This window comes from Klebsiella sp. JB_Kp042, assembly GCF_040065275.1.
GTDB lineage: Bacteria > Pseudomonadota > Gammaproteobacteria > Enterobacterales > Enterobacteriaceae > Klebsiella > Klebsiella quasipneumoniae.
Genome location: NZ_JBEAJL010000102.1, coordinates 1 through 41,075 on the forward strand (window position 1 = coordinate 1; position 41,075 = coordinate 41,075).

Here is a 41,075-nt window from a genome sequence, read left to right on the forward strand (position 1 = left end):
GCGCTCCGGATGAATATGATGATCTCATATCAGGAACTTGTTCGCACCTTCCCTAGAAAAAGTGGCATGTGAAAATAATATATAATGCCTCTAACCCCTTCATTGGCATTGCCAGGTAGAATATGGCCTGTGATGACGAGAATAATTAAAAAGCCCTTTAGAAAATCAAATGATAAATTTCTAACTTTTCCCATAATCAAATCACTTAATAAGTTAATGAAATAAATAAAACATAATAAAACTCTATCTTTATAGCAAAATTACACGGATGTGTCTGTACTGTCGAGTCTGAATTTATCATGACATTGCTAAGAAGTGGCGAGTCCCCTCCACAGCATCAGATCATATCGAAGATATCCTTGCTATCACAATACTGTGCTGGATGGATACCAACTGGAACTGCGGGTGCGCTGGGTAAATTTCCACAGTCTGATTGACAGTATCGATATCTCTAAACCTGAAGGTTGGTTTTTCTTCCACGTCATGAGCGCCCTGCCGGAGAAAAAGCGCGTGTTGATAGTGGAGCGTGTCCGAGCTGGTTTAGCCGCGGCGAGTGAACTGGGTAAAATCGGCCGCCACCGGGTCATGACCGAGGGAGTCATTGAGCGAAGCCGCAGAATGCTGGAGAACGGAGCTACCCGGTAGCAGGGGGCCGATGTGATAGGGGGAAGTAAAGACGGTATATAGTATCTTCCAACTCCATGAAGCCAGGGGCTTTATTAGGGAAGATTTTGAGGAAAATCGGAGTTCGGGTTATGATTTGGAACAATCAAAGTAACTGACTCCTCATATTCCGATAGTTCCTTCATCCCCGCGCCTTTACTGTAGGTCTTGAAAGTCTGTTTTCCTTAAAACTTTACTCTATGGAACTGCATCAACTAATTAGCGATAGCGAAAATCAGTAACAAAGGAAGCTGGGCTTCCAGTTTTTACTGGTGCCTAATGCTTTTATATAGGGCATATTTGGGGACAAAAGCTGGGGCACATCGCATTTTTAGGGTTGTCTCTTTGGCTTCCCGCTGGCATGATCCAGGACAGGGATTAACGGAACGTTAATCGCAATATGTTGATTTTTTAGTAAATGACTCGGGGTGCCCTTCTTCGTTGAAGGCTGAGAAATACCCGTACCACCTGATCTGGATAATGCCAGCGTAGGGAAGTCAGAGACCGCAGGGTCATTGCTTCTACCTCGTCTGGCGGGAGCAAACCATGCCTGAGCTGTTGAATCCCGCGCCTGTCGCGCACCTGCGCCATCTGCTGCGCGCCCATTCCCCCCTTGTGCACTGCATGACCAATGACGTGGTGCAGACCTTTACCGCCAATGTTCTGCTGGCCGTCGGCGCCTCGCCGGCGATGGTGATCGATCCCCGCGAAGCGGCGCAGTTCGCCGCCATCGCCGATGCGCTGTTAATCAACGTCGGCACCCTGACCGAAGATCGCGCAGTGGCCATGCGTGCCGCAGTGGAGCAGGCCCGCCAGGCCGGCAAGCCCTGGACGCTGGATCCGGTGGCGGTCGGCGCCCTGACCGTGCGCACGGCCTTTTGTCACGCGCTGCTGGCCTTCCAGCCGGCGGCCATTCGCGGGAATGCCTCCGAAATTCTGGCGCTGGCCGGGATGAGCGCCGGCGGGCGCGGGGTGGATACCACCGATACGGCCGCCGCGGCGCTGCCGGCGGCCCAGGCGCTGGCTCGTCAGTTGACCACCGTCGTGGCGGTCACCGGTGAGGTGGATTACGTCACCGACGGCGAGCGGGTGCTCAGCGTGGCGGGCGGCAGTGCGCTGATGACCCGGGTGGTGGGCACCGGCTGCGCGCTGTCGGCGGTGGTGGCGGCGAGCGCGGCGCTGCCGGGAGACCGGCTGGAAAACGTGGCCGCCGCCTGCGGGCTCATGAAGCAGGCCGGGGAAATCGCCGCCCGTCACGGGGGGCCCGGGAGCTTTGTTCCGGCGTTTCTCGACGCGCTGTATCAGGAGGTGCGCGCATGAAACGCATCAATGCTCTGACCATCGCCGGCACCGATCCCAGCGGCGGGGCCGGTATCCAGGCCGATCTGAAAACCTTCTCCGCGCTGGGGGCCTACGGCTGCTCGGCGATCACCGCCCTGGTGGCGCAGAATACCCGCGGCGTGCAGTCGGTCTATCGTATTGAACCGGACTTTGTGGCGGCGCAGCTCGATTCGGTGTTCAGCGATGTGCGCATCGATACCACCAAAATCGGCATGCTGGCGGAAACCGATATTGTGGAAGCCGTGGCCGAGCGGCTGGTGCGCTACCGGGTGGCCAACGTGGTGCTGGATACCGTCATGCTGGCGAAAAGCGGCGATCCGCTGCTGTCGGCCTCGGCGGTGGAGACCCTGCGTCAACGATTGTTGCCGCAGGTGTCGCTGATCACCCCGAACCTGCCGGAAGCGGCCGCCCTGCTTGATGCACCCCATGCGCGCAACGAGCGCGAAATGCTGGAGCAGGGGCGGGCGCTGCTGGCGCTGGGCTGCGGCGCGGTATTGATGAAGGGCGGCCATCTCGACGATGCCGAGAGCCCGGACTGGCTCTTCACCCGCGAAGGGGAACAGCGATTTACCGCGCCGCGAGTACAGACCAAAAACACGCACGGCACCGGCTGCACGCTCTCGGCGGCGCTGGCGGCGCTGCGTCCGCGTCACGCCGACTGGGCGGCCACCGTTACCGAGGCCAAGGCCTGGCTGTCGGCGGCCCTGGCGCAGGCCGACTCCCTGGAGGTGGGCCACGGCATCGGGCCGGTGCACCATTTCCATGCCTGGTGGTAAATGGCAGCGTAACGGGACAGCAGAATCTCCTGAAAAAATGCCCTCCCGGCTGGAAAATAGGCTAAGTCGGTACCAGGCTTAACCTGCCCAAAATAATTGGGTTGGGATAATGCATGCCGGCTCCGGCCGGCCTTACGGGAGATTGCTATGACTGATATTACGCAGTTGCTGGGCAAAGATGCCGAGAGCCTTTTGCAGCACCGTTGTATAACCATTCCGGCCGACCAGCTGTATCTGCCTGGCGCAGATTATGTTGATCGGGTGATGGTGGATAACAACCGGCCGCCGGCGGTGCTACGCAATATGCAAACCCTGTACAACACCGGACGACTGGGGGGGACCGGCTACCTGTCCATTCTGCCGGTCGACCAGGGCGTGGAGCACTCGGCGGGGGCCTCTTTCGCCGCCAACCCGCTGTACTTTGATCCGAAGAATATCGTCGAGCTGGCGATCGAAGCTGGCTGTAACTGCGTGGCGTCGACCTACGGCGTGCTGGCCTCGGTGTCGCGCCGTTACGCGCATCGTATTCCTTTCCTGGTGAAGCTCAACCATAACGAAACGCTGAGCTACCCCACCGAGTACGACCAGACCCTCTACGCCAGCGTTGAGCAGGCGTTCAATATGGGGGCGGTGGCCGTGGGCGCGACGATCTATTTCGGCTCGGAACAATCGCGTCGTCAGATAGAAGAGATCTCCGCGGCCTTTGAGCGGGCCCATGAGCTGGGCCTGGTCACCGTGCTGTGGGCCTATCTGCGCAATTCGGCATTCAAGAAAGACGGTGTCGACTACCATGTTTCCGCTGACCTGACCGGTCAGGCCAACCACCTGGCGGCCACCATCGGCGCCGATATCGTCAAGCAAAAGATGGCGGAGAATAACGGCGGCTACAAAGCGGTTAACTTCGGCTATACCGATGACCGGGTGTACAGCAAACTGACCAGCGATAACCCCATCGATCTGGTGCGCTACCAGCTGGCCAACTGCTACATGGGCCGCGCCGGGCTGATTAACTCCGGCGGCGCGGCGGGCGGGGAGACCGACCTTGCCGACGCGGTGCGCACCGCGGTGATCAATAAACGCGCCGGCGGCATGGGGCTGATCCTTGGCCGCAAAGCGTTTAAGAAATCGATGGCCGACGGCGTGAAGCTGATCAATGCCGTACAGGATGTCTATCTCGACGGGAAAGTCACCATCGCCTAAGGCGAAAATCCGGGCGTCACCGCCCGGATTGCTCGTTGTTCATAGCAGATGTCGGGTTTATTAAGACTCCGCCGCGTTGGCGGTAAACGGTTTCGCACTCTGAGCGCGGGTAATGCCAGGCTGTTCAACGCGGATTAACGGGCACAGGAAGAAGGCCAGAATATATAAGGCGGTATAGGCAATCACCACCCCGATGGTGCTGAAATAGGGCAGCAGCACCACGGCGATCGCCGGCGCCAGAAAGTTCGACAGCCCGGCAGACAGGTTATAGACCGAAATCGCCGCGCCTTTATGGTTCGGCTCCAGCGCCGGGAACACCGCCGCCATCGGCACGAACGCGGCGACGAAAATACCCAGGGCAATAGCCGGCACCAGCGCCATCGCAAAGCTGTGGCCAAAGTGCTGAGGGATGTAGTAAAACGCCAGGCTGGAAAGCGCCATCCCGATGCAGCCGAACCAGCGAACCACCTTCATCCAGCCCATTTTCTCCGCCACGATCCCCCAGAAAACGTTCGAAAAGATGGTGGAAAAGAAGAAGGCCGCCCACACCTGGAGCCACTCCGAGGTGGTAAAGCCCAGCTCATCAACGAACATCATCGGCATAATCACCGCAAAACCAAACAGCGACAGGGTGTTAATAATGCGCACGATGCTGGAGAACAGGATGCTGCGGTTGGTATAGAGCAGCGTCGCAGCGCGCCCCAGTTCGGCGAGTTTTTCGCGAGTGGTCAGGTTCTGCATATGGCGCGGCGTTTCGGTATGACGCATCGACACCAACGCAATGATGCCGCCGGCGGCACAGAAGACCAGCGCCAGCCACAGAGTGCCCATTTCGCCAATGTGGGGAATGGTGAAGCTCGGAATATAGCTGCCGAACACGCCGATACCCACGGAGTAGACCGCCCAGAACCAGCCCAGCGCAGAGCTGGAACTGTCGCTGCGAACGTTGTGGATAATGGCGACGATAAATGAGTAGAGGAACAGCGGGTAGGCCAGGCCGCGAATGCCATAAAACAGCAGGATCAGCGCATAGTTGGCGCGACCGAGGCCGAAGACGAGGAACAGCACGTGGAATACACACCACAGCACGAAGCCGATCATCATGGCCTTGCGCGGGGTGATGATTTCCGCCACCACGCCGGAAATCCACGCCGACAGGGCGGCGGCCAGACCGTAAAGCGTAAAGGCAAAGGAAGCCTGCGCCGGGGTGAATCCGAGTGTTTTGATGTAGTGCGACAGAAAAGCCAGCTCAAAGCCGTCGCCGGTCATAAACACGGCGATGGCGACATATCCCCAGATGAGGTTGAGCGGTAGACCATACCACTGTTTGTTATTTACGGACATGTTGACCTCGATTTCAGAGTGCAGATGAGTGTCTCCGCTGCACAGCAGCGGAGCATTATTGTTATTAAAAAAAGAGGGATGTTATTCGCGAATCAGCCTGCCGGCCTGTTGTAGCGCCTTATAGGCCTCATATCTGCGCTGATGTAACGAGCTAAACGCAGTCTCGCTGTGATAGGTGGCATCCACCTGAGTGAATTGCTTCATGGCCTCCGGCAGCGAAGCCGCGACTCTGCCCGCCACCGCGCCGAGGATGGCGGAGCCTAACAGCACCGGCTCGCTGCTGACGGTGCTCACGACGCTAACGCCGCAGGCGTCGGCCAGCAGCTGACGCACCAGCGGATGCTGTCCGGCCCCGCCGCTGATGATGATATTTTCACTCTCAATCCCGCAGGCGCGCTGGGCGTCGAGGATCTGTCGCAGGCCATAGCCAATCCCGCATAATCCGGCAACGTATAGCGCGGTCAGGTTATCCAGGTCCCGCTCCATCCCCAGCCCGGCAATCAGCGCTTTCGCGTGTGGGTCGGCAAGCGGCGCGCGGTTACCGAGAAATTCGGGCACCACGTGCAGACCGGCGGCCAGCGTTACCGCCTCAGAAGGAGAAGCCGTCTGCGCCAGTACGCGATCCGCCAGCCAGACCGGCAGAGGGATGCCCGCCGCTTTCGCTTGCTCGCGAGCCTCCGCCGCCGCCGGATGGAAGCTCAGCAGCTGGTCGATAGCCGCGCCGGCGGCGCTTTGTCCGCCTTCAATCAGCCAGTAGCCAGGCACCATCGCCGAATAGTATGGGCCCCAGACGCCGGGGACGAACACCGCTTCCTCAGTGGTGGTCATGGTGCAGGAGGAGGTGCCGAAGACGTAGGCCATATTGTTGACCGCGCCGTTAAGTACCCCGACGGTGCCGATGCCGCCCGCGTGGGCGTCAATCATCCCCACCGCCACCGGCGTACCGATCGGCAGTCCCATCTCCTCTGCCGCCGTGGCGCAAAGACCGTCGCCGCAGGGGGTTCCAGGTTCGACAATCCGTTGGCCGATGCGGACAAAATCTTCATCCGCCAGCTCTTCGAGGCCAATCTGGCGGAAGTAGCCGGCATCCCAGCGTTGTTCATGCGCCAGGTAGGTCCATTTACAGGTCACAGTGCAGACCGAGCGGGCTTCATCGCCGGTTGAGCGCCAGGTAAGGTAATCAGCGAGGTCGAAGAAGTGGCGCGCCTGCTGATAGATGTGCGGGCGATTCTCCTTCAACCACAGAATTTTCGGCGTTTCCATCTCCGGCGAAATTTTGCCGCCAACGTACTGCAGCACCGGGTGGCCCGTCGCGTTGATCTTTTCCGCCTGCCCGGTGGCGCGATGATCCATCCAGACGATAATATTGCGGTCCGGATCGTCGGAAGGCCCGACCGCCAGCGGCGCGTCGTTATCGCCAATCACCACCAGCGAACAGGTGGCATCGAAGCCGATCCCGGCGATCGATGACGGCGGGACGCCGGCGCTGGCCACGGCGGTTTTAATGCAGTAGCACACCGCCTGCCAGATCTCACGGCTCGACTGCTCCACCCTGTTTCCGGCGCTGCGAAAGAGGGTAATTTCCCGGGTCGCGTGGGCGAGAAGCTCGCCCCGCAGATTGAATACCCCGGCGCGCGCACTGCCCGAACCGACATCCACACCAATAATGTTTTGCGTATCGTTTTGCATCACATCCTCTCACAGGCTGGTTACGGATCAGAGATCCACGCTGTTCGGCAGGATCACAATGTCGCGTACGGTGACGTTTTTCGAACGCGTCACCATAAACAGCACTGACTCCGCCACTTCAATCGGCTGCATCAAACTGCCGTTGGCCAGCGCTTCATCCATTTTGGCTTTTGGCCAGTCGTCCAGCAGAGCGGTCACCACCGGGCCCGGTAGTACGGCGCCGACGCGCACGCCATACTGCGCCACCTGGCGACGAGTCGTATGTACAAACGCCTGCACGGCGAATTTCGACGCGGTATAGACAGGCTCCCAGATCACCGGCACCACGCCCGCGATGGAGCTGGTGAATATAATATCCCCGGACTTTTGCGCGATCAGATGCGGCAGGACGCTACGCACGCAGCGGAAGGCGGCGTTGATGTTGAGGTGCAGCACGCGGTCCCAGACGTCCGGGTCGCCCTCGGCCACCGGCCCGCCGATATAGGCCCCGGCGTTGGCGTGGAAGATATCGAGACGCCCGGTGAGCTGCAAAATGCCCTGCAGAAGGTTATCGACCTGGTCCGCCTGCATCAGATCCACCTGCAGAGCGAAGGCGTTTTCGCCTAGTTCGGCGACCAGTTTGTTGAGCTTTTCGCCTTCGCGGTCGATAAGCACCACTTTTGCGCCAGCTCCCAGCAGGGTCCTCGCGCACTCGAGGCCGATACCGGACGCCGCGCCGGTGATCGCGGCGACTTTACCGCTGAGGGAAGTATTCATAGAGGAGACAGAGTGGTTCATTTTATAATCCTTTGCCGTGTCTGGTTGCAACTATCGAACCCGAGGGCATCGCGTTCGAGGTGATGGACAAAAACATGGTAACCTATTGAATATCAGCATCATTATTCAGGCTTGCTGGCATGTTAAGGCGGTATGCGCGCGTACTTCCTGGCGTGAAATGGATGCTCAATCGATGAAGCTATGTTGCTCTCGCTTCATCGATTGAGCAAGTGGGGAAATTAACAGCGACATGATTTTGTGACGCAAGTTGGAAAAATGAAGAAGATAACGATTTACGACCTGGCGGAGCTTTCCGGCGTTTCGGCGAGCGCGGTGAGCGCAATCCTCAACGGCAACTGGAAAAAACGCCGCATCAGCGCAAAGCTTGCCGAAAAGGTGACACGGATTGCTGAGGAGCAGGGCTATGCGATTAACCGCCAGGCCAGCATGCTGCGCAGTAAAAAATCACACGTCATTGGCATGATTATCCCCAAATACGATAACCGCTACTTCGGCTCCGTCGCCGAACGCTTTGAGGAGATGGCCCGCGAGCGTGGCCTGCTGCCGATTATCACCTGTACGCGCCGAAGCCCGGATCTGGAGCTCGAAGCGGTAAAAGCGATGCTCTCCTGGCAGGTTGACTGGGTGATCGCGACCGGGGCGACCAATCCGGATAAAATCTCCGCGCAGTGCCAGCAGGCGGGCGTGCCCACGATCAATCTCGACCTGCCGGGGTCTCTCTCTCCGTCGGTGATTTCAGATAACTACGGCGGCGCGAAAGCGCTGACCCACAAGATCCTCGCTAATAGCGCCCGCCGTCGGGGAGAGCTGGCGCCGCTGACCTTCATCGGCGGGCGCAGCAACGACCATAACACCAGCGAGCGCTTACGCGGCTTTCACGATGCGCATCACGAGCAGGGGCTGCGCGTGCCGCAGGCGAATATTCTGGCTCCCGGCTATTCGAAAGGTCACGTTGAGGCCTGCCTGCAGGAGCGGTTTGGCAGCGCGAAGACGCTATTGCAGGGGATATTTGTTAACTCGACGATATCCCTCGAAGGGGTTGTGCGCTGGCTGTCGCAGGTGGGGCTGACCGGCAGCGAGCAGCCGCCGATGGGCTGCTTCGACTGGGATCCGTTTGTCTATCTGCTGGGGCACGATATCGACATGGTGCAGCAGGACGTACCGGCGATGCTGGACGCTGTTTTTTCGATTATTGACGCCGGCGAAGCCAGCCAGCAGCGGATTGAAATTCCGCCGCGATTGATGAGCAGTAGCTGAGTCGCCGTCTGCTGATTGCCGTTAGCGCGTCAGCAGCCAGCGCGCGGTATGTTCATCGGTCACCAGACCGTTGATCCAGCCGCCTTTAAGGGCGGCCAGGATCGCCGGTCGTTTGTATTCTCCACAGGCCGCGGCAATCCGCGGGCAGTGGTTCTGGCGGATATCATAGCTGGTGATCATGCGGTTGATCTCGCTGTCTACCACCTCGCCTTCTGCATCGATAAACCGCCCGAGGATCTCCCCGATGCCGCCGCGGGCGGTCAGCTCATCCATCTGCGCCTGATTGATAAAGCCGTCTTTAAAGATGGGACTTTGCGTGCCCAGCGGAGCAATACCGACAAAAATCACATCCGCCTCCCGGGCGACGCCAGAGACGCTGCGGAATAAGCGATTGGTGCACCACATCTCATACTCATCCGCGGTCTGGGCGTAGCGCGGCGCAGGCCACTGATAGTACTTGGCCTTAATTTTGCGGGTGAGCAACAGCGGGACATCATCGTAATAGTTGCACTGCCCGTCGGCGTCCATGGCGCTGATCAGCGCCACGCAGCGGGTATTCAGGCTGTCGAAATCGATGCGCTGCAGCGCTTTTTTCAGGGTCAGGCCCGAGCCCAGGCCGATGATTTTCTCTTTATCATCCTGCAGATAGCGAGCCATCAGCTGATAGCAGCCAAACGATACGCTGTCGAGGGTACTCTCTTCGCTAAAGGCGGGGACCACATTGCATTCGAGAAGCCGGTACTTTTCCTGCAACAACTGCGCATAATCGAGGCAGTTCGCCACCGGATGGTGCAGATTAATCGACACAATCCCTTCTTCTTTCGCGGCGGCGATCAGCCGTTGCACCACCGGTCTGGAGGTGCCCAACTGGCTGGCGATCTCGCTCTGATTCTGGCCGGCGATGTAGTACATCCATGCGGCACGCACCTTCTGATCCAACCGGATATCGTCTTCTTTACTCATGGTTTCCCGCCCTAAGTTGCTGGCCAGGGCGCGCAATTGGCCCGGCGAATATCCGCATTCTCGCCGTGGTTGCCATAACTGGCAAGCTTTTGCTCTTTACTGGTCATTTGTAATTTAAATGGGTAATTGCTCTTTTGTGATCCGTGGCTCTTATTTTGGTCAAATGATCAATTACAGTGGCGCCATCCACTCAAGGAGAGCAGAACATGAACAATCAATTCACATGGCTTCATATCGGTCTGGGTTCTTTTCATCGCGCGCATCAGGCGTGGTATCTGCATCGTCTGATCGCTTCCGGCGATAAGCGCTGGCGCATCGCGGCGGGCAATATTCGCAATGACGCCGAGCAGGTGGTGCAGGCGCTGACGGCGCAGGGCGGACGTTACGTCCTGGAGACCGTCAGCCCGGAAGGGGAGCGTGAATATGAAGAGATCACCTCAATTCAGAAATTGCTGCCGTGGCAGGCCGGGCTGCAGCCGCTGATTAACGAAGGGGCCAACCCGCAAACCAAAGTTATCGCCTTTACCGTGACGGAAGGGGGGTACTACCTGAATACCCGCCATCAACTGGAAACCAGCAACCCCGATCTGCAGGCTGACCTGAAAGGCGAATGCAAAACCATTTACGGCACCCTCGCGCGAATTCTGGAAAAGCGCATGGCGGACAACGCCGGGCCGCTGACCCTGCTCAACTGCGACAACGTGCGTCATAACGGCGAGCGCTTCCACGACGGGATGGTGGAGTTCCTGCAACTTACCGGCAAACAGGCGGTGATTGACTGGATGGCGGCCAATACCACCTGTCCGAACACCATGGTGGACCGCATCACCCCGCGTCCGGCGGCCGATCTGCCGGCCCGTATCAAAGCGCAAACCGGCATTGACGATAAGGCGCCGGTCATGGGCGAGACCTTTATCCAGTGGGTGGTGGAGAACAATTTCCGCGATGCCCGCCCGAACCTGGAAGCGGTCGGCGTGGAGATGGTCGAGTCGGTTATCCCGTATGAAGAGGCGAAAATCCGCATCCTGAACGCGTCGCACAGCTGCATTGCGTGGGCGGGGACCTTAATCGGCCAGCAGTATATTCACGAAAGCACGCTCACCGATGTTATCTACGCCATTGCCGACCGCTACGTCACGGAAGATGTGATCCCATGCCTGGGCGATAACGGCATTGATTTGCCGACCTACCGCGATGTGGTGCTCAAGCGCTTTACCAACCCGCATATCCAGGACACCAACCAGCGCGTCGCCGCCGACGGTTTCTCGAAAATTCCGGCGATGATCGCCCCAACCCTGCAGGAGTGCTATCAGCGCGGCGTCCGCCCGGAAGCGACCGCCATGCTGCCGGCGCTGTTCTTCGTCTTTATGGAGCAGTGGCATAAGGGAACCCTGCCGTATCAGTACCAGGACGGCATCCTGGATGAGCAGGCGGTGCATGAGATGTATGAGGCTCAGGATCCGCTGGCTGTCTTCGCCCGCGATAAAGCCCTGTTTGGTGACCTGGCCGACAACGCGGATTTCCTGGCGCTGATGCGCGAGAAAGTCGCCGCCGTTTACACGCTGATTAAATAAGAGGTGGCTATGTATCTGGGTATCGATCTTGGCACATCGGAAGTCAAAGCGCTGGTCATTGATGAGAACAATCAGGTTATCGCCAGCCATAGCGCGCCGCTGAGCATTCAGCGGCCTCATCCGCACTGGTCAGAACAGTCGCCGGAGTTATGGTGGGAGGCGACGGAGTATCTGATGGCCACGCTGCGGGAAAAATGCGCCCAGCACTGGCAGGCCGTCAAGGCGATTGGCCTCTCCGGACAAATGCACGGCGCGGTGTTGCTGGATGAAAAAGGGGAGACGATCCGTCCGGCCATTCTGTGGAACGACACCCGCTGCGCCACAGAGTGCGCTGAGCTGGAGGAGATGGCGCCGGAGCTGCATCAGGTGGCGGGCAACCTGGCGATGCCCGGCTTTACCGCGCCGAAGCTGCTGTGGGTGCGTCGTCACGAGCCGCAAAACTTTCAGCACACCGCCACGGTGCTGCTGCCGAAGGATTATCTGCGCTACCGGATGACCGGGAAGAAAGTCTCCGATATGTCGGACGCCGCCGGGACGCTGTGGCTGGACGTGGCTAAGCGCGACTGGTCCGATGCGCTGCTGGACAAGTGCGGTCTGTCGCGCAGCCAGATGCCGACGCTGGTGGAAGGCTGCGAGGTTTCCGCCACCCTTGACCCGCAGGTGGCCGAACGCTGGGGGCTGAACGCCTCGGTGGTGGTGGCCGGGGGCGGCGGCGATAACGCGGTCAGCGCCATTGGCGTCGGCGCGGTCTCGCCGGGGGATGCGTTTATTTCGCTCGGCACCTCCGGGGTGCTGTTTGTGGTAACCGACGCCTATCGTCCGGCGCCGCAGTCGGCAGTCCATGCGTTTTGTCACGTTCTGCCGAACCTGTGGCATCAGATGAGCGTGATGCTCAGCGCCGCCAGCTGTTTGCAGTGGTTCTGCCGCCTGACCGGCACCACGGAGGTGGCGCTGCTGACGGAGATTGCCGAGCTAAGCGAGGAGGAGAAAGCCAACGCGCCGTTCTTCCTGCCCTATCTCTCCGGGGAACGTACCCCGCATAACGATCCTGACGCTCGCGGCATGTTCTGGGGTATGACCCACTCCAGCCTGCGCGCCCAGCTCGGCTACGCGGTGCTGGAGGGGGTGAGCTTTGGCATCAACGACGGCCTGCAGGTATTGAAAGAGAGCGGGACGCCGATCGCGCAGTGCTCGCTGGTGGGCGGGGGCGCCCGCAGTCCGTTCTGGGCCCAGCTGCTGGCCGATATTCTCGCTATGCCGGTGGTGACCCACAAAGGCGGAGAGACCGGAGGCGCGCTGGGCGCGGCGCGGCTGGCCTGCCTGGCGGCGGGCAAACCGGTTGCCGCGGTATGTGAAAAACCGGAAGTGTGGCAGACCTGGCGTGCGGATCCCGTTCGCCACCACACCCTGATGCAACGCTACGCGCAGTTTAAGGCCCTGTATTTAAACGATCTGCATTATCGGCAGCATTAATTTTTATCACCATAACCGCTCCGGTGAACTGACCGGAGCGGCCTCCTGTACCCTGAAAACGAGGTCATTATGTCTATCAATAATAAACAGTGGCTCGGTTTACCCCTGAACCTGCTCTGGGGATACATCGCCATTGCCGTATTTATGACCGGCGACGGTTTTGAATTAGCCTTTCTCTCGCACTATATCAAAGCGCTCGGATTCTCCCCGGCGGAGGCCTCCTTTGCCTTTACCCTCTATGGCCTGGCCGCCGCGCTGTCGGCGTGGATTTCCGGCGTGGTGGCGGAAATTATTACGCCGCTGAAAACCATGATGATTGGCTTCGTGCTGTGGTGCGTATTCCACGTGCTGTTCCTCGTTTTCGGCCTCGGTCACGCCAACTATGCGCTGATCCTGGTTTTCTACGGCATTCGCGGCTTCGCGTATCCGCTATTCCTCTACTCGTTTATCGTGGCGATTGTCCATAACGTCAAAAGCGACAACGCCAGCTCGGCCATCGGCTGGTTCTGGGCGGTCTATTCCATCGGCATCGGCGTCTTCGGCAGCTATATTCCGAGTTTCACCATTCCGCACATTGGCGAAATGGGCACCCTGTGGCTGGCGCTGGCCTTCTGCGTTACCGGGGGCGTGATTGCGCTGGCTTCCCTGCGCCATATTAAAACGCCGCAGCATATGCAGAACCTGACCACCCGCGAGAAGTTTGCCGAGCTGGGCCGCGCCGCGACGCTGCTCTATACCAACCGCAATATTCTGCTGTCGAGCATGGTGCGAATTATCAATACGCTCTCGCTGTTCGGTTTTGCGGTGATTATGCCGATGATGTTCGTCGATGAGCTGGGCTTCACCACCTCAGAATGGCTCCAGGTGTGGGCGGTCTTCTTCTTCACCACCATTTTCTCTAACGTGCTGTGGGGCATTCTGGGCGAAAAACTGGGCTGGATGAAGGTGGTGCGCTGGTTTGGCTGCATCGGGATGGCGCTCTCCAGCCTGGCGTTTTACTACATCCCTCAGCACTTCGGCCACAGCTTTGCGATGGCGCTGATCCCGGCCATCGCCCTGGGGATCTTTGTCGCCGCCTTCGTGCCGCTGGCCGCCGTGTTCCCGGCGCTGGAGCCGAAGCACAAAGGCGCGGCGATTTCGGTGTATAACCTGTCGGCGGGGATGTCGAACTTTCTCGCCCCGGCGATCGCCGTGGTGCTGCTGCCGTTCTTCAGCACCATTGGGGTCGTCATCGCCTATACCGCATTGTACGTGGTGGCCTTTTTCCTCTGTGCGTTTATCCGCGTCGAGCAGCCGGGATTTTCCCACAAGGAAGCGCCGGCCAGCGAGCAGGTGGAGTTCTCTTAAGGTGATGCGGCTGGCGTGCCAGGCATGCCAGCCTTAATGAGGTGAATGATGAGTATTCAGGCAGTGATTTTTGACATGGATGGCGTGATTATTGATTCCGAAAGCCTGTGGCGGCAGGCGCAAATCGAGGCCCTTGCGCAGTGGGGGGCAACGGCGAGCGTGGCTGAGTGTGAAACCCTGACCAAAGGCAAGCGCCTCGACGAAATTGCCCGCACATGGTGCCGCTATTTTCAGCTTAACGTTGCCCCGTCGCTGCTGGAAGACGCCATATTGCAGCGCATTACCGGCCTGATCGCCGCCGAAGGTGAGCCGATGCGCGGGGTGCATGAGGCGTTACGCTATTTTCGCCATGCCGGTTATAACATTGCGCTCGCCACCTCCTCGTCCCGGCAGGTTATCGCCGCCGTGCTGAACAAGCTCTCGCTGTGGCACTATTTTGATGTGATTTGCAGCGCGGATGAAGAAGCGCAGGGCAAGCCGCATCCGGCGGTGTATCTGACGACGTTGGATAAGCTTAATCTCGACGCCAGCCGGTGCCTGGTGATCGAAGACAGCTTCAACGGCTTTTGCGCGGCTCAGGCCGCGGGTATTCCTACGGTGGTGATTGCCGAAGATAGCCAGCACGCGCGTTTTCAGGCCGCCGTGGGCCGTTACCGGGCGCTGCCTGAACTGCTGGAAGCCCTCACCGCCGAGCCAGAGGCGGCGGTTTAAGTCAACCATTTGTGGGCGCAGACATTCCCGGGATGTAGCTGGTCGGTTAATCTCTTCTCTGCGCTCACGCCCCATTTATAGCTTTAACACCCTCGGAGGCAGGGGAGCTGTGCCGAACCGGTGTTTTGCCGGGTGGCGGCTGACGCCTGACCCGGCCTACATTGACCCACCCGGCTGGCGCGGCGCTTATCCGTGCTGCATGAGAGCCGCGGACCACAGGCCCGGCAAGCGCAGCGCCGCCGGGCGATGGGCGCCTGTCCGCCTCAGCGCAACAGCGGGCAGTCGGGCGGCAGCCGGCAGCGCAGGGCTGCCGGTAACAGCTCCATGCGGAAAGTTTTGCCGGTCAGCGGTTCGCCGTCGAGGTTAAACGTCATCTCATGAGGGGCGGTGATCTCAAACCACGAGGAGACGCCGTCGACAATATTCGGCGAGTTTTCCGGATTCGCCAGGGTGCTGAAGAGGGCAGGGATCAGCTCTTCGCCGGTGAAAATGCGCAGATGCAGCAGGCCATCGTTAATCAACGCCTCCGGACACAGCTGCTGGCCGCCGCCCGCCTGGCGGCCGTTGCCGATGCCGATGACCAGCGCATCGCCCTGCCAGTGAAAGTTCTCCCCGCGGATCTCGCAGCGGTCCGGCTTCAGGGTATCCATGCGCATCAGGCCGTGGATTAAATAAGAGACACCGCCGAGCGCGGCTTTGAGTTTTTCCGGCGTTTCGGTGGTGATCCGGGTGCCGAACCCGCCGGTCGCCATATTAATAAAGCCGGTCTTATCATTAACCCGGGCGATATCAATCGGCACATCGCGGCCGACGATCGCCAGCTTCAGGGCGCTGGCCAGATCCTGCGGAATACCGACGCTGGTGGCGAAGTCGTTGGCCGTGCCCAGCGGTAAAATCCCCAGCGCCATCCTGCTGCCGCGCTCCACCAGCGCCGTCGCCACTTCATTAATGGTGCCGTCGCCGCCGCCGGCGATCACCGTTTCAACGTTCAGCTGCAGGGCTTCATCGATAAACCGTACGGCATCGCCCTTTTCCCAGGTGACGCGGACGTGAATATCGATCCCTTCGTCACGCAACAGGTTAACCGCCTCGCGTAGCTGCGGTTCATTGGCACCTTTGCCGTTAAGGATCAGTAAGCTGGCAGTAAACGTAGACATCATCAAGGGAACCTTTATTGCTCAATGTTGCATAAAGTGTACCGCATGACGCCAGCGAAGGCCGGAGGAGAGACAAAAAAATAAGCCCGCGTAAGGGAGATTACGCAGGCTAAGGAGGTGGTTCCTGGTACAACTAGCATTTATGGGTTATGTTTTTCAGCGAAATGGATGATACCTGTTTCGATCGAAACGGTATGTGATCCGATTCTAATATCCTTACATCGTGAAAAAATAACGCAAATTAACTAGTTACCGTGTGGATTTCTGGTTGTCTGACCAGTAAAGTTGCGCATCAGCAGCGCATACTGCAGGGGCAGGTCATCCGGCACAGGCAACCATACGGTATAGCCGTCGCCCGGGGCCACCGGCATGGCTTCGCCTTTGCCATTTTCCATATGCTCGAGGGTGAAGTTGACGTTACCCTGCGGGGTCATCAGTTCCAGATTGTCGCCAACGCTGAACTTATTTTTGACCGCCACAGCCGCCAGCGGGCCGTTACGCTCCCCGGTAAATTCGCCGACAAACTGCTGGCGCTCGGAGAGGGAGTAGCCGTACTCGTAGTTCTGATAATCGTCATGGGTATGGCGGCGCAGGAAGCCTTCGGTGTACCCGCGATGGGCCAGCCCTTCCAGCGTTTCCAGCAGGCTGGTATCAAACGGTTTGCCGGCGGCAGCGTCGTCGATCGCCTTGCGGTAAACCTGAGCGGTGCGCGCGCAGTAATAGAAGGATTTGGTGCGGCCTTCGATCTTCAGCGAGTGAACGCCCATCTGGGTCAGACGCTCAACGTGGGCGATAGCCCGCAGATCTTTCGAGTTCATGATGTAGGTGCCGTGCTCGTCCTCGAAGGCGGTCATGTACTCGCCCGGGCGTTTGGCTTCCTCGATCATAAAGACTTTATCGGTCGGCGCGCCGATGCCGAGGGTTGGCTCCACCGTCTGTACCGGGATCGGCTCATATTTGTGGACGATGTTGCCGACGTCGTCCTCTTTGCCTTCCGCCACGTTATATTCCCAGCGGCAGGCGTTGGTGCAGGTTCCCTGGTTCGGGTCGCGCTTGTTGATATACCCGGAGAGCAGGCAGCGGCCGGAGTAGGCCATGCACAGCGCGCCGTGGACGAAAATCTCAATTTCCATCTCCGGCACCTGGCGGCGAATTTCTTCGATTTCATCCAGCGACAGTTCACGCGACAGGATCACGCGGGTCAGCCCCATCTGCTGCCAGAATTTGACCGTCGCCCAGTTGACAGCGTTGGCCTGCACCGAAAGATGGATCGGCATATCCGGAAAGTTTTCCCGCACCAGCATGATTAAACCCGGATCGGACATGATCAGCGCGTCCGGACCCATCTCCACCACCGGCTTCAGATCGCGAATAAACGTTTTCAGCTTGGCGTTATGCGGGGCGATGTTGACCACCACATAGAATTTTTTACCCAGCGCGTGGGCTTCATTGATGCCGAGCTGCAGATTTTCGTGATTGAATTCGTTGTTACGCACGCGCAGCGAGTAGCGCGGCTGGCCGGCATAAACGGCATCGGCGCCATAGGCGAAAGCGTAACGCATATTCTTCAGCGTTCCCGCCGGGGAAAGGAGTTCTGGTTTAAACATGGTGTTCTCGTTCTGATGACAGGTCAGATTCGCCGCACCCGGTGCGGCGAGTTGGGGGAGTGTCCCCACATTAAGGGCGGGCATTGTAGCGCCGCGGTGAAGGGGAGTAAATATCAGATGGGTATCTTTCAGCATGGCTAATTTGTTTGCCATTTTGAACCTGGGCAGTGCTCATACTGACAGCACTAATAACGCCTGGTGGGATAGGCTCTATGGAATTCCCCCGGGTTGCGGCGTAAACGCCTTACCCGGGCTACGGATTGCAGACGGCGGTGAACGTGTAGCCCGGCTAAGCGCAGCGCGAGCCGGGAAAAGGCTAACTACGCCAGCCGGCAGGCGTCCGCTTCCCAGCGATAGCCAACGCCGTATACGGCGCGGATAAACGACTGTTCGGCGTCCAGCGCCTCCAGTTTGCGCCGCAGGTTCTTGATGTGGCTGTCGATGGTGCGGTCGGTCACTACCCGATAGTCGTCATACAGATGGTTGAGCAACTGTTCGCGGGAGAAGACCTTCCCCGGCTCCTGGGAGAGGGTTTTCAGCAGCCGGAACTCGGCGGGGGTGAGGTCCAGCAGCTTGTCGCGCCATGAGGCCTGAAAACGCCCCTCGTCGACAATCAGCGGGCTCTGGGCGTCCAGCGCCTGCAGGTCGCGCTGCGGCTTGCAGCGGCGGAGAATGGTTTTCACCCGGGCGACCACTTCCCGCGGGCTGTAGGGCTTGCAGATATAGTCGTCGGCGCCGATCTCCAGCCCCAGCAGGCGGTCGATCTCTTCGATTTTCGCCGTCACCATCACCACCGGAACGTCGGAGAAGCGGCGGATTTCCCGGCACAGCGTCAGGCCGTCGGTGCCGGGCAGCATCAGATCCAGCAGGATCAGATCCGGCGGGGTCTGCCGAACGTAGGGCAGGACCTTGTCGCCATGGTTAATCAGCGTAGGCGCATAGCCGGCGGCCTGCAGATAATCAATCAGCAGCTGGCCGAGCTTGGGTTCATCTTCCACGATCAGAATGCGCGGGGTGTTTTCATCTACAGGCAATTCAGTCATACGTCTCTCGGTAAATCATGTTCCAGAGGTAACTCAACTTTAATGCTAACCCCGCCAAAAGGCGAATGGTCGGCGCGCAGGGCGCCGCCGTGGGCCGCTACGATATTGAGGCAAATCGCCAGCCCGAGGCCGGAGCCGCCGCTGGCGCGGTTGCGCGATCCTTCCGCCCGATAAAAGCGTTCGCACAGGCGGGCCAGCTGCTCATCGCTGACCCCGGGGGCGCTGTCGGCGAAGTCGATCACCAGCATCCGTCCGCTGCGGCGGGCGGTAATGTGCAGGCTGCCGCCGCTGTCGGTATAGCGCAGGCTGTTCTCCAGCAGATTGTTGAAGAGCTGCATCAGGCGGTCGCGGTCGCCGAAGATCATCGCCTGCTCCGGGAGCGACACCTGAATGCTCAGCTGCCGGCCGGCGAAGCGCTCGCGAAACGCGCCTGCGGCCACCTCCAGCAGGGTGATGATATCCAGCGAGGTTTTCTGGTAGGCCAGCGCGCCCTCATCGGACATCGACAGCTGGTGAAGGTCGTCCACCAGCTTGGTGAGGGTGGCGACCTCGGCCTGCAGGGAGGGAATGGACTCCGGAGTGAAGCGCCGGACCCCGTCCTGAATCGCCTCCAGTTCGCCGCGCAGCACCGCCAGCGGGGTACGCAGTTCATGGGAGATGTCGGCCATCAGATCGCGACGCATCTGCTGGTTGCGCTCCAGGGTGCTGGCGAGCTGGTTAAAATCCTGCGCCAGGCGGCCGAGCTCATCGCCGCCGGTCACCGTCACGCGGGTGGAAAAGTCGCCCGCCGCCAGCTTATGGGTGCCTTCCACCAGCCGCTTCACCGGCGCCAGCAGGCCGCGGGCCAGCGGGAAGGTGGCCAGCGCGGCAAGCAGGGTGGCAAGGGCAACGATCAGCCAGCTGGTGCGCTTCTGCTGCCGGTCGAAGTTAATGTCGGTATTGCGGGTTAGCCTTTCCACCGGCGAGGCGATCACTCTGCCTACCTCCACGCCGTTGACCATAATGCTGCGCTGGCTGCCGTCCTCCGGCACGCGCTCGCGGGGGCCCACCAGCACGCGGCCAGACTGATCGACCACCCAGAACATGGTGCGCCAGCCGTGGGGCGGCATTTCCGGCCTCGGGCGCGGGCCGTCAGGGGGGCCATCCGGCGGCGGCCCGTCCGGACCGGCGTCCGGCGCGTCCATCGCCCCCGGCTTCATGGCGTGCCCCGGCGGCGAGCGGTCGTCATTATCCCGTTCGAAGGTGCGCAGCAGCTGGAAGATAAAGCGGTCGTTGTTGCGCAGAAACGCCCAGCTGCCGTGCTGGGCATACTGCTCGCTCAGCGCGTCGCTGAGCATGGTTAACCGCTGCTCATTGCCGCGCTTGATGTAATCGATAAACCCGCGTTCGAAACTGATGCGCACCGCCCAGTGCATGCTGATCAGCAGCACGATGCAGGTGGCGAAAATAGCGAGGAACAGCTTGCCGGTAATGCCCGGGCGCCAAAATTTCACGATCCACTCCTGTTGCGTCGACGAATGACGGTATTACTGCCGACGTCAGCCGGTACCCGGGAAAAGATGAGCGCTGGCAGGGCGATGATCGCCGCCATGCTCAGATAGGTATAGAGAAAGACCTGATGGGTGCCGGCGGCGTCGAGGCTCAGATGCTGCTGGCCGTACAGCCCCAGCAGCAGCCCGGCGATGGTCACGCCAATACTCATCGACAACTGCATCACCATCGACAGCAGACTGTTGCCGCTGCTGGCCAGATCGTCGGGGAGATCTTTCAGGGTCAGGGTATTCATCGAGGAGAAGCGGCTGGCGTTGATCATCCCCTGCAGAAACAGGATCAGCGGCAGCACATAATACCAGCCCGCCAGGGCGCTAAACATAAACAGCAGGCTGACCGCCGCCAGGCCCAGAGTGCTGGCGACCAGCACCCGACGATAGCCGAAGCGGTTGACCACCTGGACCACGATCCGCTTCATCCCCATGCTGCCGAGCACCATCGGGATCATCATCAGCCCGGCGTGGAAGGGGCTAAAGCCGAGGCCGATCTGCAGAAACACCGGGGTCATAAACGGCAGCATGCCGCTGCCGATGCGCCCGGCGAAGCTGCCGCCGAGGCCAAGGGAGAAGGTGCGGTTGCGAAACAGGTTGAGGCTGAACAGCGCCCGGGCGTTACCGCGGGCATGCCACAGGTACAGCAGCAGGGCGGCGAGGCCGATGGCCACCAGTCCCGCCAGCCAGCGTGTCGATATGCCGAGCCCTTTCTGGCCGTCCAGGGCCAGGGTCAGGGTCGCCATCCCGGCCGCCAGCAGCACAAAGCCGGCGAGATCGAAGCGCCGGGTCTGCATGGTGTAGTTGGGCATCAGGCAGAGGGTGGCGATGGCCCCGACGATCCCCACCGGGATGTTAATAAGGAAGATCCAGTGCCAGGAGGCGTACTCCACCAGCACCCCGCCCAGCGCCGGGCCGAGCAGGGGGCCGACCTGCCCCGGCAGAGTAACGAAGGTCATCGCCGCCATGTACTGATCGCGCGGGACGATCTTCATCACCGTCAGGCGGCCGACCGGCACCATCATTGCGCCGCCGACCCCCTGCAGCACCCGGGCCATCACCAGCTGGTCGAGGGTGCTGGCCTGGGCGCAAAACAGCGATCCGGCGGTAAACAGCACGATGGCGGTAAAGAAAATATTGCGCACCCCGACCCGGTCGGCCAGCCAGCCGCTGGCCGGGAGCATCACCGCCACCGTCAGGACATAGGAGACGATGATCATATGCATATGCAGCGGACTCTCCCCGAGGCTTTTGGCCATCGAGGGGAGGGCGGTATTGACGATGGTGGTGTCCAGCGACTGCATAAAGAAGCCGAACGCCACTATCCATAGCTGCCAGCGCACGCTGGCCGGGAGGTCTGTCATCTTATTCGCTTACCGGTTGAGTGGAATGACGCGAAAAACGCAGCCGCAAACGGTCAAAGAAAAGATAGACCACCGGCGTGGTGTAGAGCGTTAACAGCTGGCTCATCACCAGACCGCCGACGATGGTGATCCCCAGCGGCTGGCGCAGCTCGGAGCCGTCGCCGCCGGAGAGCACCAGCGGCAGGGCGCCGAACAGCGCGGCGAGGGTGGTCATCATAATCGGCCGGAAACGCAGCAGGCAGGCCTGGAAAATCGCCTCTTCCGGCGTCAGGTTGCCGGTGCGCTGCGCCTCAAGGGCAAAATCAACCATCATGATGGCGTTTTTCTTCACGATGCCAATTAATAACATGATCCCGATAAGGGCGATGAGGCTGAACGGGGCATCGAATATCTCCAGCGCCAGCAGCGCGCCCACCCCGGCGGAGGGCAGCGTCGAAAGGATGGTCAACGGATGCACATAGCTCTCGTAGAGCATCCCCAGCACGATATAGACCGTGGCGATGGCCGCGAGGATCAGGATCACCTGCGCGTTCATGGTCTGCTGGAACACCTGAGCGGTACCGGCAAAGGAGCCACGTACGATGGACGGCACCCCGAGCTGGGTCATCGCGCGGTTAATCGCCTCGCTGGCTTCCGACAGCGAGCGGCCGGTGGGCAGGTTAAAGGAGATAGTGGACGCCGCCGACAGCCCCTGGTGGTTCACCGACAGCGGGGCGTTGGCCGGCTGCCATTTGGCGAAGTAGGCCAGCGGGATCGGCTTGCCCTCGCTGTTGATGACAAACATCTTATCCAGGGCGCTGACGTCCTGGGTATAGGCCGGGTCGACCTGCATCACCACTTTATACTGGTTCAGCGGCTGGTAGATGGTGGAGATTTGCCGCTGGCCGAAGGCGTTGTTCAGCAGGTTGTTGGCGTCCTGAACGCTGATGCCAAGGCGCGACATGGTATCCCGGTCATAGACCAGGTCCATTTCGGCGCCATTATCCTGCTGATCCGAGTTGACGTCCGCCAGCTCAGGCAGCGCCGCCAGCGCTTTGCGGATCTTCGGCTCCCATTCGCGCAGCGCCGACAGGTCATCGGACAGCAGGGTGTACTGATAGCTGGCGTTCGACTGCCGGCCGCCGACGCGGATATCCTGCACCGCCATCAGGAACAGATTGGCCCCGGGCTCGTTGGCCAGCTTTTTGCGCAGCCGGTCAATCACCTGCTGCGCCGTCTCGTGGCGCTGGTCGCGCGGTTTGAGGGTGATAAACATCATCCCGCTGTTGACCCGCGAGCCGCCGGTAAACCCGGTGACGTTATCCACCGCCGGATCTTCGCGAATGATCTGCATAAAGTCCTGCAGCTTGCCGCGCATCGCCTGAAAGGAGATGCTCTGGTCGGCCTGAATGCCGCCCATCAGCACCCCGGTGTCCTGCTCCGGGAAGAAGGTTTTCGGGATCGAGATATAGAGCCAGACGCTGAGGGCGATGGTGCCCAGCAGCACCAGGCCGGTCAGGCGGCTGTGCTTCAGCACCCATTTTAACGACTTACCATAGCCGCCCTGCATGGCCACCAGCAGGCGGCCAAAGCCGCGGTTGCGCGTCGGCTGGTGGGGTTTGCCGCTTTTCAGCAGCCAGCCGCACATCATCGGCGTCAGGGTGAGGGAGACCGCCAGCGAGATGCCGATCGCCACCGACAGGGTGACGGCGAACTCGCGCAGCAGGCGGCCGGGCAGGCCGCCCATCAGCAGCAGCGGCAAAAACACCGCCACCAGCGACAGGCTCATCGACAGGACGGTAAAGCCGACCTCGCGGCTCCCCTGCAGCGCCGCCTGCAGCGGTTTCATCCCCGCCTCCAGATGGCGGGAGATATTCTCCAGCACCACGATGGCGTCATCCACCACGAAGCCGGTGGCGATGGTCAGCGCCATCAGCGACAGGTTGTTAAGGCTGAAGCCGCACAGGTACATGGCGGCGAAGGTACCGATCAGCGAAACCGGAACCGCTACCGCCGGGATCAGCGTCGCGCGCCCGGATCGCAGGAAGAGGAACACCACCAGGATCACCAGCGCCACCGAGATCACCAGCGTCTGCTCCACCTCCTCCAGCGAGGCGCGAATAGTCGGCGAGCGGTCCTGAGCGATCTGCAGATCGATGGCCGCCGGAATGGTCTGCTGCAGCTCCGGCAGGCGGGCGCGGATGCTGTCCACCGTCTGGATGATATTGGCTTCCGGCAGTTTGCGGATCATCAGCAGGATCGCCGGTTTGGCGTTGGTCATCCCGGCGTTGCGCACATCCTGCACCGAATCCGAGACGGTGGCGACATCCCCCAGCCGCACCGCGGCGCCGTTCTGGTAGTGGACGATCAGCGGCTGATAGTCGGCGGCGGTCTTCAGCTCATCGTTGGTCTGCACCTGCCAGCGGTGGGCGCTGTCCTCCAGCGCCCCCTGCGGTTTGCGCACGTTAGCGTCGCTGATGGCGGTGCGCACCGCGTCCAGCGACACGCCCTGGTTAAACAGCGCCTGCGGGTTGAGGTCGACGCGCACCGCCGGCAGAGAGCTGCCGCCGACGTCGACATCGCCGACGCCGTCGATCTGCGCGATGGTCTGCGCCAGCTGGGTGGAGGCGAAATCATACAGCTCACCCTGGGAGTAGGTGTCCGAGGTCAGCGTCAGGATCATGATCGGCGCATCCGACGGGTTGGCTTTGCGGTAGGTCGGCCGGCTCGGCATCCCGCTCGGCAGCAGGCTTTGCGCGGCGTTGATCGCTGCCTGCACGTCGCGCGCCGCGCCGTTGATATCGCGGTCGAAGTTAAACTCGAGAATGATGCGGGTGCTGCCCAGCGAGCTGGAGGAGGTCATCTCATTGACCCCGGCAATCCGCCCCAGGGAGCGCTCCAGCGGGGTGGCCACCGACGAAGCCATAGTCTCCGGCGAGGCCCCCGGTAGCGAGGCGCTGACCATGATCACCGGGAAATCCACCTGCGGCAGCGGGGCCACCGGCAGCAGCCGGAAGCCGAGAATGCCGCACAGGGTGATGGCCAGCGAGATGAGGATCGTCGCCACCGGGCGGTAAATGAAGAGGGCGAAAAACTTCACTTACGCCTCCTCTTCCTGACGCGGGAAGCGACGCTTCAGATACAGCGACAGGCGGTCGAACAGCAGGTAGATCACCGGGGTGGTGAACAGGGTCAGCACCTGGCTGAGCATCAGACCGCCGACCATGCCGATCCCCAGCGGACGCCGCAGCTCGGCGCCGACGCCGGTGCTCAGCATCAACGGCAGGGCGCCGAGCAGAGCGGCGAGGGTGGTCATCAGGATCGGGCGAAAACGCAGCAGACAGGCCTGATAGATCGCCTCCCGCGGCGGCATACCCTGCTCGCGCTCGGCGGCCAGCGCGAAGTCGATCATCATGATGGCGTTCTTCTTCACGATGCCGATCAGCAGAATAATGCCGATGATGGCGATCACGTCCAGCTCGCTGCCCGCCAGCCACAGCGCCAGCAGTGCCCCGACCCCGGCGGTGGGCAGGGTGGAGAGAATGGTGATCGGATGGATAAAGCTCTCATACAGCACCCCCAGCACGATATACATCGCCACTACCGCGGCAACGACCAGCCAGACGGTGCTGCCGAGCGCCGACTGGAAGGCCAGCGAGCTGCCCTGGAACTGGGTGCGGATATCGGTCGGGAAATCCAGCGACTGTTCGGCGGCGAGGATCGCCTCCACCGCTTCGCCGAGCGAATAGTTGTCCGGCACGTTAAACGAGATGGTGGTCACCGGGAACTGATCGAGGTGGTTCACCGACAGCGGGGTAAAGCGCTGCTCCACCGTGGCGATGGCGGTCAGCGGCACAATGCCGCCGTCGCTGCTGGTCAGGCGGATATTATCCAGCGCCGCCAGGCCCGGCGTCGCTTCGGTATCCTGCTCAAGCACCACCCGATACTGATTCGCCTGGGTGTAAATGGTGGAGATCAGCCGCTGGCCGAAGGCGTTGTACAGCGCGTTATCGACGTCCGCCATCGAGATGCCGAGGCGGCTGGCGCTGTCCCGGTCCACCTTGATGTAGGCGGCCAGGCCTTTGTCCTGCCAGTCGCTACTGACGTCGGCCAGCTGCGGCTGAGCCTGCAGGAGGCTGAGCAGCGGTGGCACCCAGGTGCTCAGCGCCTCGAGGGAGTTCGCCTGCAGTGTGAACTGGTACTGGGTGCGGCTCACCGTGGTGTCGATGGTCAGATCCTGGGTCGGCTGCAGATAGAGCGCCACGCCGGGGACGCCGGCCACCGCCTGCTGCAGACGGCTAATCACCGTCTGAACGCGGTCGTCGCGTTCATCCAGCGGCTTGAGGTTGATCTGCAGGCGGGCGCTGTTCAGCGCCGGGTTGGTGCCGTCGACGCCGACAAACGAGGTCAGGCTCTCCACCGCCGGATCCTTGAGGATAATGTCGGAAACCTGCTGCTGGCGCTGGGCCATGCTGGCGAACGAGACCGACTGCGGCGCCTGGAGGGTGCCCTGGATAATGCCGTTATCCTGAATCGGGAAGAAGCCTTTGGGAATAAAGATCCACAGGAGGATCGACAGCGCCAGGGTGCTCAGAGCGATGCCGAGCGTTAGCCCCGGATGGTTCAGCACCCGGCTCAGCCAGCGGCCATAGACGGCGATCACCCGGTCGAAGAAGCGTTCGCTGGCCCGCGAGAAGCGGTTCTGCTTGCGCAGCGATTCGTGGCTTAACATGCGGGCGCACATCATCGGCGTCAGGGTCAGGGAGACCACCGCCGAGATAAGAATAGCGACGGCAAGGGTGACGGCGAATTCGCGGAACAGGCGGCCGACGATATCGCCCATAAACAGCAGCGGGATCAGCACCGCGATCAGCGAGAAGGTGAGGGAGATAATGGTGAAGCCAATTTCCCCTGCGCCTTTTAGCGCGGCGGCCAGCGGTTTCTCGCCTTTTTCGATATAGCGCGAGATGTTCTCGATCACCACGATGGCGTCATCCACCACAAAGCCGGTGGCGATGGTCAGGGCCATCAGCGTCAGGTTGTTGATGGAGAAATCAAGGAACACCATCACCGCGAAGGTGCCCACCAGCGACAGCGGCACCGCGACGCCGGGAATTATGGTCGCCGGGACGTTGCGCAGGAACAGATAGATGATCATCACCACCAGGGCGATGGCCAGCATCAGCTCAAACTGCGTGTCGCGCACCGAGGCGCGAATATTGGTGGTCCGGTCGGAAAGAACCTGCACCTTCACCGATTTTGGCAGGCTCTCGGTGAGCTGCGGCAGCATCTGGCGAATGCTGTCGGCGGTGTCGATAATGTTGGCCCCCGGCTGACGCTGGACGTTCATCACGATGGCCCGCTGCTGGTTGGCCCACGCCCCCAGCCAGCTGTTCTCTGCGCCTTGTTCGACGCTGGCGACATCGCCAAGGCGGATCGGCGCCCCGTTCTGATAAGCGATAATCAGCCGGCGGTAATCCTCAGCGGACTGCATCTGATCGTTAGCGGAAAGCGTCACCGCGCGGGCCGGGCCGTCGAGGCTGCCTTTCGCCGAGTTGACGTTGGCGCTGGTGATGGCGGTGCGCACGGTTTCGCTGGTCAGGCCGAGGGCGGCGATGGCCTGGGCGTTCAGCTTGACCCGCACCGCCGGGCGTTGGCCGCCGGCGAGGGTCACCAGACCGACGCCGGAAACCTGAGAAATCTTCTGCGCCACCCGGGTCTCCACCATATCCTCCACCTGGGTCATCGGAATGGCCGAGGAGGTGACGGCGAGGGTCATGATCGGCGGATCCGCCGGGTTGACCTTGCTGTAGACCGGCGGGTTGGGCAGATCGCTCGGCAGCAGGTTGGTGGCGGCGTTAATGGCCGCCTGCACTTCCTGCTCGGCGACGTCCAGCGGCAGGGTCAGCTGGAACTGGAGCGTGACGACCGAGGCGCCGCCGGAGCTTTGGGAGGACATCTGCTTAAGGCCGGACATCTGGCCGAACTGGCGCTCCAGCGGGGCGGTGATGGCGGAGGTCACCACGTCCGGGCTGGCGCCCGGATAGAGGGTGACCACCTGGATGGTCGGGTAATCGACCTCCGGCAGGGCGGAGACCGGCAGAAAACGGTAGCCGATGATCCCGGCCAGCAGGATCGCCACCATCAGCAGCGTGGTGGCCACCGGACGCATAATAAATAGCCGGGACGGGCCGCCGGTGCGGCCTGGGGGTAACACCTGCATCAGGAACGCGCTCCGTGTTTACCGCTCTGGCGCGGGGCGGGCTGCGCCTGCTCGCCGCTGCTGGCGGTGACAACTTCCACTTTCGCCCCTTCGGTCAGGCGGTCAATCCCGTCGGTGACCACGCGATCCCCGGCGGAAAGCCCGGCGCTGATCACCACTTTCTGGCTGTCCTGAATCCCCGGGGTGACGCTGTGTTTGCTGACCTTATTCTCATCGTTCAGCACCCATACAAAATGCCCTTCGTTACCCATCTGCAGGGCGGCGGCAGGGATCACCACCGCGTTCTGCTGGGTATCCACCAGCAGGCGGGCGTTAACGAACTGGTTGGGGAACAGGGCGTCGTCCAGATTGCTAAAGCGCGCCTTCAGCTTGATGGTCCCGGTGGTCGCATCGATCTGGTTGTCGAGGCTCAGCAGCTCCCCGACGCTGATTTTCTGCTTATTGGTGCGGTCCCAGGCTTCGACGCTGAGCGCTTTGCCCGCTTTCTGCGCCTGCACCACCGTGGCGATGGTGCTTTCCGGCAGGGTAAAGACCACGTCGATCGGGTGCGTCTGGGTGAGAACCACAATCCCGGTGGTATCCCCGCTGGAAATCTGGTTGCCGATATCCACCTGCTTTAAGCCGACGCGGCCGTCAATCGGCGCGGTGATGCGCGTCCAGTCGAGCTGCAGCTGGGCGCTGGCGACGGCGGCTTCATCGGCCTTTACGGTGCCAGCGGATTCCACCACCAGCGACTGCTGGGTGTCGAGCTCCTGGCGGGAGACGAGGTTGGTTTTCACCAGCTGCTGGTAACGGGCCAGATCGCGGCGGGCGTTGGCCAGGGTGGCGTTATCTTTCGCCAGCTGACCCTGCGCCTGGGCGAGGGCCACCTTAAACTGGCTGGGGTCGATCTGCGCCAGCAGATCGCCGGCTTTGACCTGCTGCCCCTCCTGGAAGTGAAGGCTCAGCAGCTGGCCGTCGACCCGGCTGCGGACGGTGACGGTATTGGCCGCCGTCACGGTACCCAGCCCGGTAAGATAGCGCGGCACCGCTTGTTCGGTCGCGGTGGCGGCTTGCACCGGCGCCAGCGCGCCGCCAAAGCGACCATGGCGCGCGCCGCCCGGCCCCTGCGGACCCTGCCCGGCGGCGGGCGTCCCGCTGCCGCTCGTTCCACGATCGTGCCAGAACCAGTAGGCGGCCCCGGCGATAATCACTACCGCCAGCGCGGCGCCCCAACGACGTATGTTACTGCCTTTCATTAGTTTACGGTCTCATCCTGAAGCGTTTCGCTGAATGATACTAGTTTAGTGAGGGAAGGGGCCGTAAAAATGGAGGAATTATGAAAAGAAGGTTGAGAAATGTCTGGATAACGGCGGCGATGGCGGGCGGTCTCGCCGCCGATTTCCGGGGTGATATCAACTTTTAGTTTAAAAAAGTAAAAAATAGTTGTATCCGCAAGGGCTTTAATTAGATTTATGCGGTGAATAAATCAGTGCATTTCCATAATAATAAAATATGCACTTAAAAATCAACGTGTTGAATAATCAGGGGTCATTGCTGTGGCAAACGCAAACAAACTCACGCTCTTCATCGTCATTTTTATGCTGATGGGGATCCTCTCCGGCGCGGCTATCCATGCCTACGCGACGCCGACCACCATCTCCGCATGGGCAGACAACATCACGCTGCTGACCGATCTGTTTCTGCGCTTAATCAAAATGGTCATCGCGCCGTTGGTGTTCAGCACCCTGACGGTCGGTATTATGCGCCTCGGCGAGACGGCGACCATTGGCCGGGTGGGCGGTAAGGCGATGGTGTGGTTTATCACCTCGTCGGTATTGTCCATTCTCGTCGGGCTGGTGATCGTCACCTTCCAGCACCCGGGCGCCGGGCTAAACCTGACGGTGCCGAAAGAGGCGGTGGATACCGGCCTGGCGGTCAGCGGCATGACCCTGAAAGGGTTCCTGTCGCATACCATTCCCACCAGCATCACCGAGGCGATGGCCAACAACGAGATCCTGCAGATTGTGGTGTTCTCGATGTTCTTTGGCATCGCCGGCGCGTCGCTGGGGGAGAAGTTTAATGCGCCGCTGGTGGCGGCCCTTAACGTGGTGTCGCACATTATGCTGAAGATGACGGGCTATGTGATGTACGTTGCGCCGCTGGCCATCTTCGCCGCCATCTCGTCGGTGATTGCCTCGCAGGGGCTGGGAATTTTGCTCAACTACGCTTCGTTCATTGGCGGTTATTACCTGGCGGTGCTGCTGACCAGCGCGGTGCTGATTGCCGTCGGCTATATGGTGCTCAAGAAAGAGGTCTTCCGTCTGCTGAACATGCTGAAAGATCCGGTGCTGGTGGCCTTTACTACCAGCAGCTCGGAAGCGGCCTATCCGAAGACCCTCGAGCGGCTGGTGAAGTTTGGCTGTTCGCGCAATATCGTCTCGTTCGTCCTGCCGATTGGCTACTCATTCAACCTCGTCGGCTCGATGGTTTACTGCTCTTTCGCCGCGATGTTTATCGCTCAGGCCTATAACGTGTCGCTGAGCTTCAGCGAGATGACGGTCATGATGCTGACCCTGATGCTGGCCTCAAAAGGCATCGCCGGGGTGCCGCGCTCGGCGCTGGTGGTGCTGGCGGCCACCATTCCCAGCTTCCATATTCCGGTTGCCGGGATCCTGCTGCTGATGGGCATCGACCATTTCCTCGATATGGGGCGCTCCGCCATCAACGTGCTGGGCAACGGCATCGCCACCGCCATGCTGTCGAAAAACGAAGGTCTGCTCACCGACGAGGAAGCGCAGCCGGACTGGGAAGCGGAGAAAGTGGAAGTCTGATCCTGCCGCGCCCTCGCGCAGAGGGCGCCATTCCACATGGAAAAAAAGACCCCTGACAGGCACGTCAGGGGCAATGTGACGAAGTATCAGTTTTCCTCGTAAATAGTCTTTTTTCTTATATAAAGGCGCGCGGTAACGTCTTTATACCGAGGAAGCGTCAGAGTTTAACGTTATGTCTGGCAGCGCTGGCGCTTTTTTAGCATTCAGCGGCTATTTTCAGATTTCCGACAATATAGCCAGGTGAAAATCTTATTTTCTTCTGCACGCTATTTGCCTACCAGCGCTCACGTAACAGATTCATAAACTGGAAAAAGTCGTGGTTATTATTCAGGCTGTATTTTTCCATAATCTTATTCTTATGATAAGCGGCGGTGCGGGGGCTGACGCGCTGCAGGGCGGCGATTTTACTCATATCGAGACCTTCGAGAATACCGTGCACCACGGCGGTCTGGGAGCGCGACAGCACGCGATGCGGGCAGCTGGCGCAGCTGAGCTCCCGGCCTGCGTCGTCGGTGGCCGAAGGCGCCATACAATGCTGGAGCTCGCTTTTAATAATCGTCAGCAGTTGCGGAATACTGGCCGTCTTGAGCGAGACAAAAATGACCCCTTTCAGGCAGTTAATCATGAAATCCTCTTCCGGCAGCTGGTCGTAGCTGTGGAGGATAATCAGCGAACTGCCTTTTTTCCTGTTTTTAATCAGCGTATTGCACAGGTAGATTTCGCCGGGGATCACTTCGCAAATGATGATGTCTTCCCCTGACAGGTCATTATTCCGCCAGGAAAAGCGTGCCTGCTGATCGCCCCGGGTGAGGTCATTGACCATGGCGACCAGCGATTCACGGACAAAGGTGTTACGGGTATTGATGGTGACATTAATGTTTCTCATGGCGTTATTTCCTTACGCAAAAACATAACGCCATGCTGTGACACATCCTCCGGGCGTATGCGGTGTGTTGACTGTATTAAAGTACCTGCAATATGTTTTTATTATTCTAAAGTGAATTATTTACGACGCGTCGAACGCTTATCGTTAAAGGTAAATTTTACCCGTTTCCTGTCTTTCAGATAGGAAATAAAACTGTATACAGAGATGCTGAAGAAAAAAATGCATAGCAATAAAACTAACCACGTTTGCATGGCCATCGTTTTTACCTTGGTTGTGTTGCATGGTGTCATAATTTGCCGCGAACGGCTAATACGTTTTGTTATATGTTTTTCTGTCCGCTGAAAATCATACGTCATCATCCTTATGTGGTAGCACTATAAGAAAGTTCTTAAGGTCATCGTCAGTCTCATTCCTCTCATTTCTCTCAGAAAATGAGAAAAATTAACACTTGCGAGTCATTCATATCCAGCACGGCCGCCGACATACCCCGTCCATCAGGAGATAAAGGCCAGCCCCTTACCAAAGATGGCGCGTACGGGCAGGTGGATCCCCTGCTGGCGAGCCTTGTGGCGCAGGCGGCTAACCACCACGTCGATGCGGTGTAGGTCAGGCTCGCTTTCATGGGCGAACAGGCAGGCATGGAGATCCAGCTTGCTGCACACTTCGTTGCGATTGCGCATTAAGAGTTCCACCAGGCGATATTCCTGCTGGGTTAACTCCAGCGTCCGGGCGTCGGGTGAGATCAGTTTATCTTCGTGCAGACGCCACAGCCCGGTGGCGGGGGGTGAGACGGCGCTGGCCGTCTCCGGCGGCGGGGAGGCGGCCGGGCGATCCTGCTGCAGGCGGGCGCCGAGGGCGGTCAGGGTCTCCGCGAGATGGGCGAAGTTAACCGGCTTGATCAGATAGGCATCGGCCCCGAGGCTCAGCGCCTGCAGTTTATCCTGCTGCTGGCCGCGGGCGCTGACCACCACCAGACCGTAGTGCCCCAGCTCGTGCAGGTAGCTCAGCACGCTGAAGCCATCCTCGCCGGGCAGACCGATATCAATCAGCACGATGTCCACCGGATGGCTGTGCAGTTGCCGCCAGAAGGCCTCAGCGCTCCGCGTCCCCCATACCTCGAAGCCGCGATAGCCCAACCAGGCCAGCAGTTCATCCAGCAGATCGGGGTTATCTTCAATTATCGCCAGCCGTAAAGCCATGCGTCGTTCTCCTCTTAAGCAACCGTGGGGAGGGTGAGAATAAAGGTGCAGCCGTCCGGGCCATGCTCGGCCAGCCACAGTTTGCCATCATGAGCCTGCACGATCTGACGCGCAACATACAGTCCGAGACCGGTGCCGCCCGGCACCGGCAACGTATGTTCCCCGCGCCGATAGCGCTCAAAGATCAGTTCCGCCTGCCCGGCGGGGAGGCCAGGACCGTAGTCGCGAATGCGCAGCTCTGTTTGTCCGGCATCGGCGTGAATATCGATGGTGATTTCGCCCGGGGGCGAATACTTGACCGCGTTATCCAGCAGGTTGGCGATGGCGATGCACAGCAGGCCGGCGTCGGCCTGTAGCTGCGGGCTTTCCACCGCGCCGTGATGGCGAATGTTCAGGTAATGGTCGTGGGAGATAGCCACTACCGAGGCCGCCATAGTGATCACCGTCAGCAGGGCGGTCTGCTGGCGGTCGACGTGCAGATCGTGGGAAGCGAGGCGGGCGTCGGCGAGGCAGTTATCGGTGAGCTGCACCAGACGGGTGGCGGCGCGGCCGATGCGATCGAAGCGCGCCTCCTGGCTGTCCGACGCCGCCGAGAGGCGGAGATTCTCCAGCGCGGCCTGGATCACCGCCAGCGGGGTGCGGAATTCATGCGCCACCATGCCCATAAACTGCCGCTGGTGGAAGCTGGCCTCGCGCTCGATCTGCAGCTCGCGCGCCAGGCGCTGCTTCTGCTCCAGCTGACGGTTTTCAGCCCGCACCCGCAGGATGGCAATGATCAGCACCGTAATGATGTGGACGATCAGCGCATACTGCCAGAGGGAATAGATCGCCATATGAAACGGGATAATACCGTGGATCGACAGCTGCACCAGCACCGCGGCGGCGACATAGAACGGCGGCAGGAGCCCCAGCAGGAGGGTGTTGCGGTCGATAGCTTTTTGCGCCACAGCCACCAGGAGGTGAACAGCAGCACCGGAGTGATAATGATAAAGATCACCCCTTCAATCTGCATGGCGAGGCCGTAAAACCCCAGCGGAATGCTGACCTGCAGCAGCAGGTTGAGCGCCACGGCGGCGATCAGCAGCCGGTAAAGCCGCGGCATATTTTTCTTCAAATCAAATATCTCGCTGTGCAGCCACAGGGCGGTGGCATAGCTGAACAGGGAGAGGCTGCTGATCATAAAGTCCTGGAAGGGCAGCGCGGCGCGGCCGAAGAACCACTCCGGGAAGCCGTGCAGGGCGGCCACCAGCGGATAATTGAGCGAGAAGAAGCAGATGCCCCACAGCAGACGCCGGCGCAGGGCCAGGGCCAGCCACAGCGCCACGCCGCTGGCGACCGCCGCCAGGCCAAAATAGAAGCTCCAGAAGGCGGTGTCGGCGGTGGCCCGCTGCAGATAGGCCTGCGGAGAAGAGAGGGAGGCCAGCAGGATCAGGGTGCTGGTGCTTTGCAGGCGAAAGACCATCTCATAGCCGGCGGCGGTGGGCGGCGGAGGGAGGATCAGCACGCTTTCCCGATAGTGGAGATCGCTCTCCCGGGCGATGTCACGGTCGCCAAAGGTCCGCGCGGTCCACGGCGCGTCGCTGCCCAGTGGCCGGTAATAGAGAGTCAGGTGGTCGACGAAAGAGGGACCAATCTGCAGCCAGCGCGACTCGCCGGCAAACCAATCACCCGGCAGCTCGCTGCGCAGCCACAGGGTTTTGCGTGAATAGCCGAAGGAGGGGATTTGCCGGGTGGTGGCGAGCTGGTCCACGGGCAGGTCGGCAAAGCGATCGATGGTCATCTGGCCGCTGTCGTCCGCGTACCACTCGACGGGGATATCTGTTCCCAGTTGTCGGGGCGCCGACTGCGCCTGCGGGGCGATCAGCAGCAAGAGCAATCCGCAGCTGACCAGCCAGCCTGCCAGGAACCGCGGCCGGCAACGCCGGACCGCTGCGAAGATCGCAGACACCCTTTTCAATCACGCCCCCTTGCGGCATGCAAAGATTACTGACCGCAGACGACTGGCTACGGTATGGATAATACGCCCCCGGAAGCGGAGGAAAGTGGACAGGCCTGTCCGGACGAACAGGCCATTTTGCGTGGGAGACCAGGAATATTCCAGCGTAATCTGCAACGCCGCGATCAGGACAGACCTGCTGCGCGGCAGCGCCGGGCAAGGGCTAGCGGAAAACCACCTGCGCCCAGCGGGCCAGCCCGGCGGTTACTGAGCCAAAATCATCCCCACCGGCCAGCGGAATACCCGGGAGCTTGGCCGCCAGCGCCTTTTTGATCAGCGGTGAGCGGGCGCTACCGCCGGTCAGATAGATCACGTCCGGGGTGGTCTGGCTGCTGTCGAGGGCAAGCTGCACCTGTTCCATAATGCGGCTCAGCGGCTGATCCAGCGCCGCTTCCAGCCCCTGCCGGGCGATGGCGGTGGCCAGCTCGTCCTGAATAAACGGCAGCGCGGTCTCGACGCTGTCCGCGCTGGAGAGGGCGATTTTGCTCTCTTCGGCGCTGCGCACCAGACGATAGCTCAGGCGCTGACGCCAGACCTTCAGCAGCAGGGCCACTTTATCGGCATCCCGGGCGCTGCGCAGCAGGTCGTTAAGCAGACGGCCGTTGGCGGTGCTGTAGAAGTCGCTCTGCGCCGGGACGTCGTTGATCGCCACCGCGTTCCACCACGGAAGGATCGGCAGCGCGGTGCCTTTCTCCGTTTCGCCGCCCATGCCAAGCAGGGGCATCAGGCATTTGAAGGCCAGGGCAATATCGAGGTCGTTACCGCCGATGCGGCAGCCGCTGTGGCCGAGCAGGCTCTGCTGGCGGTCGGCGCGCTCCCGCCACTGCGGGCCCATCAGCAGCAGGGAGCAGTCGGTGGTCCCGCCGCCAATATCGACGACCAGCACCCGCTTCTCTTCACTGAGGGTGGCTTCGAAATCCAGCCCGGCGGCCACCGGTTCAAACTGGAAGACCACATCGCGGAAACCGGCGCGAAGGGCGGCCCGCTCAAGGATCCCCTGCGCCTGGGCGTTGGCTTCGTCGCCGCCCAGGCCCTGGAAGTTGATCGGCCGGCCTATCACCGCCTGGTCGATCTGCTCGGGCAGCTGGCTTTCCGCCTGCAGCTTGATGTGCAACATCATGGCGCAGACCAGGTCTTCAAACAGGGCCACCTGCTGCGGCTTGAGGCCGCTGGCGCCGAGGAAGGACTTTGGCGATTTGACGAAGTAGACCTCTTCCGGATCTTCAACATACTGATGCAGGGAGGCGAGGCCGAACTGCACGCTGTTGCGCAGCACCTCGATGTCTTCGTCGCGGTTGGCGGCGATGGCCCGGCGCAGCAGCGCCTGGTTTTCGTCGCTGTGGGTCGGCACCTCGTGATGGCGATAGAGCCACTCGCTGACCGCTTCGCGCGTCGGCGCGCAGAGCATGGAGGGCAGCAGCGCGCTGCCGTTTTCCAGCGTCAACAGCTGGGGCTTGTTTTCCCGCATCACGGCCACCGAACAGTTGGCGGTGCCGTAGTCAAAACCAATAAACATCGTCTGCAAAATCCCCATGCCGGTGAAGAAGGGGGGCGACTTTAGCGGATCGCCGTCATGCCGACAACCGGAATTTAAAAGCAAGGCGCTGACGGTGAAGGGCGACTATCATTGAAACGCTATATAAAGGAGAGCTTATGGTGCTGTTACCCTGGACCCCGCCCTACGACTGGGGGTGGATGGTTGGTTTTCTGCAGGCGCGCGCAGTCGCCGGCGTCGAGCGTTTTCATGACGGAGGCTACAGCCGCAGCTTTCGCGTAGCAGGCCACGGCGGGCTGATTCATCTGGCGCCGGACGAGGAGGCGCAGGGCCTGCGGGTGACGCTCTCCCCGGGGCTGCAGCCGGTGGCGGAGATCTGCTATGCGCGAATTGGCCAGCTGTTTGATCTGGCCTGCGACCCGCAGCAGGTCGCTCGCACGCTGGGCGATCTGGCGCAGGCGCGGCCGGGGCTGCGCCTGCCCGGGGCGCTGGACGCTTTCGAACAGGCGGTGCGCGCGGTGCTCGGCCAGCTGGTGAGCGTGGCGATGGCCGCCCGGCTCACCGCCAAAGTGGCGGCCGGCTGGGGCGAACCGCTGGCGGACGCCCCCGGCTATGTTCTATTCCCAACGCCGGAGGCGCTTTCCCGGGCCGATCCGCAGGCGCTGAAGGGGCTGGGGATGCCGCTTCGCCGCGCGGAGGCGCTGATCCACCTTGCCCGGGCGGCGGTCAGCGGCGAGCTGCCCCTGACCGCGCCGGCGGATATCGACGCCGGGCTGCGTCAATTGCAGACTTTGCCCGGGATTGGCCGCTGGACGGCCAGTTACTTTGCCCTGCGCGGCTGGCAGGCGAAGGATATCTTTTTGCCGGACGACTACCTGATTAAACAGCGCTTTCCGGGAATGACCCCGGCCGCCATCGCCCGCTATGCTCGCCGCTGGCAGCCGATGCGATCTTATGCGCTGTTGCATATCTGGTATACCGATGACTGGGCGCCGGCGGCGGAATAGCCGTCCGGGGCGCATACCACTGGTATCGGGGCGCTGAAATCCCTATAATTGCCGCGTTTGGCGGTCCGCCGCCACCCTCCATCTCTATCCAGGTTAATCAGGTCGCAAAAATTTATGACTGATATGTCCCATCAGTGCGTCATTGTAGGCATCGCCGGCGCATCGGCTTCTGGCAAAAGTCTTATTGCCAGTACTCTCTATCGCGAATTGCGTGAACAAGTTGGCGACGAACATATTGGCGTCATTCCGGAAGACAGCTATTACAAAGATCAAAGTCATCTGTCGATGGAAGAGCGCGTCAAAACTAACTATGACCACCCGAGCTCAATGGACCACAGTCTGTTGTTCCAGCACCTGCAGATGCTGAAAAGCGGCCAGCCGATTGAACTGCCGGTCTACAGCTACGTCGAGCATACCCGCACGCCGAACACCATTCACGTCGAGCCGAAGAAGGTGATTATTCTTGAAGGGATCCTGCTGCTGACCGATGCGCGCCTGCGTAACGAGCTCAACTTCTCTATTTTCGTCGACACCCCGCTCGATATTTGCCTGATGCGCCGCATTAAGCGCGACGTTAACGAGCGCGGCCGCTCCATGGACTCGGTGATGGCCCAGTATCAGAAGACCGTGCGTCCGATGTTCCTGCAGTTTATTGAGCCGTCGAAGCAGTATGCCGACATCATCGTGCCGCGCGGCGGCAAAAACCGCATCGCGATTGATATTCTGAAGGCCAAAATCAGTCAGTTCTTTGAATAACCTGGCCGAATTGTGTAACGTGCAAAGAGTAGCCCTGTTGCCCTCTCCGCCGCGAAGCGTGCGGGAAGCAGCCTTATAAGGAGAAAGCCCATGCGTCTGTGTGACCGAGATATCGAAGCCTGGTTGGATGAAGGGCGACTGGCCATCAATCCGCGCCCGCCCGTTGAGCGTATTAATGGCGCGACGGTTGATGTACGGCTGGGTAATAAATTCCGCACCTTCCGCGGCCACACGGCGCCGTTTATCGATTTAAGCGGCCCGAAGGCCGAGGTGAGCGCCGCGCTGGACCGCGTGATGAGCGAAGAGATCGTTCTGCCGGAAGGGGAGGCCTTTTTCCTGCATCCGGGCGAACTGGCGCTGGCGGTGACCTATGAGTCGGTCACCCTGCCTGCCGACCTGGTGGGCTGGCTTGACGGGCGCTCCTCGCTGGCGCGCCTGGGGCTGATGGTGCACGTGACCGCGCACCGCATCGACCCGGGCTGGTCCGGCTGCATCGTGCTGGAATTCTACAACTCCGGCAAGCTGCCGCTGGCGCTGCGCCCGGGGATGCCCATCGGCGCGCTGAGCTTTGAACCGCTATCGGGCCCGGCGGCCCGGCCGTATAACCGCCGTGAAGACGCCAAATATCGCGACCAGCAGGGCGCGGTGGCGAGCCGAATCGACAAGGATTGATAACGTCAACGGGGTGTTGCTGAGGGTGCCATGAGACGAATACTGACAACGCTGATGATCCTGCTGGCGGTCATTGTCGCCGGGCTTACCTCGTTGGTATTGCTGGTCAATCCCAACGATTTTCGCGCCTATATGGTGCATGAGGTGGCAGAGCGCAGCGGTTATCAGCTTGAACTCGATGGCCCGCTGCGCTGGCACGTCTGGCCGCAGCTCAGCATTCTCAGCGGGCGCATGACGCTGACCGCCAGAGGCGCTGAAGAGCCGGTGATCCGCGCCGACAACATGCGCCTCGACGTGGCGCTGCTGCCGCTGCTTTCGCACCAGCTGCAGGTGAAGCAGGTGATGCTCAAGGGGGCGGTGATCCAGCTGACCCCGAAAACCGAGGCGGTTCGCGACAGCGCGGCGCCAGTGGTGCCGCATGACAATACTTTGCCGCTGGCCCCGGAGGACCGCGGATGGTCCTACGACGTGCGACAGCTGCAGGTGGCCGACAGCGTGCTCTTCTTCCAGCATGAAAATGGCGAGCAGGTGACCGTGCGCGATATCCGCCTGCAGATGGAGCAGGATGAGAATCACCGGGCCACCGTCGATTTCTCCGGCCGCGTCAACCGCGACCAGCGCGACCTGGCGCTGAACTTCTCCGCCACCGTGCAGGGCGGCGACTATCCGCATTCGTTAAAAGCCGACTTTAGCCAGCTCAGCTGGCAGCTGCGCGGCGCCGAGCTGCCCCCCGACGGCATCAATGGTCAGGGGAGTCTGCAGGCCAGCTGGCAGGAAGATAGCAAGACCCTGCGCTTTGATAATCTGAACCTGATGGCCAGCGGCAGCACCCTCACCGGCAACGGCAGCGTGGTGCTGGGAGACCGCCCGGACTGGTCATTGGATCTGCACGCCACCACCCTGAATCTCGACAGTCTGCTGGCGTCCTCTTCGCCGGCGACCGACAGCAGCGCCAGCCAGCAGGGCCAGAGCCAGACGCGCCCGCTGCGTCCGGTGATCGCCGACAGCGATGAGCGCGAAGATTACCAGAGCCTGCGCGGCTTTACCGGCCGGATGGCCCTGAGCGCCGACCAGCTGCAGTGGCGCGGCCTGAACTTCACCCAGGTGCAGAGCGAGATCAGCAATAAGCAGGGGCTGCTTACGGTCAGCAAAATGCAGGGCAGCCTCGACGGCGGCCAGCTTTCCCTCCCCGGCACCCTTGATGCCCGCGGCGACACGCCGCAGGCGACGTTCCAGCCGGCGCTGCAGAACGTGGAGATCGGTTCGCTGATCAAAGCCTTCAACTATTCCTTAAGCCTGACCGGCAAGCTGTCGCTGACCGGCGAGTTTTCCGGAGCGCGCATTGACGCGGATGATTTCCGCCGTCGCTGGCAGGGCCTGGCGCAGATCCAGATGACGGATACCCGTACCGAGGGGCTTAACTTCCAGCAGCTGGTGCAGCAGGCCGTGGAGCGCAGCACCAACGTCCGGGCGCAGGAAAATTACGATAACGCCACCCGGCTGGATGCCGTGAGCAGCCAGCTGACGCTGGATAACGGGCTGGTGACGCTGAACCGCGTGCAGGGGCAGTCCGACGTGATGGCAATGACCGGCGAAGGACAGCTCGATCTGCAGAAAGAGAACTGCGATATGCGCTTTAACGTGCGCGTGCTCGGCGGCTGGAAAGGTGAGGGCAAGCTTATCGACCGCCTGAAGCAGACCGCCATCCCGCTGCGCATCTATGGCGACTGGCAGTCGCTGAGCTACAGCCTGCAGGTGGACCAGATCCTGCGTAAACAGCTGCAGGATGAAGCGAAGCAGCGCCTCAACGACTGGGTCGAACGTAATAAAGGCAGCAAAGAGAGCAAAGACGCCAAAAAGCTGCTCGATAAGCTGTAATCGTCCGGACCAGCAGCCCGGGACTACCGGGCTGTGAGCATGTCGTCAAAGTATGATGTCACGTGGATGCCTGGCGGCGGCTACGCCTGACCCGGCCTGGGATGTGCAGCGGGAGGTAATCCCCCGGTTTGCGTCGCTATCCTGTAGGCCTGATAAGCGAAGCGCCATCAGGCAGTGTGGCGGCGGTAGAGCATCAATTCCCTGTGACGTGAGCGTGTCGTCCAGGTGTGATGTCACGTGGATGCCGGGTCGCGGCTACGCCTGACCCGGCCTGGGTTGTGCAGCGGGAGGTAATCCCCCGGTTTGCGTCGCCATCCCGTAGGCCTGATAAGCGAAGCGCCATC

Annotated in this window: 29 protein-coding genes, 2 pseudogenes and 1 riboswitch; of the genes and pseudogenes, 14 read left to right on the forward strand and 17 right to left on the reverse strand. The window is 60.8% G+C overall.

Going from position 1 to position 41,075, the window contains the following annotated elements; translation table 11 throughout:
- Positions 1–396: 396 nt before the first annotated feature.
- The 4 genes and pseudogenes from ABLV54_RS22120 to fbaB form a co-directional block, all read left to right on the forward strand.
- Positions 397–642, forward strand: a pseudogene (locus tag ABLV54_RS22120) (recombinase family protein); the annotation flags it as partial.
- A 435-nt stretch (positions 643–1,077) separates the two neighbouring features.
- A riboswitch (TPP riboswitch) is annotated at positions 1,078–1,175 on the forward strand.
- 34 nt (positions 1,176–1,209) lie between these two features.
- Positions 1,210–1,983, forward strand: a complete 774-nt coding sequence (gene thiM, locus ABLV54_RS22125; RefSeq protein ID WP_023290408.1) for a hydroxyethylthiazole kinase — start codon at positions 1,210–1,212, stop codon at positions 1,981–1,983.
- Positions 1,980–2,780 carry a bifunctional hydroxymethylpyrimidine kinase/phosphomethylpyrimidine kinase gene (gene thiD / locus ABLV54_RS22130; protein WP_060590000.1) on the forward strand — a complete coding sequence of 267 codons (801 nt, stop codon included), beginning with the start codon at positions 1,980–1,982 and terminating at the stop codon, positions 2,778–2,780. Before thiM ends, thiD begins: the two co-directional genes overlap by 4 nt.
- A gap of 147 nt (positions 2,781–2,927) precedes the next feature.
- Positions 2,928–3,980 carry a class I fructose-bisphosphate aldolase gene (fbaB, locus tag ABLV54_RS22135; protein ID WP_004201578.1) on the forward strand — a complete coding sequence of 351 codons (1,053 nt, stop codon included), beginning with the start codon at positions 2,928–2,930 and terminating at the stop codon, positions 3,978–3,980.
- 60 nt (positions 3,981–4,040) lie between these two features.
- Here fbaB and ABLV54_RS22140 read toward each other — a convergent pair whose 3' ends face one another.
- From ABLV54_RS22140 to ABLV54_RS22150, 3 genes are all read right to left on the reverse strand, one after another.
- Positions 4,041–5,324, reverse strand: a complete 1,284-nt coding sequence (locus ABLV54_RS22140; protein WP_248861094.1) for an RbtT/DalT/CsbX family MFS transporter — start codon at positions 5,322–5,324, stop codon at positions 4,041–4,043.
- An 81-nt stretch (positions 5,325–5,405) separates the two neighbouring features.
- Positions 5,406–7,013 (reverse strand): FGGY-family carbohydrate kinase, encoded by a 1,608-nt coding sequence (locus tag ABLV54_RS22145; protein ID WP_248861093.1) that lies wholly within the window; start codon positions 7,011–7,013, stop codon positions 5,406–5,408.
- 27 nt (positions 7,014–7,040) lie between these two features.
- Entirely contained in the window at positions 7,041–7,790 is a 750-nt protein-coding gene (locus ABLV54_RS22150; RefSeq protein ID WP_004180592.1) for an SDR family oxidoreductase, read from the reverse strand.
- A gap of 255 nt (positions 7,791–8,045) precedes the next feature.
- Between ABLV54_RS22150 and ABLV54_RS22155 the strand changes: the two genes are divergently transcribed.
- Positions 8,046–9,047 carry a LacI family DNA-binding transcriptional regulator gene (locus tag ABLV54_RS22155; RefSeq protein ID WP_348814226.1) on the forward strand — a complete coding sequence of 334 codons (1,002 nt, stop codon included), beginning with the start codon at positions 8,046–8,048 and terminating at the stop codon, positions 9,045–9,047.
- Between the two features lie 21 nt (positions 9,048–9,068).
- Here the strand turns inward: ABLV54_RS22155 and ABLV54_RS22160 are convergent, their stop codons facing one another.
- On the reverse strand, positions 9,069–10,010 hold the full coding sequence (locus ABLV54_RS22160; RefSeq protein WP_348814227.1) for a sugar-binding domain-containing protein: 942 nt from the start codon (positions 10,008–10,010) through the stop codon (positions 9,069–9,071).
- Between the two features lie 206 nt (positions 10,011–10,216).
- Here ABLV54_RS22160 and dalD point away from each other — a divergent pair, with 206 nt between their 5' ends.
- The 4 genes from dalD (at position 10,217) to ABLV54_RS22180 (ending at position 15,115) form a co-directional block, all read left to right on the forward strand.
- A complete protein-coding gene (gene dalD, locus ABLV54_RS22165) occupies positions 10,217–11,584 on the forward strand; it encodes a D-arabinitol 4-dehydrogenase (RefSeq protein WP_049013472.1) in 1,368 nt (455 codons plus the stop codon).
- Between the two features lie 9 nt (positions 11,585–11,593).
- Positions 11,594–13,057: a xylulokinase gene (gene xylB / locus ABLV54_RS22170; protein WP_286129636.1), complete on the forward strand. Its 1,464-nt coding sequence runs from the start codon at positions 11,594–11,596 to the stop codon at positions 13,055–13,057.
- A 69-nt stretch (positions 13,058–13,126) separates the two neighbouring features.
- Entirely contained in the window at positions 13,127–14,404 is a 1,278-nt protein-coding gene (gene dalT, locus ABLV54_RS22175; RefSeq protein ID WP_048336184.1) for a D-arabinitol transporter, read from the forward strand.
- 48 nt (positions 14,405–14,452) lie between these two features.
- On the forward strand, positions 14,453–15,115 hold the full coding sequence (locus ABLV54_RS22180) for an HAD-IA family hydrolase (protein ID WP_248861098.1): 663 nt from the start codon (positions 14,453–14,455) through the stop codon (positions 15,113–15,115).
- A gap of 263 nt (positions 15,116–15,378) precedes the next feature.
- On the opposite strand, the gene yegS is transcribed toward ABLV54_RS22180, so the two are convergent.
- From yegS to ABLV54_RS22220, 8 genes are all read right to left on the reverse strand, one after another.
- Positions 15,379–16,275, reverse strand: a complete 897-nt coding sequence (gene yegS, locus ABLV54_RS22185; RefSeq protein ID WP_023290399.1) for a lipid kinase YegS — start codon at positions 16,273–16,275, stop codon at positions 15,379–15,381.
- Positions 16,276–16,517: 242 nt separating this feature from the next.
- Positions 16,518–17,879, reverse strand: coding sequence for a tRNA 5-hydroxyuridine modification protein YegQ (gene yegQ / locus ABLV54_RS22190; RefSeq protein ID WP_248861091.1), 1,362 nt, complete (start codon positions 17,877–17,879; stop codon positions 16,518–16,520).
- Positions 17,880–18,199: 320 nt separating this feature from the next.
- The gene (gene baeR / locus ABLV54_RS22195) at positions 18,200–18,922 is read right to left on the reverse strand and encodes a two-component system response regulator BaeR (RefSeq protein WP_023290397.1); all 723 of its coding nucleotides are present in this window, start codon (positions 18,920–18,922) and stop codon (positions 18,200–18,202) included.
- Positions 18,919–20,415, reverse strand: coding sequence for a two-component system sensor histidine kinase BaeS (baeS, locus tag ABLV54_RS22200; protein ID WP_023290396.1), 1,497 nt, complete (start codon positions 20,413–20,415; stop codon positions 18,919–18,921). The genes baeR and baeS overlap by 4 nt, the downstream gene beginning before the upstream one ends.
- Entirely contained in the window at positions 20,412–21,827 is a 1,416-nt protein-coding gene (locus ABLV54_RS22205; protein WP_248861090.1) for an MFS transporter, read from the reverse strand. Before ABLV54_RS22205 ends, baeS begins: the two co-directional genes overlap by 4 nt.
- Before the next feature lies 1 nt (position 21,828).
- Positions 21,829–24,906 carry a multidrug efflux RND transporter permease subunit MdtC gene (gene mdtC, locus ABLV54_RS22210; RefSeq protein WP_248861089.1) on the reverse strand — a complete coding sequence of 1,026 codons (3,078 nt, stop codon included), beginning with the start codon at positions 24,904–24,906 and terminating at the stop codon, positions 21,829–21,831.
- The gene (locus ABLV54_RS22215) at positions 24,907–28,029 is read right to left on the reverse strand and encodes an MdtB/MuxB family multidrug efflux RND transporter permease subunit (RefSeq protein WP_248861088.1); all 3,123 of its coding nucleotides are present in this window, start codon (positions 28,027–28,029) and stop codon (positions 24,907–24,909) included.
- Entirely contained in the window at positions 28,029–29,267 is a 1,239-nt protein-coding gene (locus ABLV54_RS22220; protein WP_049013479.1) for an MdtA/MuxA family multidrug efflux RND transporter periplasmic adaptor subunit, read from the reverse strand. The genes ABLV54_RS22215 and ABLV54_RS22220 overlap by 1 nt, the downstream gene beginning before the upstream one ends.
- A 300-nt stretch (positions 29,268–29,567) precedes the next feature.
- Here ABLV54_RS22220 and ABLV54_RS22225 point away from each other — a divergent pair, with 300 nt between their 5' ends.
- Complete coding sequence (locus ABLV54_RS22225) at positions 29,568–30,842, forward strand: dicarboxylate/amino acid:cation symporter (protein WP_348814228.1); 1,275 nt, start codon at positions 29,568–29,570, stop codon at positions 30,840–30,842.
- Positions 30,843–31,116: 274 nt separating this feature from the next.
- Here ABLV54_RS22225 and ABLV54_RS22230 read toward each other — a convergent pair whose 3' ends face one another.
- The 5 genes and pseudogenes from ABLV54_RS22230 to yegD all read right to left on the reverse strand — a co-directional run bounded on the left by ABLV54_RS22230 (position 31,117) and on the right by yegD (position 36,439).
- Positions 31,117–31,728, reverse strand: a complete 612-nt coding sequence (locus ABLV54_RS22230; RefSeq protein ID WP_102006415.1) for a transcriptional regulator — start codon at positions 31,726–31,728, stop codon at positions 31,117–31,119.
- Positions 31,729–31,844: 116 nt separating this feature from the next.
- Positions 31,845–31,985, reverse strand: a complete 141-nt coding sequence (locus tag ABLV54_RS22235) for a small membrane protein (protein ID WP_032453469.1) — start codon at positions 31,983–31,985, stop codon at positions 31,845–31,847.
- Between the two features lie 237 nt (positions 31,986–32,222).
- The gene (locus tag ABLV54_RS22240; RefSeq protein ID WP_101862011.1) at positions 32,223–32,927 is read right to left on the reverse strand and encodes a response regulator transcription factor; all 705 of its coding nucleotides are present in this window, start codon (positions 32,925–32,927) and stop codon (positions 32,223–32,225) included.
- Between the two features lie 14 nt (positions 32,928–32,941).
- A pseudogene (locus ABLV54_RS22245) lies at positions 32,942–34,797 on the reverse strand (sensor histidine kinase).
- Positions 34,798–35,086: 289 nt separating this feature from the next.
- Positions 35,087–36,439: a molecular chaperone gene (gene yegD / locus ABLV54_RS22250; protein WP_023290387.1), complete on the reverse strand. Its 1,353-nt coding sequence runs from the start codon at positions 36,437–36,439 to the stop codon at positions 35,087–35,089.
- Positions 36,440–36,576: 137 nt separating this feature from the next.
- Here yegD and alkA point away from each other — a divergent pair, with 137 nt between their 5' ends.
- From alkA to asmA, 4 genes are all read left to right on the forward strand, one after another.
- Complete coding sequence (gene alkA, locus ABLV54_RS22255) at positions 36,577–37,425, forward strand: DNA-3-methyladenine glycosylase 2 (RefSeq protein WP_248861087.1); 849 nt, start codon at positions 36,577–36,579, stop codon at positions 37,423–37,425.
- A gap of 114 nt (positions 37,426–37,539) precedes the next feature.
- On the forward strand, positions 37,540–38,181 hold the full coding sequence (udk, locus tag ABLV54_RS22260) for a uridine kinase (RefSeq protein WP_002912442.1): 642 nt from the start codon (positions 37,540–37,542) through the stop codon (positions 38,179–38,181).
- Between the two features lie 90 nt (positions 38,182–38,271).
- A complete protein-coding gene (dcd, locus tag ABLV54_RS22265; RefSeq protein WP_004151145.1) occupies positions 38,272–38,853 on the forward strand; it encodes a dCTP deaminase in 582 nt (193 codons plus the stop codon).
- 30 nt (positions 38,854–38,883) lie between these two features.
- Entirely contained in the window at positions 38,884–40,731 is a 1,848-nt protein-coding gene (asmA, locus tag ABLV54_RS22270) for an outer membrane assembly protein AsmA (protein WP_348814229.1), read from the forward strand.
- Positions 40,732–41,075 lie beyond the last annotated feature (344 nt).

Bases quoted from the DNA above. Each gene is read 5' to 3' on its own strand.
- ABLV54_RS22180 (WP_248861098.1), top strand. From the start codon at position 14,453: ATGAGTATTCAGGCAGTGATTTTTGACATGGATGGCGTGATTATTGAT.
- xylB (WP_286129636.1), top strand. From the start codon at position 11,594: ATGTATCTGGGTATCGATCTTGGCACATCGGAAGTCAAAGCGCTGGTC.
- ABLV54_RS22160 (WP_348814227.1), bottom strand. From the start codon at position 10,010: ATGAGTAAAGAAGACGATATCCGGTTGGATCAGAAGGTGCGTGCCGCA.
- yegQ (WP_248861091.1), bottom strand. From the start codon at position 17,879: ATGTTTAAACCAGAACTCCTTTCCCCGGCGGGAACGCTGAAGAATATG.
- dalD (WP_049013472.1), top strand. From the start codon at position 10,217: ATGAACAATCAATTCACATGGCTTCATATCGGTCTGGGTTCTTTTCAT.
- ABLV54_RS22145 (WP_248861093.1), bottom strand. From the start codon at position 7,013: ATGCAAAACGATACGCAAAACATTATTGGTGTGGATGTCGGTTCGGGC.
- yegD (WP_023290387.1), bottom strand. From the start codon at position 36,439: ATGTTTATTGGTTTTGACTACGGCACCGCCAACTGTTCGGTGGCCGTG.
- ABLV54_RS22240 (WP_101862011.1), bottom strand. From the start codon at position 32,927: ATGGCTTTACGGCTGGCGATAATTGAAGATAACCCCGATCTGCTGGAT.
- udk (WP_002912442.1), top strand. From the start codon at position 37,540: ATGACTGATATGTCCCATCAGTGCGTCATTGTAGGCATCGCCGGCGCA.
- dcd (WP_004151145.1), top strand. From the start codon at position 38,272: ATGCGTCTGTGTGACCGAGATATCGAAGCCTGGTTGGATGAAGGGCGA.
- yegS (WP_023290399.1), bottom strand. From the start codon at position 16,275: ATGATGTCTACGTTTACTGCCAGCTTACTGATCCTTAACGGCAAAGGT.
- alkA (WP_248861087.1), top strand. From the start codon at position 36,577: ATGGTGCTGTTACCCTGGACCCCGCCCTACGACTGGGGGTGGATGGTT.
- ABLV54_RS22155 (WP_348814226.1), top strand. From the start codon at position 8,046: ATGAAGAAGATAACGATTTACGACCTGGCGGAGCTTTCCGGCGTTTCG.
- asmA (WP_348814229.1), top strand. From the start codon at position 38,884: ATGAGACGAATACTGACAACGCTGATGATCCTGCTGGCGGTCATTGTC.
- ABLV54_RS22215 (WP_248861088.1), bottom strand. From the start codon at position 28,029: ATGCAGGTGTTACCCCCAGGCCGCACCGGCGGCCCGTCCCGGCTATTT.
- baeR (WP_023290397.1), bottom strand. From the start codon at position 18,922: ATGACTGAATTGCCTGTAGATGAAAACACCCCGCGCATTCTGATCGTG.
- dalT (WP_048336184.1), top strand. From the start codon at position 13,127: ATGTCTATCAATAATAAACAGTGGCTCGGTTTACCCCTGAACCTGCTC.
- thiD (WP_060590000.1), top strand. From the start codon at position 1,980: ATGAAACGCATCAATGCTCTGACCATCGCCGGCACCGATCCCAGCGGC.
- ABLV54_RS22205 (WP_248861090.1), bottom strand. From the start codon at position 21,827: ATGACAGACCTCCCGGCCAGCGTGCGCTGGCAGCTATGGATAGTGGCG.
- ABLV54_RS22140 (WP_248861094.1), bottom strand. From the start codon at position 5,324: ATGTCCGTAAATAACAAACAGTGGTATGGTCTACCGCTCAACCTCATC.
- ABLV54_RS22230 (WP_102006415.1), bottom strand. From the start codon at position 31,728: ATGAGAAACATTAATGTCACCATCAATACCCGTAACACCTTTGTCCGT.
- ABLV54_RS22150 (WP_004180592.1), bottom strand. From the start codon at position 7,790: ATGAACCACTCTGTCTCCTCTATGAATACTTCCCTCAGCGGTAAAGTC.
- fbaB (WP_004201578.1), top strand. From the start codon at position 2,928: ATGACTGATATTACGCAGTTGCTGGGCAAAGATGCCGAGAGCCTTTTG.
- thiM (WP_023290408.1), top strand. From the start codon at position 1,210: ATGCCTGAGCTGTTGAATCCCGCGCCTGTCGCGCACCTGCGCCATCTG.
- ABLV54_RS22220 (WP_049013479.1), bottom strand. From the start codon at position 29,267: ATGAAAGGCAGTAACATACGTCGTTGGGGCGCCGCGCTGGCGGTAGTG.
- ABLV54_RS22235 (WP_032453469.1), bottom strand. From the start codon at position 31,985: ATGGCCATGCAAACGTGGTTAGTTTTATTGCTATGCATTTTTTTCTTC.